This is a genomic window from Streptomyces roseicoloratus, from assembly GCF_004117935.1.
GTDB lineage: Bacteria > Actinomycetota > Actinomycetes > Streptomycetales > Streptomycetaceae > Streptomyces > Streptomyces roseicoloratus.
On the sequence record NZ_SDOY01000093.1, the window covers coordinates 1 to 57,671 of the forward strand.

45 protein-coding genes (1 of these 45 running past the window's edge) are annotated in these 57,671 nt (G+C 73.3%); 20 read left to right on the plus strand and 25 right to left on the minus strand.

Features of this window, described 5'->3' with window-relative positions; genetic code table 11:
* The first annotated feature begins 167 nt into the window (after positions 1-167).
* Together ESG85_RS09690 and ESG85_RS09695 are read left to right on the plus strand one after the other, a co-directional pair.
* The gene (locus ESG85_RS09690; protein WP_128977657.1) at positions 168-794 is read left to right on the plus strand and encodes a DinB family protein; all 627 of its coding nucleotides are present in this window, start codon (positions 168-170) and stop codon (positions 792-794) included.
* A gap of 94 nt (positions 795-888) precedes the next feature.
* Complete coding sequence (locus ESG85_RS09695) at positions 889-1,341, plus strand: SRPBCC family protein (RefSeq protein WP_128977658.1); 453 nt, start codon at positions 889-891, stop codon at positions 1,339-1,341.
* Positions 1,342-1,473: 132 nt separating this feature from the next.
* Here ESG85_RS09695 and ESG85_RS09700 read toward each other — a convergent pair whose 3' ends face one another.
* The 7 genes from ESG85_RS09700 to ESG85_RS09730 all read right to left on the minus strand — a co-directional run bounded on the left by ESG85_RS09700 (position 1,474) and on the right by ESG85_RS09730 (position 9,889).
* Positions 1,474-3,534: a SpoIIE family protein phosphatase gene (locus tag ESG85_RS09700; protein ID WP_128977659.1), complete on the minus strand. Its 2,061-nt coding sequence runs from the start codon at positions 3,532-3,534 to the stop codon at positions 1,474-1,476.
* 124 nt (positions 3,535-3,658) lie between these two features.
* Entirely contained in the window at positions 3,659-4,357 is a 699-nt protein-coding gene (locus ESG85_RS09705) for a VC0807 family protein (protein WP_128977660.1), read from the minus strand.
* Between the two features lie 211 nt (positions 4,358-4,568).
* On the minus strand, positions 4,569-5,402 hold the full coding sequence (locus ESG85_RS09710) for an ABC transporter ATP-binding protein (RefSeq protein ID WP_219825171.1): 834 nt from the start codon (positions 5,400-5,402) through the stop codon (positions 4,569-4,571).
* Positions 5,399-6,415, minus strand: a complete 1,017-nt coding sequence (locus tag ESG85_RS09715; RefSeq protein WP_128977662.1) for an ABC transporter ATP-binding protein — start codon at positions 6,413-6,415, stop codon at positions 5,399-5,401. Before ESG85_RS09715 ends, ESG85_RS09710 begins: the two co-directional genes overlap by 4 nt.
* A gap of 5 nt (positions 6,416-6,420) precedes the next feature.
* Complete coding sequence (locus ESG85_RS09720) at positions 6,421-7,305, minus strand: ABC transporter permease (RefSeq protein ID WP_128977663.1); 885 nt, start codon at positions 7,303-7,305, stop codon at positions 6,421-6,423.
* The gene (locus ESG85_RS09725; protein ID WP_128977695.1) at positions 7,302-8,261 is read right to left on the minus strand and encodes an ABC transporter permease; all 960 of its coding nucleotides are present in this window, start codon (positions 8,259-8,261) and stop codon (positions 7,302-7,304) included. Before ESG85_RS09725 ends, ESG85_RS09720 begins: the two co-directional genes overlap by 4 nt.
* Positions 8,262-8,266: 5 nt before the next feature.
* On the minus strand, positions 8,267-9,889 hold the full coding sequence (locus ESG85_RS09730) for an ABC transporter substrate-binding protein (protein ID WP_128977664.1): 1,623 nt from the start codon (positions 9,887-9,889) through the stop codon (positions 8,267-8,269).
* A gap of 139 nt (positions 9,890-10,028) precedes the next feature.
* Between ESG85_RS09730 and ESG85_RS09735 the strand changes: the two genes are divergently transcribed.
* Positions 10,029-11,081 (plus strand): LacI family DNA-binding transcriptional regulator, encoded by a 1,053-nt coding sequence (locus tag ESG85_RS09735; RefSeq protein ID WP_128977665.1) that lies wholly within the window; start codon positions 10,029-10,031, stop codon positions 11,079-11,081.
* A gap of 61 nt (positions 11,082-11,142) precedes the next feature.
* Here ESG85_RS09735 and ESG85_RS09740 read toward each other — a convergent pair whose 3' ends face one another.
* Complete coding sequence (locus ESG85_RS09740; protein WP_128977666.1) at positions 11,143-12,780, minus strand: amidohydrolase; 1,638 nt, start codon at positions 12,778-12,780, stop codon at positions 11,143-11,145.
* Positions 12,781-12,907: 127 nt separating this feature from the next.
* On the opposite strand from ESG85_RS09740, the gene ESG85_RS09745 reads away from it, so the two are divergent.
* Positions 12,908-13,618, plus strand: coding sequence for a TetR/AcrR family transcriptional regulator (locus ESG85_RS09745; protein WP_128977667.1), 711 nt, complete (start codon positions 12,908-12,910; stop codon positions 13,616-13,618).
* A 124-nt stretch (positions 13,619-13,742) separates the two neighbouring features.
* Here the strand turns inward: ESG85_RS09745 and ESG85_RS09750 are convergent, their stop codons facing one another.
* From ESG85_RS09750 to ESG85_RS09760, 3 genes are all read right to left on the minus strand, one after another.
* Positions 13,743-14,783: a M4 family metallopeptidase gene (locus ESG85_RS09750; protein ID WP_128977668.1), complete on the minus strand. Its 1,041-nt coding sequence runs from the start codon at positions 14,781-14,783 to the stop codon at positions 13,743-13,745.
* Between the two features lie 143 nt (positions 14,784-14,926).
* Positions 14,927-16,285 (minus strand): glycoside hydrolase family 6 protein, encoded by a 1,359-nt coding sequence (locus tag ESG85_RS09755; RefSeq protein WP_128977669.1) that lies wholly within the window; start codon positions 16,283-16,285, stop codon positions 14,927-14,929.
* Positions 16,286-16,368: 83 nt separating this feature from the next.
* Positions 16,369-17,229 carry a glycosyltransferase family 2 protein gene (locus tag ESG85_RS09760; protein WP_128977670.1) on the minus strand — a complete coding sequence of 287 codons (861 nt, stop codon included), beginning with the start codon at positions 17,227-17,229 and terminating at the stop codon, positions 16,369-16,371.
* A 400-nt stretch (positions 17,230-17,629) separates the two neighbouring features.
* Between ESG85_RS09760 and ESG85_RS09765 the strand changes: the two genes are divergently transcribed.
* The 8 genes from ESG85_RS09765 to ESG85_RS09805 all read left to right on the plus strand — a co-directional run bounded on the left by ESG85_RS09765 (position 17,630) and on the right by ESG85_RS09805 (position 29,468).
* Positions 17,630-19,102, plus strand: a complete 1,473-nt coding sequence (locus tag ESG85_RS09765) for a sugar transferase (protein WP_128977671.1) — start codon at positions 17,630-17,632, stop codon at positions 19,100-19,102.
* Between the two features lie 50 nt (positions 19,103-19,152).
* On the plus strand, positions 19,153-20,274 hold the full coding sequence (locus ESG85_RS09770; RefSeq protein ID WP_246094904.1) for a Gfo/Idh/MocA family protein: 1,122 nt from the start codon (positions 19,153-19,155) through the stop codon (positions 20,272-20,274).
* A complete protein-coding gene (locus ESG85_RS35825; protein WP_246094905.1) occupies positions 20,271-22,439 on the plus strand; it encodes an aminotransferase class I/II-fold pyridoxal phosphate-dependent enzyme in 2,169 nt (722 codons plus the stop codon). The genes ESG85_RS09770 and ESG85_RS35825 overlap by 4 nt, the downstream gene beginning before the upstream one ends.
* Positions 22,436-23,212, plus strand: a complete 777-nt coding sequence (locus ESG85_RS09785; RefSeq protein WP_128977673.1) for an acetyltransferase — start codon at positions 22,436-22,438, stop codon at positions 23,210-23,212. Before ESG85_RS35825 ends, ESG85_RS09785 begins: the two co-directional genes overlap by 4 nt.
* Complete coding sequence (locus ESG85_RS09790; protein WP_128977674.1) at positions 23,212-24,327, plus strand: DegT/DnrJ/EryC1/StrS family aminotransferase; 1,116 nt, start codon at positions 23,212-23,214, stop codon at positions 24,325-24,327. Before ESG85_RS09785 ends, ESG85_RS09790 begins: the two co-directional genes overlap by 1 nt.
* 119 nt (positions 24,328-24,446) lie before the next feature.
* Positions 24,447-27,701: a DUF4082 domain-containing protein gene (locus tag ESG85_RS09795; protein WP_128977675.1), complete on the plus strand. Its 3,255-nt coding sequence runs from the start codon at positions 24,447-24,449 to the stop codon at positions 27,699-27,701.
* Positions 27,702-27,742: 41 nt separating this feature from the next.
* Positions 27,743-28,789, plus strand: a complete 1,047-nt coding sequence (locus tag ESG85_RS09800) for a glycosyltransferase family 2 protein (RefSeq protein WP_128977676.1) — start codon at positions 27,743-27,745, stop codon at positions 28,787-28,789.
* A 70-nt stretch (positions 28,790-28,859) separates the two neighbouring features.
* Complete coding sequence (locus ESG85_RS09805) at positions 28,860-29,468, plus strand: acyltransferase (RefSeq protein ID WP_128977677.1); 609 nt, start codon at positions 28,860-28,862, stop codon at positions 29,466-29,468.
* Between the two features lie 25 nt (positions 29,469-29,493).
* Here ESG85_RS09805 and ESG85_RS09810 read toward each other — a convergent pair whose 3' ends face one another.
* Positions 29,494-30,249 (minus strand): GumC domain-containing protein, encoded by a 756-nt coding sequence (locus ESG85_RS09810; protein ID WP_246094906.1) that lies wholly within the window; start codon positions 30,247-30,249, stop codon positions 29,494-29,496.
* A gap of 44 nt (positions 30,250-30,293) precedes the next feature.
* Here ESG85_RS09810 and ESG85_RS09815 point away from each other — a divergent pair, with 44 nt between their 5' ends.
* Both ESG85_RS09815 and ESG85_RS09820 read left to right on the plus strand, forming a co-directional pair.
* Positions 30,294-32,441, plus strand: a complete 2,148-nt coding sequence (locus tag ESG85_RS09815; RefSeq protein ID WP_219825172.1) for an O-antigen ligase family protein — start codon at positions 30,294-30,296, stop codon at positions 32,439-32,441.
* Positions 32,441-33,406, plus strand: a complete 966-nt coding sequence (locus ESG85_RS09820; RefSeq protein ID WP_128977678.1) for a glycosyltransferase — start codon at positions 32,441-32,443, stop codon at positions 33,404-33,406. The genes ESG85_RS09815 and ESG85_RS09820 overlap by 1 nt, the downstream gene beginning before the upstream one ends.
* Here the strand turns inward: ESG85_RS09820 and ESG85_RS09825 are convergent.
* The 9 genes from ESG85_RS09825 to ESG85_RS09865 form a co-directional block, all read right to left on the minus strand.
* A complete protein-coding gene (locus tag ESG85_RS09825; protein ID WP_128977679.1) occupies positions 33,385-34,176 on the minus strand; it encodes a glycosyltransferase family 2 protein in 792 nt (263 codons plus the stop codon). The two genes, ESG85_RS09820 and ESG85_RS09825, sit on opposite strands and share 22 nt — an antisense overlap.
* A complete protein-coding gene (locus ESG85_RS09830; protein WP_128977680.1) occupies positions 34,176-34,838 on the minus strand; it encodes a class I SAM-dependent methyltransferase in 663 nt (220 codons plus the stop codon). The genes ESG85_RS09825 and ESG85_RS09830 overlap by 1 nt, the downstream gene beginning before the upstream one ends.
* 106 nt (positions 34,839-34,944) lie before the next feature.
* Positions 34,945-35,991 carry a right-handed parallel beta-helix repeat-containing protein gene (locus tag ESG85_RS09835; protein WP_164986210.1) on the minus strand — a complete coding sequence of 349 codons (1,047 nt, stop codon included), beginning with the start codon at positions 35,989-35,991 and terminating at the stop codon, positions 34,945-34,947.
* A gap of 1 nt (position 35,992) precedes the next feature.
* Positions 35,993-37,576 carry an oligosaccharide flippase family protein gene (locus ESG85_RS09840; protein ID WP_246094907.1) on the minus strand — a complete coding sequence of 528 codons (1,584 nt, stop codon included), beginning with the start codon at positions 37,574-37,576 and terminating at the stop codon, positions 35,993-35,995.
* Positions 37,573-38,568, minus strand: coding sequence for a YveK family protein (locus ESG85_RS09845; protein WP_128977682.1), 996 nt, complete (start codon positions 38,566-38,568; stop codon positions 37,573-37,575). Before ESG85_RS09845 ends, ESG85_RS09840 begins: the two co-directional genes overlap by 4 nt.
* A gap of 112 nt (positions 38,569-38,680) precedes the next feature.
* On the minus strand, positions 38,681-39,784 hold the full coding sequence (wecB, locus tag ESG85_RS09850; RefSeq protein ID WP_128977683.1) for a non-hydrolyzing UDP-N-acetylglucosamine 2-epimerase: 1,104 nt from the start codon (positions 39,782-39,784) through the stop codon (positions 38,681-38,683).
* Positions 39,785-39,789: 5 nt separating this feature from the next.
* Positions 39,790-41,046, minus strand: coding sequence for a nucleotide sugar dehydrogenase (locus tag ESG85_RS09855; RefSeq protein WP_128977684.1), 1,257 nt, complete (start codon positions 41,044-41,046; stop codon positions 39,790-39,792).
* Entirely contained in the window at positions 41,046-41,816 is a 771-nt protein-coding gene (locus ESG85_RS09860; protein WP_128977685.1) for a WecB/TagA/CpsF family glycosyltransferase, read from the minus strand. Before ESG85_RS09860 ends, ESG85_RS09855 begins: the two co-directional genes overlap by 1 nt.
* Positions 41,813-43,192 (minus strand): hypothetical protein, encoded by a 1,380-nt coding sequence (locus ESG85_RS09865; RefSeq protein ID WP_246094908.1) that lies wholly within the window; start codon positions 43,190-43,192, stop codon positions 41,813-41,815. Before ESG85_RS09865 ends, ESG85_RS09860 begins: the two co-directional genes overlap by 4 nt.
* A gap of 616 nt (positions 43,193-43,808) precedes the next feature.
* Here ESG85_RS09865 and ESG85_RS09870 point away from each other — a divergent pair.
* The 6 genes from ESG85_RS09870 (at position 43,809) to ESG85_RS09895 (ending at position 53,015) form a co-directional block, all read left to right on the plus strand.
* Positions 43,809-45,137: an MFS transporter gene (locus tag ESG85_RS09870; protein ID WP_128977686.1), complete on the plus strand. Its 1,329-nt coding sequence runs from the start codon at positions 43,809-43,811 to the stop codon at positions 45,135-45,137.
* Positions 45,134-46,186 carry a TolB family protein gene (locus ESG85_RS09875; RefSeq protein ID WP_128977687.1) on the plus strand — a complete coding sequence of 351 codons (1,053 nt, stop codon included), beginning with the start codon at positions 45,134-45,136 and terminating at the stop codon, positions 46,184-46,186. The genes ESG85_RS09870 and ESG85_RS09875 overlap by 4 nt, the downstream gene beginning before the upstream one ends.
* Positions 46,187-46,297: 111 nt before the next feature.
* Positions 46,298-46,783 (plus strand): hypothetical protein, encoded by a 486-nt coding sequence (locus tag ESG85_RS09880; protein ID WP_246094909.1) that lies wholly within the window; start codon positions 46,298-46,300, stop codon positions 46,781-46,783.
* Positions 46,773-47,429 (plus strand): hypothetical protein, encoded by a 657-nt coding sequence (locus ESG85_RS09885; RefSeq protein ID WP_128977688.1) that lies wholly within the window; start codon positions 46,773-46,775, stop codon positions 47,427-47,429. The genes ESG85_RS09880 and ESG85_RS09885 overlap by 11 nt, the downstream gene beginning before the upstream one ends.
* A 2-nt stretch (positions 47,430-47,431) precedes the next feature.
* Positions 47,432-52,207, plus strand: coding sequence for a putative T7SS-secreted protein (locus tag ESG85_RS09890; RefSeq protein ID WP_128977689.1), 4,776 nt, complete (start codon positions 47,432-47,434; stop codon positions 52,205-52,207).
* Positions 52,208-52,262: 55 nt separating this feature from the next.
* Positions 52,263-53,015 (plus strand): hypothetical protein, encoded by a 753-nt coding sequence (locus tag ESG85_RS09895; RefSeq protein ID WP_128977690.1) that lies wholly within the window; start codon positions 52,263-52,265, stop codon positions 53,013-53,015.
* A gap of 359 nt (positions 53,016-53,374) precedes the next feature.
* Here ESG85_RS09895 and ESG85_RS09900 read toward each other — a convergent pair whose 3' ends face one another.
* From ESG85_RS09900 to tal, 4 genes are all read right to left on the minus strand, one after another.
* Entirely contained in the window at positions 53,375-54,310 is a 936-nt protein-coding gene (locus ESG85_RS09900) for a MurR/RpiR family transcriptional regulator (RefSeq protein ID WP_128977691.1), read from the minus strand.
* 106 nt (positions 54,311-54,416) lie between these two features.
* A complete protein-coding gene (locus ESG85_RS09905; RefSeq protein WP_128977692.1) occupies positions 54,417-54,899 on the minus strand; it encodes a DedA family protein in 483 nt (160 codons plus the stop codon).
* A 380-nt stretch (positions 54,900-55,279) separates the two neighbouring features.
* A complete protein-coding gene (locus ESG85_RS09910) occupies positions 55,280-56,701 on the minus strand; it encodes a sugar porter family MFS transporter (protein ID WP_128977693.1) in 1,422 nt (473 codons plus the stop codon).
* A gap of 673 nt (positions 56,702-57,374) precedes the next feature.
* Positions 57,375-57,671 carry the 3' portion of a transaldolase gene (gene tal, locus ESG85_RS09915; protein ID WP_246094910.1) on the minus strand. It continues 870 nt past the right edge of the window, so 297 of the gene's 1,167 nt are visible here — the last part of the coding sequence; its start codon lies off the right edge, out of view; the stop codon is at positions 57,375-57,377.

Sequence of the window (57,671 nt, forward strand, 5' to 3'; positions counted from 1 at the left end):
GGGCTCCCGGCCGTGGCGGCGACGCGGGGCTCCCGGCCCCGGCGTCCGCCGCCCGGCGCGGTCGGGGGCGGGCGCCCGGCCGAAATCCCGTGGCCGGGGCCCGGGTTGTGTGACAGGGTGCGGACGCATCGCGATCCTTCCCGCCCCGCACCCCCGGAGACCGTCCCATGGCGACGCCGCCCCGCCTCGTACCCCTGCTCCAGCAGTTCGACTTCGCGCGCGAGCGGCTGGTCGACCGGCTCAACGGGCCGGTCATGGACAGCGGCAACGGGACGGACGTCGCGGTCGGGCCCGTCACGGACGACGAGTACCTGTGGGAGCCGGTGCCGGGCTGCTGGTCGGTCCGGCGCCGCGACGCGGGACCGGGGCCGGGCGCCACGGTCCTGGCCGGAGCGGGCGACTGGGGACGGGACACGGCTCCGCCGCCGCACCCCGAGCCGGCGCCGTTCACCACCCTGGCGTGGCGGCTGAGCCACCTCGCCGAGATGTTCACCCTGCGCACCGACCACACCGCCGGCACCCGCTCCCTGACCAGGGACGACTTCCACAGCCGCGGGGACGCGGCCTCGGCCGTCGCGGACTTCGACGAGGCCATGGCCTCCTGGCGCGAGATGCTGCTCTCCCTGACCGACGAGGAGCTGGACACGGTCGGCTTCAGCAGCTACCCGCACGGCAGCGACCCCGAGGACCCGTTCGTCGAGACCGTCTGGTGGATGAACCAGGAGCTGCTTCACCACGGCGCGGAGATCGCCCTGCTCAGGGACCTGTACCGGGCACGGGCCGGCGGGCGCTGAGCCTGTGCGGTGACGCTCCCGCGTGGGACGATGGGAAGGATCCTTCCCCCTCCGCCAGGAAGGGATCGTTCCTCCCCTCCACCCAGGAGGCGACATGTCCAGGATCGACACCACCGTCGACATCGCACGCCCGCCCGAAGAGGTCTTCGCCTACATCACGGACCCCTCCCACCTGCCGGACTGGCAGGAGAGCGCGGTCCGGGTGCGGCGCATGAGCGGCACCCCCGACGCCGCGAGCCAGAAGTTCACGGTGACCCGGCACATGGGGCGCCGTGACTTCGACTCGAACGTGGAGCTCACCCTCGATCCCGCGCACCGCCGCTGGCAGGTCCACGGCACGGACGGCCCCGTCAGGCCCGACCTCGAAGGGTCCGTCGAGTCGCTCGACGACGGCAGGCGCTCGCGGGTGTCGCTCTCCCTCGACTTCGAGGGCCACGGCATCGGCAGGGCGCTCGTGCCCCTCGTCGTCAAGCCCCACGTCCGCAAGGAGATGCCGCGGGACGAACAGCACCTGAAGGAGATCCTGGAGCGCGGCGCCCCGGCCTGACCGCACGCGACCGTACGCGAGCCCCGGCACGCGCCGCGCCCGTACGGGAGCCGGAGGGAATCCGCGCACCGCGACCGCATCCGCGCACCGCGACCGTACGCGAGCCCCCGGAGGGCCTCGTACGGCCGGCGGTCATGTCCTCGTCGTCCTGGCGAGCAGGATGGCCACGTCGTCCTGGGCCGGGCCCTCGGGAAGCCCCGCCAGCAGTTCGTCGCACAGGGCGTCCAGCGGGCGGTCCATGGCCCGCAGGGCCGCGGCGACCCGGGCCATGCCCTGGTCGATGTCCTGGTCGCGGGCCTCGATCAGGCCGTCCGTGTACAGCACGAGGAGCCCGCCCGCCGGGACCGCGACCTCCTCGGTGCCGAACGCGTGCGCGCCGGTGCCCAGGGGCGTGCCCGGCGGTCCGTCCAGGAAGGTGACGGTGCCGTCCGGGGTGACCACGGCCGGCGGCGGGTGCCCGGCGCGGGCGATGGTCCAGCCCGCTCCGGCCGGGTCGTACACGGCGTACACGCAGGTGGCCATCTCGTCCTCGCCGAGGTCGGCGACGACGGCGTCGAGCGAGCGGAGCATCCGGGCCGGCGGGATGTCGTCGCGGGCCAGGGTGCGGACGGCGGTGCGCAGCTGTCCCATGACGGCCGCCGCGTGGATGCCGTGGCCCATGACGTCGCCGATGACGAGGCCGCTGCGGCCGCCGGGCAGGGCGACCACGTCGTACCAGTCGCCGCCGACGTCGTGGTCGCTGGCCGGGAGGTAGCGGCCGGTGAGTTCCAGGCCGGGGACGTCCGGCAGGGCGTTGTTGGTGAGGCTGCGCTGGAGGGTGAGGGCGGCCTGCCGCTGGGTGGTGTAGAGCCGGGCGTTGTCGATGTTGGTGGCGGCCCGCGCCACCACCTCGTCCATGAGCACCCGGTCCTCCTCGTCGAAGGGGTCGCGGCTGCGCAGCCGGGTGACCGAGACGGTGCCGAGGACCTTGCCGCGGGCCACGAGCGGGATCAGCCGGGCGGCGCCGATGCGGGTGGTGAGATAGCGGCGCAGGGCTTCGAGGCGCGGGTCCTTGATGAGGGCGGGCACGTCGTCGATGTACAGGTCCATGGCCCGGGCGTCGGTGATGACCTCCTCGTAGACGGAGTCGAGCGGGATCTGGAAGGTCTGGCCGGGGGCGAGGAGGGCGGTCGGCGCGGTCGGGTCGGGGAAGCAGGCCGCGAGGCGGCGCAGCACGCCGCGGGTGGCGGCGGTGGACTCGTCGGGGTCGAGGACGGCCTCGAGGAGGTGGACGTCGGCGGAGTCGGCCAGCTGGGGCACGAGGAAGGAGACCACCTCCTCCGCCGTCTGCCGCAGGTCGAGGGTGGTGCCGATGCGGGCACCGGCCTCGGCGAGGAGGGCGAAGCGGTGGCGGGCGCGTTCGACCTCGATGTGGGCCTGCTGGCTCTCGGTGATGTCGATGAGCGAGGCGATGATGCCGAGCGGGCGGCCGCTGTGGTCGAGGAGCGGGGCGTAGGAGTTGGACCAGATGTGGTCGTGGTCGGGGTCGGCGGGTGTGCGGCCGGCCCGCCGGGCGTCCACGACGGCGGTGCCGGTGTCGAGGACCCGCTGCATGAGGGCTTCGAGGGAGCCGGCGTTGATGCCGGGGACGACCTCGGTGAGCCGGCGGCCGAGGTGCTCGGCGGGCGGGACGCCGTTCATCCGGGCGAGGGCGTCGTTGACGCGCAGGAAGCGCAGGTCCGGGCCGAGCGTGGCGAGGCCGATGGGCGACTGGGTGAAGAGCGATTCGAGCGCGGCCAGGTTGTCGCGCATCCGCAGGACCTGGGAGGTCTCGAAGGCGATGAGCATGGCGCCGGGCCGGCCCGCCGGGTCGGCGGCGGGCACGATCCACATCTCCATGGCGACCGAGTGACCGTCGCGGTGCCGTACGGGCAGGGTGCCGACCACGGTCTCGCCGGCGTGGACCTTGCGGGTCAGCCGGTCGGCGAGCTCGCGGTTGGCGTCGGGCACCAGGAGCGGCACGGCGAGCCGCCCGACGATGTCCTCCGGGCGGTAGCCGAGCAGGTCCTGGGCGGCGAGTGACCACTCGACGACCCTGCCCTGCGCGTCCTCGCGCCACAGCGCGACGGGCAGCAGGTCGTTGAGCACGCCCGCGTAACCGACGGCCGCCCTGGGCGGCTGCGGAACCCTGCTCGGCGGCTGGTGAGTGTCCAACGCATCGACCTACGCATCGGCCGGGCCCCGGAGGGCGCAATCCGCGATTCCTATCGCATCACCCTATATGAGACATAAAGGTCGAGCGCTCCCCGGTTCCGCCGCTCGCCGCAACGGGCGCCCCTCAGGAGCCGGCGGCGGCCGCGGCGGCCTCCGCCGCCCTGGCCTCCCCCTCGGCGCGGGAGCGCTTGCCGGTGCGGACGGTCCACAGGATCAGCAGGCCCAGGGTGCCGTAGATGAGGATCGGGTTGACGACGACCATGGCGTCCACGGACAGCGCGTACGACAGGACGATGCGGGTGACGGCCTCGGCGAGGTAGGCGACGCCCCAGACGATCGTCATCCGGCGCATCACGGCGCGGAACCCCTCGATCTGCCACAGGCCGTTCCACCACGCGTGGCTCTCGGGCGTGCCGTCGGTGGCGAAGCGGCGGCTGAAGTAGAACATCAGCGGGCGGGGCGCGAAGAGGGTCACCATGCACAGGACGCCGAAGAGGCCGGTGACGGCGGAGTCCTTCACGAGCAGGGTGCGGGCCGAGTGGTCCCCGACGAGCGAGACGACGGCCGTGAGGACCAGGAAGAAGAGCGTGACGATCGCGAGCTCGTCGACCTTGCGGTGCCAGATCAGGTGGATCACCGTGTCGAGAACCGGCCAGGCGCCGCTCACGAGCAGGGCGCCGAACTCGCTCCAGCCGCGGTCGGTGAGGGCCCCGTAGGTGAGGATCGGGGCCACGATGGTGAAACTGACGGTGAGCGCCCAGCCGATGGCCGTGGCGGCGCCCGAGCGGGCCGGCGGACTGGGCTGTGCCGCGGTCGCGGACATGGTTCCCCCTGGTGAACGTGGTGTGGTCGGAATCGGCACGGTAGGGCGGGGGCTTCGGACGCCACAAGGCATGCGCGCACAAAATGATCTTCAAGGCGTCCGGAGGGGCTGCCTCCGCTTGCGGCGCGTGCCGCGCGGGGAAGCGCCCGCCGCCGACACCGGTGGCGTCGGCGGCGTCGCCCAGGCGCTGTGATCAGGCCGCGGGTGCGGCTCACGGACGGGGTCCGCCGGCCGCCGCGCGGGCCCCGGCGATGCGGGCCGGGTCCCAGCCGCGGCGCGGGACGGAGTCCAGCAGGAGCCGGGTGTAGGGGTGCTCGGGCGCGCCGAGGACCCGGTCGGTGGCTCCCGACTCGACGACCCGGCCGTGGCGGAGCACCACGACCTCCTCGGTGATGTGCCGGACGACGCCCAGGTCGTGGGTGACGAAGAGGTAGCCGATGCCCGCGTCGCGCCGGATCCCGGTCAGGAGTTCCAGGATCTGCGCCTGGATGGAGACGTCCAGGGCGGCCACGGCCTCGTCGAGGACGAGGACCCGTGGTTCGGCGGCCAGGGCGCGGGCGATCGCCACCCGCTGGCGCTGGCCGCCGGACAGGGCGCGGGGCAGCGCCGCGGCCTCCCGCGGGCCGAGGCCGACCTGGTCGAGCAGCTCGGCGACCCTGGCCCGGCGGGCGGCGGGGCCGAGACGGAAGTGCAGGCGCAGCACCTCGTCGACGCAGCCGCCGACCGTGATCCGCGGGTCGAGCGAGAGGTAGGGGTCCTGGAAGACCATCTGGATCTCGCGGGCCCGCGCGAGCCGTTCGGCCCGGCGCGGACCGCCGCGGCGGGTGCCGGCGGAGCGGTCCCGGCCGTCGAGGGTGACGGAGCCGGCGTCGGCGCGTTCGAGGCCGACGAGCATGCGGACGGTGGTGGTCTTGCCGCTGCCCGACTCGCCGACGATGCCGAGCGACGAGCCGGGCGCGAGGGTGAACGACACGTCGTCGACGGCGACGTGGTCCCCGTACGCCTTGCGCAGTCCGCGCACCGCCAGGCCGGAGGTCTCGGTCACGGCAGGATCCCTTCGTCGGCGCGGTGGCAGGCGGCGAGCCCGGCGCCGTGCGCGGTGAGCGCGGGCACCTCCTGGGTGCAGCGCGGCTGGGCGTACGGACAGCGGGCGGCGAAGGCGCAGCCCGGCGGGGCCTCGGCGACGGAGACCGGGCGTCCCGCGATGGGGCGGGGCGCGGGCGCCCCGGGGTCGAGGCGCGGGGTGCAGGAGAGCAGTCCGGCGGTGTAGGGGTGGCGGGGCCGGTCGAAGAGTCCGGTGGTCGGGCCGGTCTCGACGATGCGGCCGGCGTACATGACGTACACCCGGTCGCAGATGGCCGCCGCGAGTTCGAGGTCGTGGGTGACGAAGAGCAGTCCGGTGCCGCGTTCGGCCTGGAGGCGGGTGAGGATCGCGATGATCTCGGCCTGGGTGGTGACGTCGAGCGCGGTGGTGGGCTCGTCGGCGACGACGAGGGCCGGGTCGCCGGCGAGGGCGGCGGCGATGACGACGCGCTGGAGCATGCCGCCGGAGAACTCGTGCGGGCGGCGGCGGAGCGCGCCGCGCGGGTCGCGGATGCCGACGGCCCCGAGCAGTTCCACGGCGCGCGCGGTGGCCCGGGCGGCGGGGACTCCGGTGGCCCGCAGGCCCTCGGTGAGGAAGTCGCCGACGCGGCGCAGCGGGTTGACGGAGGCGCGCGGGTCCTGGAAGACCATGGCGACCTCGCCGGCGCGGGTGGCGGCGAGGTCGGCGCGGCCCATGGTGAGCACGTCGCGTCCGGCGACCCGTACCTGGCCCGAGGTGCGGGCGCGGGCGGGCAGCAGGCCGAGGACGCTGCGGCAGGCGACGGACTTGCCGGAGCCGGACTCGCCGACGAGACCGACGGTCTCGCCGGGTGCGACGGTCAGGGAGACCCCGTCGAGCAGGGGCCTGGCCGCCCGGTCGTCGGGGAGCCGGAGGGTGAGCCGGTCGATCTCCAGGACGGGCGCGTCGGCGGTGCGGCCGTGGCCGGCGGCGAGGGTGCTGCGGTCGGTCGTCATGGGGCTCACCGCTCCCGCTTCGCGATCCGGTCGGCGATTCCCTCGCCGACGATGCCGAACGCCACGACGGCGAGGACGATGCAGAAGGACGGCGCGAGCGCGGGCAGCATCGCGCCCTGCTGGATCGCCGACTGGCCTTCGTTGATCATGGCGCCCCAGTCGGCGGTCGGCGGCTGGACGCCGAAGCCGAGGAAGGAGAGGGCGGCCAGGTCCATCAGCGCGTAGCCGAAGTTCATCGCCGACTGCGCGAGGACCGTGGGCGCGATGTTGGGCAGGAGGTGGCGCAGGCAGATGGTCCGGCCGGACCAGCCCTGCACGCGGTACGACTCGATGTACGGGCGGGCCTTCTCCTGGCGGGCGACGCCGCGGACGAGACGGCCGACGTACGGGGTGTAGGCGACGGCCATGGCGACGACGGGGGCGGTCATGCCGGAGCCGGCGACGGCCACCAGCATGATGGCGAGGAGCAGTCCAGGGACGGCGAAGACGAGGTCCATGGAACGGGACAGGACCGCGTCCGCCCAGCCGCCGCGCCAGCCGGCGAGCACGCCGAGGCCAGTGCCGAGCACGGTGGAGACGGCGACGACGAGCAGCGGGCCGAGGAGGCCGGTGCGGGCGCCGTACAGCAATCGGGACAGGATGTCGCGGCCGGACTGGTCGGTGCCGAGGAGGTGGTCGCCGCCGGTGCCGACCAGACTGGCCGTGAGGTCCATGGCCTCGGGGTCGTACGGCGCGAGCAGCGGGGCAAGCGCGGCGACGAGCACGAGTGCCGCGAGGAGCAGCAGGGCCGCGGTGAACAGCGGTCCCTGACCGCCGAGGAGCCGCAGCCGGCGCAGGCCCGGGCGTCTGCGCAGCGCGGTGGCCGCCGCGGGTGGTGCGGTGAGGGTCATGAGGTGCCTTCCCCGTGGGTGAGCAGGCTGAGCCGGGGGTCGATGAGGGGCGCGAGGAGGTCGACGGCCAGGTTGACGAGCACGAAGACCGCGACGCTGAGCAGGGTGACGGCCTGGACGACGGCGAAGTCCTTGGCGGTGACGGACTGGACGAGGAGGGAGCCGAGTCCGGGGACGTCGAAGGCGGTCTCGACGATCGAGGTGGTGACGAGCAGTCCGGCGAGCATGGTGCCGCCGACGGTGACGACGGGGCCGAGGCCGTTGCGCAGCACGTGCCGGCGGACGACGGTGCGGCCGGCGACGCCGCGGGCGCGGGCCACGTCGACGTGTTCGCGGCCGAGTTCGTCGAGCATGGCGGAGCGGGTGACGCGGGCGAGCAGGCCGGCGAACGTGGTCGCGAGGGCGACGGCGGGCAGGGTCAGGTGGTGGAGCCGGTCGGCGAGGCCCTCGGGGGTGCCGCCGGGGCCGGGGAACCAGCCGAGGTTCACGGAGAACAGCGACACCAGGGCGATGGCGCTGACGAAGGAGGGCGTGGCGGTGGCGATGCCGGTGCCGATGAGGACGAGCCGGTCGACGAGGCCGGGGCGCAGGGCGGCGAGCACGCCGAGGCCGACGCCGCCGACGGCGACGAGCAGGGCCGAGTAGCCGACGAGCAGGAAGGTGCCGCCGAGCCGGGTGCCGAGCAGGGTGGCGACGTCCTGGTGGTACTGGGTGGAGCGGCCGAAGTCACCGCGCAGGGCGTCGCCGAGCCAGCCGGCGTACTGCACGGCCACGGGGTCGTCGAGGTGGTGTTCGGCCCGCAGCGCGGCCACGGTCTCGGGTGTGGCGGGCCGGCCGTGCAGCAGGAAGGTGACCGGGTTGCCGGGGGCGAGGTGGACGGTGGCGAAGACGACGAAGGAGGTGACGAGCAGGACGCCGAGGAGGCCGGCGAGCCGTCCGAGCAGGTAGCGGGTGATTCCGTTCATCGGTGCGCGGCGCCGATCGTCGCGGCCCAGGGGTAGTAGAGCTGGGCGATGCCGGTGGGAGCGCCGGTGATCCGGTTGCCGAGGAAGACGGAGTACGGCGCCTCGTAGACGGGGATGACGGGCAGTTCGCGGACGGCGATCCGCTGGAGTTCGGCGGTCAGGTCGCTGCGGGCGCCGGGGTCGGCGGCGGCGTTGGCCCGGTCGAAGGCGGCGTCGTAGACGGGATCGGACCAGTTGCCGTAGTTCCCGAAGTCGCCGGTGCGCAGGTACTGGTAGAACTCCAGCGGGTCGGGGGTGTTGTCGTAGCCGTTGGTGATCACGAGGTCGAGTCCCTTGCGGGCGTTCGGGTCGACGAAGATGCTGCTGTACGCCTCGGGGGCGACCGCCTTGAGCCGGACGTCGAGGCCGATCTGGCGGCCGGCCGCCTGGACGGCGTTGGCGACGACGCTGATCTCGGGGGCGAGGGTGCTGGTCACCAGGGTGACCTTCTTGCCCTTGGCGCCGGCCTGGTCGATCAGGTCCTTGGCGGCGGCGACGTCGTGGACGGGGTCGGGCAGTTCCTTGAAGTAGCCGTCGGTGCGTTCCGGGAGCAGGGCCCAGGCGCCCCGGGCGGTGGGGGCCTTGGCGGGGACGCCGACGCCGCCGGCGGCGGCCTTGACGATGTTCTCGCGGTCCAGCGCCATGGACAGCGCCTTGCGGACCCGCAGGTCGCCGAGGGTGCCCTTGAAGTCGAGGACGGCGAGGTTGGCGGCGGCGGTGTTGGGACCGAAGTACAGCGTGCCCTTGCCGCTCGCCTTCAGCTGGGCGAGCGAGGACGAGGGGACCATGTAGCCGCCGTCGGCGGTGCCGGAGAGGAAGGTGTTGGTGCGGGCGGCGGGGTCCTCGACGAAGGTGAAGCGGACGGTGTCGGTCTTGGGCGTGAGCTTCTCGTCCCAGTAGCCGGGGTGCTTCCTGAGGGTGATGGACTCGCCCTGCTGCCAGGTGTCGAGGGCGTACGGGCCGGTGCAGTTGACCTTGCCGCCGGGGACGCCGTAGTCCTTGCCGGCCTTGGCGAGGAAGGCGGCGCTCTCGACGGTGCCGGGCGAGGCGGCCATGAGCTCGTTCAGCAGGACGTCGGGCTTGGTGAGCCGGAGGGTGACCTCCAGGGGGCCGGTCTTCTCGATCGCCTTGACGTTCTTGAAGGCGGAGCCCCAGGGCGAGCCGGTGGCGGGGTCCGTCTGGCGCTTGAGGGAGGCGACGACGTCGTCGGCGGTCATCACGGTGCCGTCGTGGAAGGTGACGCCGGAGCGCAGGGTGTAGACCCACACGTCGGGCTGGGGGTTCTCCCACTTCACGGCGAGCCCGGGCTCGATCCTCAGGTCGGGCGTGACCCGCAGGAGCTGCTCGCAGACGTTCGCGAGGACGGTGTTGGGCGGGTAGTCGAAGGCCTGGGCGTAGTCGAGGGTGTACGGCTCGGCGTAGAGCGACCAGGTGAAGGAGGACAGCGTGCCCTTGGCCGCCGGGCTCAGCGGGGTGACGGTGTAGCTGCCGGCGTCGCCCGCGGGCCGGGTGGCGCCGGAGCAGGCGGTGGCGAGGGCGGCGGTACAGGCGACGGCGGCGAGGAGTCTGGGCGTGCGCAAGGAGACCCACCCCTTTACGGGTGTAGTGACGGGGGATGGTGGGGGGAGGAATGGAGGCGAGTATTGATGCGGGAACGTTCCCGCACAAGACTCTGCGGGAACGGTTTTGCAAAGGTCGGAGCGATGGCACCATCGGACCGTGACCACACCTGAACGGCATGCCGGACAGAGCCGTGTCCGGGCGGCGGCGCCGCGGGTACGGCTCGTGGACGTGGCCCGCGAGGCGGGCCTCTCGAAGACGACCGTGTCGGCGGCGCTGAACGGCACGGGGCGGCTCTCCCCCGCCGTACGGCAGAAGGCGGTCGAGACCGCGCGCCGCATGGGCTACCGGCCCAACGCCACCGCACGCCAGCTGCGCGCCGGACGGGCCCGGCTGATCGGCTACGTGGTCGGCGAGTTCGCCGGCGAGCCCTGGGCGTACCTCGACTCGCCCTACTTCGCGCGGCTCACCGGCGCGACGTCCGCCGCCGCGCTGCGGCACGGGTACGCCCTGGTGATGCTGCCCGCGGGAACGCTGCAGCGGGAGTGGGCGGACCTGCCCCTGGAGGCGGTGATCGTCGCCGACCCGGTCCAGGACGACCCGCTGGTGGAGGACCTGCTGGCGGCCCGGATCCCGGTCTTCAGCGACGCGTCGGTCGCGGGCCGGACCGGCGCGCACTGGGTCGACATCGACACCGACGCGGCGGTACGGGAGTCACTGGACCACCTGCGCGCCGGCGGCGCGCGGCGGCCCGCGCTCGTCCTCCCGGACAGCACGACCCGCTTCCACCGCGAGACCCTCGCGGCGTACCGCGCCTGGTGCGCACGGCACGGCACACCGGAACGGGTCACCCTGGTCCCGACGCCCGGGAACGGCCCGGTGGTCCGGGCCGTCGAACAGGCCCTGACCGCCGACCCGCGCCCGGACGGCCTCTTCGTCGTCGCCGAGGCGAGTCCGCCCCTCGTGATGGACGCGGCACGCCGCCTCGGCCTGGCCGTCCCCGCGGACGTACGGGTGATCTGCGTCAGCGAGGACGAATCCGCCGCCCACGCCGACCCGCCGGTCAGCACCCTGAGCCTCCGCCCCGCGGACGTGGCCGAGGAGGGCATGTCCCTGCTGGTCTCCGCCCTGGAGGCCGACGGCGACACCCCTCAGGGCGTCCTGCTGACGGCCCGACTCCGGGCACGGAAGTCGTCGATGCATCGGAACTGACCTCCGGATCACGGGGTACGGAAACGGGAAGACCACAACGGGCCCGAGGCCGGCGGAGTGCTCAGCGCGCGTACACCCGCGCGCCGCCCACGAACGTCTGCTCCACCCGCGCCGCCCCGATCTCCTCCGCCGGCCCCGTGAGGATGTCCCGGTCCAGCACCACCAGGTCCGCCAGATGCCCCGCCCGCAGACTCCCCGCGTCGTCGTGCCCGTTCACGTGGGCCGAGCCCGCGGTGTAGGCGGCCAGGGCCGTCGTCAGGTCGAGCCGCTGCTCGGGCAGGAACACCGGCCCGTCGCCCGCCCGACCCGGCTCGACCCGGTTGACGGCGACGTGCAGTCCGGCGAGCGGGTCGGGGCTGCTGACCGGCCAGTCGCTGCCGGCCACCAGCGTCGCCCCGGCCCGTACGAGGTCGCCGAACGGGTACTGCCAGGCGGCGCGTTCGGGGCCGAGGAACGGGATGGTCAGTTCGTCCATCTGCGGTTCGTGCGCGGCCCACAGCGGCTGGATGTTGGCGAGCGCGCCGAGCCGGGCGAAGCGGACGAGGTCGTCGGGGTGCACGACCTGGAGGTGGGCCAGGTGGTGGCGGTTGCCGCGGCGGCCGTTGGCGGCGACGGCCGCCTCGATCGCGTCCAGGGCCTCCCGCACGGCACGGTCGCCGAGCGCGTGGAAGTGGACCTGGAAGTCGAGGGCGTCGAGCGCGGTGACGTGGCCGCGCAGCGCCTCGGGGTCGACGAAGCTCATCCCGGTGTTGGCCGTGGGGCAGCCGCAGCCGTCGAGGTAGGGGCTGGTCAGGGCGGCGGTGAAGTTCTCGGCGATGCCGTCCTGCATGATCTTGACGGATCCGGCGCGGAACCGGCCGCGGCTCAGCTTCTCCCTCTGCGCGACGAGTTCGGGAATCTGCTCGGCGCCCCGGAGCCGGTCCCACCACAGGGCGCCGGTGACGCGGGCGGTGAGGGTCCCGTCCTGGGCTGTGGCGACGTAGGCGTCGGACGGGTCGGGCTTGCCGCTGAACTCGCCGAGCAGGGCGTCCTGCCAGCCCGTGACGCCGAGGGAGTGCAGCAGGGCCTGGGCGCGGAGCAGGCCCGCGATCCGGTCGGCCGTGGTGCTCGGCGGGATCAGCCGGGAGACCAGGGCGGAGGCGCCTTCCTGGAGGACGCCGGTGGGGACGCCGTCCGCGTCGCGCTCGATGCGGCCGTCGACGGGGTCGGGGGTGCCGGCGGTGATCCCGGCGAGTTCCAGGGCGCGGGAGTTGACCCAGGAGCCGTGGTGGTCGCGGTTGACCAGGCAGACGGGCCGGTCGGGAACGAGGGAGTCGAGCAACTGCCGGGTGGGCAGGCCGCCTTCGAAGCTCTCCAGGGACCAGCCGCCGCCGGTGATCCACTCGTGGTCGGGGTGGGCGGCGGCGAACTCGGCGATGATCGCGCGGTATTCGTCGACGCCCGTCGTGCCGCTGAGGTCGCACTCGGCGAGTTCCACGCCGCCGTACACCGCGTGGATGTGCGCGTCCTGGAAGCCGGGGATCAGCAACTTCCCGTGCAGGTCGACGACTTCGGTACGGGGCCCGATGAGTTCGCGCACCTCGTCGTGCCCGACGGCGGTGATCCGGTCACCGGTCACGGCGAGGGAGCCGGCCCGGGTGCGGGCCGGGTCGCCGGTGAAGACGGGGCCTCCGGTGAAGACCAGGTCGGCCGTGCTCATCTGCGTACTCCTGGAAGGTGAGGGGGCCCGGCGCGGGCGGCCGGTTCGGGATGCGTCATGCAACCGCCGCCGTCACCCGAAGGTCAAGGGTGTTGTCATAAGGACCGCGGCGATAGGGTTCCGGCCCATGGCAGAACGAGTGGTTCCGGAGCACCGGCGGCAGCGCCGCCGCCCCACCAAGAACGGCACCGTGCTCTCCGAACGGATGATCGTGGAGACCGCCCTGCGCCTGGTCGCCCAGCACGGGGCCGACGCACTGTCCGTACGGCGCCTGGGTGCGGCCCTGGGCGCGGATCCCAGCGCGGTCTACCGCTACTTCCGCAACACCGACGCCCTGCTCCTCGCGCTCGCCGACGAGATGGTGGGGCGGGCGCAGGCCGGCTGGCGGGCCACCGGCGACTGGCGGACGGACCTGCGGGAGATCGCGCTGCGCATCCATGCCGCGTACCTGGCGAACCCGCAGGTGGCGGCGCTCGCGGCGCACCGCACGACCGGCCGTGAGCACGAGACGCGGGCCGTCGAGTCGATCCTCGGGGTGCTGCGCGAGGCGGGGTTCCCGGACGCGGAGGCGGTGCGGATCTACCACGCGTTCGTGGACCAGGCGCTGGCCTTCGCCGCCCTGGACGCCGCCGCCCTCGCGCTGCCCGAACCGGCGCGGGCGGCGGACGAGCGGGTGTGGCACGCGGCGTACGGGAAGCTCTCGGCGGACACCCATCCGCATGTCGCGGCGACGTACCCGCTGCTCGCGGCGGACATGCGGGACAGCGGCCACCCGTTCGCGCTGGAACTGCTGCTGGACGCGGTGGGCGCGCGACTGGCGGCCCACACGCGGGGCTGAGGAGCGCGGGCGTGCGCGATCGTCCTCGACCGCGCACGCCCGCACGCCCGTACGCCGCCGGGCCGAGGCGCGGGCACCTACGGGTGGGCGCCTCGCGTGCGGCCCGTCGGGCTCGGGACCGTCCTCAGATTCCCGGGATCTCCCGGGCCCGGAAGGCCTCGCGGACCGCGTCGGCCTCGTCCTGGCCGTACATGGCGCGGGCGGTGGCGATCGTCTTCGCCGCGGCGTCCGCGAAGGAGGTGTCGGGGGCGAAGCCGAACTGGGCGTTCACGATGATCCGGTCGGCGGTCCTGGCGCCGAGCGCACGGCGGATGTCCCACAGCGCCCGGGACCAGATCTCGCCGTCGGCGTGCACCTCGCCGGTCCGGTCGGCGTAGGTCTTGTCGCCGTCGACCGTGCGCAGGCAGTGCGGGGCCGCGCTGTACGCGACGGAGTCCCAGTCGGCCACGCAGGCGGGGTTCGCCTTCACCGGCCAGCCGTGGCGGGCGGCGGCCGCGCTGCCGACCTCGACGGCCAGGTAGTCGCCGAAGGCCTCGCCGATCGCCCCGGCCTCGGCCGAGGTGCCGAAGCCGGGGACCTGGGCCTCGTGCACGGCGTGCCCGTACTCGTGCACGATCACCTCGGCGTCCTCGGCGTCGTCGACGCCGCCCTTGCCGAAGCGGATCTCGTCCTTCTTGTCGGTGAAGAAGGAGTTGTCCGCGCCCCACTGGTTGATGCGGACGGGCTGGGCGCGGTCGTTGGCGCCCCGCAGCTCGGTGCCGAAGCCGAGGTCCTGCAGGTACTCCTGGGCCTCGTTGACCCAGAAGTACGCCATGACCTGTTCGAACCGGTCGTCGTGCCGGTCGTACGAGCCGGCGTCGGCGGCCTTCGCCGCGGGGCCCGTCTCGGAGCGGACGTACGCCCAGCGGCCGGAGAGCCCGCCGCTGCCGTCGAGCCCGCGGAGTTCCACGGTGGTGTACGCGGAGCCGGGCACCGCGGAGGCGGCGTCCTTGGCGTCGGTGAGCGACTGGTCGCCCGTGGACTGCACGGGGTTGACCATGAAGACACGGGCCTGGGGCCCGGCGGCGGGGGCGGACCCCGAGGCCGCGGCCGAGCCTGCCGGAGCGATCAGCGCCACGGTGGCGGTGGCCGCGGCGATCAGGCCGCGGGATGTGCGGCGAGCCATCAACGTCCTCCCGGTGGGGGATGCGAGGTGGTGAGGGGGTGGCGTGGTGCGGGCGTGATCATCGCGCAGGACGGGGCCTCGCGTCGAGAGCCCGTTCGAAGAAGGCCGCCAGGATGCCCGTGCCGGGCGAAGGCCCCGGCGGCTCAGGGCAGCAGGGCCGGTTCGGCGTCGCGGGCCAGGGCGTGCGCGAAGTCCGGCCACCAGGCGCCGGCGGGCGGGTCGACGACGCCGTACACCGGATCGACGGGGCCGGTGGTGCCGCGGGTGCAGCTGCCGTCGGAGTCGCCGATCGTCTTCACGTACAGGTACGCGTCGACGAGGGGCAGGCCGGTGTCGGCGGTCGGGCGCGGGCCCATGCCGCGGCCGGGCGGGTTGCACCAGGTCTCGGGGTCGGCGTAGGTGCCGGCGGCCGGCTTCCAGGGGCCGCGGCCGTTGCGGCTGGTGTCGACGACGAAGTGGGCGAGTGCGGTGGTGGCGGGCTGACCGACGGTCCGGTCGTACCAGGCGTCGGTCCAGTGCCAGGTGGTCGGGTCGTCGGCGGAGACGGCGTTGCCCGGCTGTCCGTCATTGGGGGCGGCGGCGGAGTAGTACTGGTTCGCGCACCAGTCGGTGTGGCCGCGCCCCCACTCGGGGCCCTTGGTGGCGAACCAGACGCACTTGGACACCCAGGTGCCGTAGCGGGTCTCGTGGTCGGTGGGCTGGAAGTTGGACACGTTGAGCGAGAAGCCGTCGGCGCGGGCGACGCCCGCGTCGATCAGCCGCCGGGCCATGTCGCCGACGGCGCGCCACCGGCTGTTGCCGGCGTCGAGGTAGACGACGGTGCCGGGCCGCTGCTTGAGCGTGGTCACGGCGAAGCCGAGGTCGGCGAGGCGGGCGGCGGTGAGCTCGCCGCCGGGATCGGCCGGGCCCGCGCAGTCCTCGGGCAGGGCCGCGAGGCCGTCCGGCTCCAGGACCACGACGGCCGGGGCGTCCCCGACGCCTTCGGCGAAGGCGGTGATCCACTCCCGGTACGCGGCGGAGGACGCGGCGCCGCCACCGGAGTAGAGCCCGCAGTCCCGGCCGGGCACGTTGTACGCGACGAGCACCGGGACCTGCCCGGCGGCGCCGGCCCGTGCGACGAGCGCGGCGGCGTCCGCCCGGACCTGGCCGGGTGTGCCCCCGGCGAACCAGGCCGCCTGCGGGAGCTCGGCGAGCCGCGCCATGAGCGCGGCGTCGTCCGTGTCCCCGGCGGCGGCGTCCACCACCGCCTGCCGCGCCGCCCTGCTGCCGGGGTCCACGTGGAAACGGGTCGTGGGAGAGAGGGGCCCGGCGTCCGCCGTCACCGTCGCGGCTCCTGCCCGCTTCCCGGCGCCGGCGTTCGCCGCCACTGCCTGCTCCCCCGCCGCCGCGGTCTGTTCCCCTGCGCGCGCCGTCGGCGCGTTCGCCCCCGTCCAGGCGGCGCCGACGACGAGCGCCAGCGCCGCCAGAAGGGCGGCCCGTCGCCTCGGATTCCGGTGCGTCATGACTGGTCCCCCCTCGTGGCGTGATCACGTGCAGCCTAGGCGCACGTGCTCACGCCGGGACCCGAACGGCCGCGTCCCTCAGGTCACTGACGGCTGCTCTCGTCCCTCAGCCAGGTGTCGAAGTCGCCCGCGGCGACCGCCTTGCGGGCACCCCTGCGGGCGGCGAGCGCCGCGGAGAGGAAGACGATCACGGCGGGCAGCAGGGCCGGGTCGGCGCGCAGCAGGGCGCGGAGGTCCGCGACGCCGGTGCGGGCGGAGGGCTGCGGCGTTCCGGCGGTGGCGGAGGTGCCCTGGTGGGCCTCGAGCTGGGCCGTGGAGGTCGCCGCCCTGATCCGGCGGCGGATCAGGTCCCGCCAGGTGCGGGGCGGGCGGACGACGACGCGGGCGGTGGGGACCACGGCGCGTTCGGCCGGGGTGAAGGCGAGGGAGGCGGCCAGGTCGTCGGCCATCAGTGGCGGGAGCGCGGCGAGCCGGGCGTGGCCCTCGGCCGACATGGCGATCACCCCGCGCCCGAACAGGCCGTCGCGTACGGCGGGGAGGCGCTGCCACACGCGGTAGTAGGCGCGCACCCGCCAGGAGCAGCCGGTCATGGGAAGTTCGCGCGCGGGCGCGGCGGCGAGCACGGCGCCGGGGCCGTCGAGTGCCGCGCCGAGGGCGCGGACGTCGGCGGCGCCGAGTTCCACGTCGGCGTCCACGTACAGCCGCGGAAAGCCCTCCGCGTGGCGGTCGCCGAGGCGCAGCGCCTCGTGCTTGGAGGGGACGGGGGTCTCGACGACGCGGATCCGCGGGCCGCGCGCTGCGGCGACGGCGGCGGTGTCGTCCGTACAGCCGTTGCACACGACGAGGATGTCGAACTCCCCGTCGTCGGCGCCGTCCAGAAGGCGGTCCAGGAGCCGGCCGAGGGTGCGTTCCTCGTTGTGGGCGGGGATCACGATGCTGGGCACCGGGCCAGTATGACCACGCCGGACCGCCGGCAGGGCGCCTTTCCGCCGACGGTGTCCGTGCGACGACCTGGCCGGCATGCACAGATTCTTCAAGTATCGGTAGGAGTTTCACACAACTCCTGGCTGGCCTGCCCTAGTTGGTCTAGATTGAGCGCTGCCGAACCCGCTCGGTCGCGAACACCTCGTGTCCCGGGCGGTTTCTGCGTCCTGTGCGGACCCGGCCGTGGCTGGGGAGACTTGCGACTCGGTCCGCACCGTTCAGTCAGGCGGAAGAGCCGCACACCCTCGTCGACCGTCGCCGCCCTTCCCCTGTCCGCGAGCCGTGCGCTCGCGGACGCGTCGGGGGTAAGGACCGCGAGGGTTCGACGGGGTGCGCGCGAAGCGCCCTTGGGGGGAATGGATGACCGTCCTGCCGGTCACGCATGAGCGGCACCGTGTCGAATCCACACACGTCGACATCCCTCGCCCATGGTGGCGGAGGAGACACCAACTGGCCCTGTTCGCCGCGGACTCCACGGCGGCGGCGGTGGCCGCCCTGTTCGTGCTGCGGGCCGGCGGTCACTGGGCGGCCCTGCTCGCACTGCCGCCGTCCTGGACCGTACTGCTCCACGCCCACGGGGGCTATGCGTCCGGCCGGCTCGGTTCCGGGGCAGAGGTCTACCGGCGGGTGCTGCGCGCCGCGCTGGTGCTCCCGGCCGTGGCCGTGGTGCTGGGCTGGGGCATGGCCCACGATCCGGACCTGACGTACGCGATGATCCTGGCCGTCCCGGCGGCCGCCGCGCTGTCGCTCCTCGCCCGGTTCGCGCTGCGGCGCCGGCTGCGGGCGCACTGGGCACGGGGACGGCGGCGTACGAGGGCGGTGCTCGTCGGCCCTTCGGCCGGGGTCGCCGAGCTGCTGACGGCGCTGCTGCGCGACCGGCGGCCCGGTGCCTCCGCGCGTTCCCTGCTCCAGGGGATGGACATCGTGGGGGCGTGCCTGACCGATCCGGTGAACGCGTCCGCGGTGGACCGGTGCGGAGTTCCCGTGCTCGGCGGGGTCGACGAAGTCCCGGGTGTCATCCGGGCGTTCGGGGACACCGCCGCCGTGGTGGCCGTGCCGTCGCCGGAGATCGACGCGCCGCTGCTGCGCCGTCTCGCGTGGAGCACCGCCGCCGTCGGCGGCGACTTCCTGATCGCACCGGCGTTCGGCGACGTGTCGGCCACGCGTCTGGAGGTGCGGACGATCGGCGGGGTGCCGCTGGTCCACGTCCGCGCGCCCCGGCTCTCGCGGCTCGCCCGGCTCCCGAAGGAGGTGGCCGAGCGGCTGATCGCCGCCGTACTGCTCCTGCTGCTGTCGCCGCTGATGCTCGGGGTGGCCCTCGCGGTGCGGCTCGGCAGCAAGGGGCCGGCGCTGTTCCGGCAGGTCCGGGTGGGACTGCACGGCAAGCAGTTCACCATGCTGAAGTTCCGCACGATGCGGACCGACGCGGAGGCCTGCCGCGCGGAGCTGGCGTCCGCCAACCACAACAGCGACGGACTGCTGTTCAAGGTCCGCGACGACCCCCGGGTCACTCCGATCGGCGCCACGCTGCGGCGCTACTCGCTGGACGAACTGCCGCAGCTGATCAACGTCCTGAGCGGTCGGATGGCACTGATCGGGCCCCGGCCGCCGCTGCCCGAGGAGGTCGCGGGCTACAGCCACGAGATCCGCCGCCGGCTGCTCGTGAAGCCGGGTCTCACCGGTCTGTGGCAGGTGAGCGGCCGCTCCGACCTGCCGTGGGAGGAGGCCGTCCGGCTCGACCTCGCGTACGTCGACAACTGGTCGCTCGGCCTCGACGCCGTGATCCTGCTGCGCACCGGCCCCGCCGTCGTCCGCGCGACGGGCGCCTACTGATGCGCGCCCACCGTCCCGTAGAACCGCCCGCCCACCTGGAGGGGAACACGTTGAACGACGCCGACCGGCCCGACGAGCGGCCGGGACAGGCCCTGGGAGTCGCCGTCATAGGCGCCGGCTACTGGGGGCCGAACCTGGTCCGCAACTTCCAGTCCAGCGACCGGTTCCGGCTGCGCTGGCTGTGCGACCTCGACGTCGCGCGCGCCCGGCGGGTCCTCGGCGGCTACTCCACCGTGCAGGCCACCGACGACTACGCCGCTGTCCTCGCGGACCCCGAGGTGGCCGCCGTCGCGGTCGCCACTCCGGCCGGCACCCACCTGGACGTGGCGCTCGCCGCACTGCGCGCCGGCAAGCACGTCCTGGTCGAGAAGCCGCTGGCCACCACCTACGCCGACGGGGCGCGGCTGGTGGCCGAGGCGGAGGAGCGCGGCCTGACCCTGATGTGCGACCACACCTACTGCTACACGCCGGCCGTCGCGAAGATCCGGGAGCTGGTCCACGAGGGCGCGCTCGGCGACATCCACTACGTGGACTCGGTGCGGATCAACCTCGGCCTGGTGCAGAAGGACATCGACGTGCTGTGGGACCTGGCCCCGCACGACCTGTCGATCCTCGACTTCATCCTGCCGGAGCACGTGGAGCCGGTGGCGGTCGCCGCGCACGGCGCGGACCCGATCGGTGCGGGCCGGGACTGCATCACGTACCTCACCCTCCAGCTCGACACGGGGGCCATCGCCCACGTGCACGTCAACTGGCTCTCCCCCACCAAGGTCCGCACCACCATGGTCGGCGGCGCCAAGCGCACCCTGATCTGGGACGACCTGAACCCGGCGCAGCGCGTCGCGGTCTTCGACCGCGGGGTCGACCTGGCAACGCCGCAGGACCTGGGCGCGGACGAGCGGCGCGAGGCGCTGATCTCGTACCGGAGCGGTGACATGGTCGCGCCCGCGCTCGGGGAGAAGGAGGCGCTGCGCAGCATGGTCGACGAGTTCGCGGCGGCGATCACCGAGGGACGGGCGCCGCTGACCGACGGGCGGGCGGGGCTGCGGGTCCTGGACATCCTGGAGGCGGCCTCGCGGAGCCTGGAGTTCCGTGGCGCGGTCGTCGGCCTGCGGACCGGCGGGGACCGGTCCCTGAAGAACGCGGACGAGGCGGCGGGAGAACGGCGTTGAGCGATATTCGGGACAAGCGGGTCCTGGTCACCGGCGGTGCCGGCACCATCGGCTCCCATGTGACGGACCTCCTCGTCGAGGGAGGTGCGCGCGAGGTCGTGGTGCTCGACAACTTCGTGCGCGGCCGCCGGGCCAATCTCGCCCGGGCCCTGGCGAGCGGCCGGGTCCGCCTCGTCGAGGGCGACATCCGTGACGCGGCGACGGTCCGCCGGGTGACCGAGGGCGCCGACCTGGTCTACCACCTGGCCGCGATCCGGATCACCCAGTGCGCGGAGGAGCCGCGGCTGGCCAACGAGGTGATGGTCGACGGCACGTTCAACGTGCTGGAGGCCGCGGCGGCGGCCGGCGTCGGCAAGGTGATCGCCTCGTCCTCGGCCTCCGTCTACGGGCTCGCCGAGTCCTTCCCGACGGACGAGCGCCACCACCCGTACAACAACGACACCTTCTACGGCGCGGCCAAGGCGTTCAACGAGGGCATGCTGCGCAGCTTCCACGCCATGTACGGCCTGGACTACGTGGCGCTGCGGTACTTCAACGTGTACGGCCCGCGGATGGACATCCACGGCCTGTACACGGAGGTGCTGATCCGCTGGATGGAGCGGATCGCGGCGGGCGAGCCGCCGCTGATCCTCGGCGACGGCACGCAGACGATGGACTTCGTGGACGTCCGCGACATCGCCAGGGCGAACATCCTCGCGGCCCGCGCGGACCTGACCGACGAGGTCTTCAACGTCGCGTCGTCGACGGAGACTTCGCTGCGGGAGCTGGCCGACGCGCTGCTGGAGGTGATGGGTTCCAACCTGGAGCCGGTGCACGGCCCGGCGCGCGCGGTGAACGGGGTGACCCGGCGGCTCGCCGACACGACGCGGGCGGAGGAGCGGCTCGGCTTCAAGGCCGAGATCGACCTGCGGACCGGTCTGCGGGACCTGGTCGACTGGTGGCGGGCCGAGAAGGGCGCGACCGCGACGGACGCCGAGAGGGCGGCCGGCGCGAGCACCGGCGGGAGCGGCGGGAGGACCGCCGGGGCGCCCGCGAGGATCCCCGTGATGGTTCCGTGGCTGGGCGAGGCGGAGGCGACGGCCGCGGCCGAGGCCGTGCGCTCGGGCTGGGTCGCCCAGGGGCCGCGCGTCGACGCCTTCGAGCAGGCCTTCGCGGAGCGGGTCGGCGCCCGGTACGGCGTGGCCGTGAGCTCCTGCACGACGGCCCTGCACCTGGCGCTCGTCGCGCTGGGGGCCGGTCCCGGCGACGAGGTCGTGGTGCCGTCGCTGTCGTTCATCGCGACCGCCAACGCCGTACGGTACGTGGGCGCCGAGCCGGTCTTCGCCGACGTGGACCCGGCCACCGGCAACCTCACCCCGGACACCGTGGACGCGGTCCGCACCGCGCGCACCAAGGCCGTGCTCGTGGTCCACCAGGCCGGTGTGCCGGCGGACGTCACGGCGCTGCGCGCGGCGTGCGAGGGCTGGGGGCTGCCGCTGGTGGAGGATGCGGCCTGCGCGATCGGCTCGACCGTGGACGGCGGCTCCGTCGGGCGCGGCGCGCTGCTGGCCGCCTGGTCGTTCCACCCGCGCAAGCTGCTCACCACCGGTGAGGGCGGCATGGTCACGACCGACGACGCGGAGTGGGCGGCGCGGCTGCGGCGGCTGCGCGAGCACGGGATGAACGTGTCGGCGGCCGAGCGGCACGCGAGCGGCACGCCGGTCCTGGAGAGCTATCTGGAGACCGGGTTCAACTACCGGATGACCGACATCCAGGCCGCCGTCGGCCTCGCCCAGCTGGAGAAGCTGGACGCACTGGTCGCCAGGCGCCGTGAACTCGCCGCGCGCTACGGGGAGTTGCTGGTTGATGTGCCCGGCCTCGAACCGGTGCGGGACCCGTCGTACGGGCAGGGCAACTTCCAGTCGTACTGGGTGCTGCTCGCCGAGGACCACCCGGTCGGCCGCGACGCGCTCCTGGCGATCCTCGCCGAGGCCGGGGTGTCGGCCCGCCGGGGCATCATGGCGAGCCATCTCGAACCCGCCTACGCGGGGCATCCGGCGGCGCCGCTGCCGGTGACCGAGCGGATCAGTCGCGACTCGCTGATCCTGCCGCTGTTCCACACGATGACCGAGGAGCAGCAGGACCGCGTGGTCGCGGTGCTGCGGGAAGCGACGGTACGTCCATGAGGAAGAAGCTCGTGATCATCGGCGCCGGCGGCTTCGCGCGGGAGACCGCGCAGGCCGCCCACGACGCCGGCCTGCACCTGACGGGATTCCTCGACGACGACCCCGCGCTGTGGGGGAAGAAGATCGACGGGGTGCCCGTGCTCGGCGGCACGGACCGTGCCCGGGAACTGCGCGACGTCTCCTTCGTGGTGTGCGTGGGCAACCCGCGCGACCCCGCCTCTCGGGCCCGTCTGGTGGGCCGGCTCGGGCTGCCCGAGCGGCGCTACACCACGGTGGTGCACCCGACGGCGCTCGTGTCGGATACCTCGTCGATCGGCCCTGGCACGGTGCTGCTCGCCCACACCGTCCTCACGGCGTCGGTGCGGGTCGGCCGCCACGTCGCGGTCATGCCGCAGACCGTCCTGACCCACGACGACGAGATCGGCGACTTCGCGACGCTCGCCTCCGGTGTACGGATCGGCGGCGCCTCCCGGATCGGCCGGGGCGTCTACCTCGGGGCGGGCGCACTGGTCCGCGAGAACACGGCGATCGGCGACTGGTCGCTGATCGGCATGGGCGCCGTCGTCCTCGGCAACGTGCCCCCGGGCGAGGTGTGGGTCGGCAACCCGGCCACCCGGCTGCGCGAGGCACCCCCTCCGTCGCTGGAGCAACTCGAGGCGGACGGCGAGAAGCCCGCCGAACCCGCCGACGCGCCGTCCGGCCCGGCCGAGGCGTCGTCCGACGCGACCGAGGCGGGCTCCGAGCCGGCCGGGGCCCGGGGAGAACGAGACTGATGGAGCACATTCCCCTGGTCGACCTGAAGGCGGCCCACGCGGAGGTCGACGAGGAGATACGGGCCGGCTTCGACCGGGTCCTCGCCGGCACCGCGTTCATCGGCGGCGAGGAGGTCGCCGCGTTCGAGCGGGAGTACGCCGCGTTCGGCGGCGTGGCGCACTGCGTGGGCGTCGCCAACGGCACGGACGCGCTGGAGCTGGCGCTGCGGGCGAGCGGTGTCGGGGCGGGCGACGAGGTCGTGCTGCCCGCGAACACGTTCATCGCCACCGCGGGCGCGGTGGCGCGGACCGGCGCCCGCCCGGTGCTCGCCGACTGTGATCCCGGCACCCTGCTGCTCGACCCGGAGGCCGCGCTCGCCGCGGTCACCGGCGCCACCCGGGCGGTGGTGCCGGTGCACCTGTACGGGCAGTGCGCGGACGTCGCGGCGCTCGCCGAGGCCCTGCCCGGGACGGTACGGATCGTGGAGGACGCGGCGCAGTCCCAGGGGGCGAGCCGGGACGGTCGCACGCCGGGCAGCGGCGGGATCGCCGCGACGAGCTTCTACCCGGGCAAGAACCTGGGCGCGTACGGCGACGCGGGTGCGGTCGTGACCGACGACGCGGAGGCGGCGGCCCTGGTGCGGGCGATCGCCAACCACGGCGGGGTGGCGAAGTACCGGCACGACGTGCCCGGTTTCAACAGCCGGCTCGACGGCCTGCAGGCCGTGGTGCTGCGGGCCAAGCTGCGCCGGCTGGCCGCCGGTGACGAGGCCCGGCGGGCGGCAGCCGCCCGCTACGACGAGCAGCTCGCGCCGCTCGCCGACGCGGGCCGGGTGGTCCGCCCGGTGACGGCCGACGGCAACGTGCACGTGTGGCACCTGTACGTGGTGCGGGTGCCGGGTGCCGATCGTGACGCGGTGGTGGGCAAGCTGAACGCGAGCGGCATCGGGGCGGGCGTGCACTACCCGACGCCGGTGCACCTGACGCCCGCGTACCGCCATCTCGGTTACGAGCGCGGGGACTTCCCGCACGCGGAACGGGCCGCCGACGAGATCCTCTCGCTGCCGCTCTTCCCGCAGATCACCCACGACCAGCAGCGAAGGGTCGTGGACGCGCTGGTGAATGCCCTGGACTGACAGGGCACGTCCGCCACTGAAGGGCCGGTCCTCCTCATCCCCAGGGGACCGGCCCCAGGGGCCCGCTCCCCCACCCCCGGCCGGAGGCCGGGACTGCACTGCCCGTGAAAGGTACAGCGATGCAGAACCACTACCGTCGGGCCAGAGGCGCCGTGTTCGCCCTGGCCGCGGCGCTGACAGCGATCTTCCTGCCGGTGAGCGGCCAGGCGAGCGCCGTGGCCGATCCCTGCGGCACGGGCAGCAACCCGATCGTCTGCGAGAACTCCAAGCCGGGCACGCCCATGCCCGACTGGTTCGCCGGGAGTTCCTGGGGCGACATCGCGGGATTCCCCACCAAGGTCAGCCTCCAGCCCGGTGAGACCCTGCCGTTCAAGGTCCAGTCCCCGTCCTCGTACCACGTGAAGATCTACCGGCTGGGCTGGTACGGCGGCGACGGCGCCCGGCTGATGTCGACGCCGGCGCAGGCCGCGCAGACCTACCCGGCCACCTACGGCTCGCAGCGTCCGGCCTGTCTCAAGGACCAGCCGACCGGTCTGATGGACTGCGGCAACTGGCCGACCACCGCGAGCTGGACGGTCCCCGGCGACGCCGTGTCGGGCCTGTACATCGCCAACTTCGACCAGGCCGACGGCAACGGCCTCATGCCGTACCCGTTCGTGGTCCGCAACGACTCCAGCCACTCCGAGATCGTCGTGCAGACCTCGGACCAGACGTGGCAGGCGTACAACGACTGGGGCGGCACCAACCTCTACGACGGTCAGGGACCGGCGCCCGACGGGCGGGCGTACAAGGTGAGTTACAACCGGCCGATGGACATCGGCGGCGAGAACGGCATCTACGGCTCCGAGTACGAGATGGTCTCCTGGCTGGAGCGCAACGGCTACGACCTGAGCTACGTCTCCGGGCTCGACACCGCGACCCGCGGGGCCCAACTTCTCGCGAACCACAAGATGTTCATGTCCCAGGGACATGACGAGTACTGGACGCAGGAACAGTTCACCAACGTGCTGAACGCGCGGAAGGCGGGCCAGCACCAGACGTACTTCGCCGGCAACGAGATCTTCTGGAAGACCCGCCTGGAGCCGAGCATCGACGGCACCGGCACACCGAACCGGACGCTGGTCTGCTACAAGGAGACCAAGCTGAAGTTCCCGACGCCGAACGGCGTCCCGGACCCGAGCAACGTGTGGACGGGTACCTGGATGGACCCGGACAGCACCCTGGAGGGCGAGCCGTACCGGCCGCAGAACATCCTCACCGGCTCGCTGTTCCAGGTGAACGGACCGCGCAACGACGCCATCACCGTGCCCGCGGCCTTCGCGAAGATGCGGCTGTGGCGCAACACGTCCGTCGCCGGCCTCACCGGCGACCAGGTCGCCACCTTCCCGGCGGGGACGCTCGGTTACGAGTGGAACAGCGACGTGGAGAACGCCAGCCGTCCGACGGGCCAGATCCGCATGTCGTCCACCACCCTCGACATCAACGACGGCAACTACCTGCTCGACTGGGGCAACAACTACGGCAACGGCACCGCCACCCACAGCCTCGTCGCCTTCCGCGACCCGACGTCGAAGGCGCTGGTGTTCGGCTCCGGCACCGTCCAGTGGTCCTGGGGCCTCACCAACGTGCCGACGGCGGACCCGAACGGCGGCGTGGTGACCGAGGACAAGCGGATGCAGCAGGCCACCGTGAACATCCTGGCCGACATGGGCCTCCAGCCGAAGTCCCTGCAGGCCGGCCTGGTCCCGGCCACCGCGTCCACCGACACCACCGGCCCGGCGGTCACCGTCACCGGCCCCGCCGCGAACGGCTCCGTGCCGGCGCTGCGGCAGGTCACCGTGACCGGCACCGCGGCCGACTCGGGCGGCGGCGTCGTGGCCCGCGTGGAGGTCTCCACCGACGGCGGCACCACCTGGAAGGCGGCCGCGGGCACGGGCTCCTGGAGCTACAAGTGGACCCCGATGACCCCGGGCCCGGTCCAGCTGAAGGTCCGTGCCGTGGACGACAGCGTCAACATCGGCGCCGTCACCACCGTCCCGCTGACCGTGGCCGACCAGGAGTGCCCGTGCACAGTGTGGCCCGCCTCGGCCGCCCCGGCGAAGCCCAACGGCGGCGACGGCAGCTCCGTGGAGCTCGGCGTGAAGGTGCGCAGTTCCGTCCCCGGCACCGTCACCGGCGTCCGGTTCTACAAGTCGGCGGCGAACACCGGCACCCACAAGGGCAGCCTGTGGTCGTCGTCCGGCCAGCTGCTGGCCACCGGCACCTTCACCGACGAGACGGCGTCCGGCTGGCAGGAGCTGAAGTTCGCCGACCCGGTGCCGGTGAAGGCCAACACGACCTACGTGGCCTCGTACTTCGCCCCCAACGGCGGATACGCCTACGACGCGCACTACTTCACCGACAAGGGCGCCGGTCTCGCCCCGCTGACCGCGCTGCAGTCCGGGACGGACGGCGGCAACGGCGTCTACCGCTACGGCTCCACGAGCGGTTTCCCGTCGCAGGCCTCGTCGGGCAGCAACTACTGGGTCGACGCCATCCTGGAGACCGGCTCGGCCAGCACGGTCCCGCCCGTGATCACCGCCCGCACCCCGGCACCCGGCGCGACCGGCGTGTCCATCACGGCACCGGTGTCGGTGGCCTTCAACCAGAGCATCGACGCGAGCACCCTGGTCTTCACGGTGAAGGGTCCCGGCGGTACCGCCGTCCCGGGCCGGGCGACGCTCGACGGCGACGGCAGGACCGCCGCCTTCACGCTCAGCAGCCAGCTCGCGCTCGGCACGGCGTACACGGTGTCCGTGCAGGCCGCCGACCTGTGGGGCAACGCGATGGCCGATCCGGTGACCTGGACCTTCACCACGAGCGCGACGCCGCCGCCGGCGAACTGCCCGTGCACGCTGTGGAGCGCGGAGACCGTGCCCGCGAAGGCGGCGGAGACCGGTGACGGCAACTCCCTGGAGCTGGGGACCCGGTTCCGGTCCGCGCTCGACGGCAAGGTCACCGGCGTCACCTTCTACAAGGGCGCGACCAACACCGGCACCCACACCGGAAGCCTGTGGAGCGACGACGGCACCCTGCTCGCGACGGGGACCTTCGGCAACGAGACGGCCACCGGCTGGCAGACGATGACGTTCACCACCCCGGTGGACATCACGGCGAGCACGACGTACGTGGTCTCGTACCACGCACCGAACGGCAACTACGCCGCCGATCCGCAGTACTTCGCGGGCGCCCATCTCCACTACCCGCTGAGCGCGCCGGCGGCCGCACCGGGAAGCGGCAACGGCCTGTACCGGTACGGCGCTTCGACCGTCTTCCCGAACAGTTCCTACAACGCCACGAACTACTGGGTCGCGCCGGTCCTCACGACCGGCTGAGCCCACCGACCGAACCGACCGAAACCGGGGAACGCACCACCATGAGCTCTGTCAGCGTCGTGATCCCCTGCTACAGGTACGGCCATTTCCTGGCCGACTGCGTACGCAGCGTGCTCGACGAACAGCCCGGCCTCGACGTGCGGGTGCTGATCATCGACGACGCGTCGCCCGACGACTCGGCGGAGGTGGCCAGGAAGCTGGCCGCCTCCGATCCGAGGATCGAGGTGCGGGTCCACGAGCGCAACAAGGGCCACATCGCCACCTACAACGAGGGCCTGCTGGAGTGGGCGGACGGCGACTACGTCGTGCTGCTGTCCGCCGACGACCGGCTGGTCCCGGGGGCGCTCCTGCGGGCCGTGGCGCTGCTCGACGCCCATCCGGAGGCGGGTTTCTGCTACGGCAGGCCGCTGCGGTTCCGGCACGGCGGGCCGCTGCCCGCGGCCCGCACCCGGTCCACCGGCTCCGTGGTGTACCCCGGCCACTGGTGGCTGGAGCGGCGCTTCCGCGAGGGCACCGGCTGCATCACCTCGCCCGAGGTGGTGGTGCGTACCAGCCTCCAGCGGAAGGTCGGCGGCTACGACCCGGAGCTGCCGCACGCCGGCGACATCGAGATGTGGATGCGCCTGGCCTCGCACGCGGACGTCGGTTACGTCGCCGGTGCGGACCAGGCCTACTACCGGGTGCACGGCGACAACATGTCGACGACGGACTTCGGCGGCCAGCTCGACGACATCCGGCAGCGCCGGGTGGCCTTCACCGCGGTCCTCGACAAGTGCGCCGACCGGCTGCCGCAGGCCGGGCACCTCGCCCGGCTGGTCGACACCCGGCTGGCCCGCCAGGCGCTGCGGCGGGCCTACCGGGCCTACGACCGGGGCCGGACGGACGTCGTGCCGGTCGACGAGCTGGTGGCCTTCGCCCGCGAGTGCCGGCCGGACGCGGAGGCGCTGCCGGAGTACCGGGCGCTGCGGCTGCGCCGCCGGATCGGACCCCGTGCGATGCCGTACCTGCAGCCGCTGATCCTTTCGGCTGTGGTCGACCGGGCCCGTGAGTGGCTGTGGTGGCAGTCCTGGAAGCGGCGCGGGATCTGACCGTCCGAGCCCGCCGCCGTCCCGCCCGTACGTGGTCCGTCCCTTCCCCGTCCCGTAGAAAGGCACGTCCGTGAACTACCGGGTCCAGCCCACCGCCCAGGTCGACGAGAAGGCCGTCGTCGGCGCCGGAAGCAGCGTGTGGGAGCTCGCGCAGATCCGCGAGGACGCCCGCCTCGGCGAGAACTGCGTGGTGGGCCGGGGTGCGTACGTCGGCCCCGGCGTGACCATGGGCGACAACTGCAAGCTGCAGAACTACGCCCTGGTGTACGAGCCCGCGGTGCTCGGCGACGGGGTCTTCGTCGGCCCGTCGGCGGTGCTCACCAACGACCACGACCCGCGGGCCGTCGATCCCGACGGCAGGCCGAAGCGGGGCGGCGACTGGGAGCCGGTCGCGGTGCGGATCGGCGACGGCGCGGCCGTCGGGGCGCGTGCGGTGTGCGTCGCCCCGGTGACCATCGGACGCTGGGCGCTCGTCGCGGCGGGTTCGGTGGTGACGTCCGACGTGCCCGACTTCGCCCTGGTGATGGGCGTCCCCGCACGGCAGGCGGGCTGGGTCGGGAAGGCGGGCGTGCGGCTCACCGCGCACCCGGAGCGCCCGGGTGTGTGGGAGTGCCCGGAGACGGGCGCCCTGTACGAGGAGCGGGACGGCCGGCTCACGGAGCACGGTGACGCGCGCTGATCCCCGCGGGCCGCGGCGCCGTGCCTTACGGGGCCTCCGCCCGGCGGCGGCGCCGTGCCGCCGCGGCCCGCTCGGTCCACAGGGCGCCCATGACTCCGGCCAGGGTGGCGAGCGCGCCCGTCCCCGCCACGGCGCGGGTGCGGTTGGGCGGCAGCGCGACCGTGCCGGGGCGGTTGACCAGGTCGACCGTGAGCAGGGTCGCGGCCGGCACCTTCTGCTCGGTCTGCAGGGCCTTCAGATGCCGACCGTAGACCTCGATGATCGTCTGCACCACGCGGTCGGCCTCCTCGGGCGCGGACTGCTCGGCCTCGACCTGCAGGGTCGGGATCGAGTAGTAGGGCGTGGCGCTGGTGCCGCTGTTGCGCGGTGTCAGCCGGTAACTTCCGTGTGCTCCGGCCGCCTCGAGCTCGGCGCGCCCGGCGGGCGACTGGAGGCGCTGGACCACCGCGTAGGAGACCATGGCCAGCGAGGGCTGGAGGTTGGTCAGCTGGTTGGGCTGGTTGTCGGTGCGGGGCGGCTTGACCACGAGCACCGCCGAGCTCTGGTAGCGCGGTGCCGGCCGCAGCGCCGGGTAGCAGGCGGCGCCGGTGACCAGCGCGGCGAGCAGCAGCACGTACCAGCGGCGCAGCAGCACGCGGGCGAGCCCCTCGGGCGTGAGCGCGTCACCGGCCGGGCCGGGCGCGTCGGTCGAGGCGGCGGCGGGCGCGGCGGCCGGTCCGGCCGTGCCCGCCGGGGCGGCGGTGACGGCGGTGCGGGCCGTGTTCTCGGGCGTCGGTTCCATCAGGACCGATACTGGCACCACCGAGGGGAACCGGGGGAGGGTTCGTGAGCATCGCCGAGATCTTCCGCGTGCTGGCCAGGCGTTGGTACGTGATGGTGCCGCTGACGCTGCTGAGCGTGCTCGCGGGCGGCTACCTGTACACGACGGTGCCCGTGACGTACGAGTCGCAGAGCCAGCTCGCGCTGCTCAACTCCAGCCGGGTGGCGAAGCCCGCCCCGAGTTACGGCAACACCCTGGCGTACGCGAGCGGTTCGCTGATCGGGACGGCCGACGTGCTGATCCGGGCCCTGCAGTCGGCGGAGACCGTGGAGGTGCTGCGCGGTCACGGCGTCACCGACGAGTACGCGGTCGACTTCGCCGCCGGGGCGGAGGGTCCGCTGCTCACCCTGACGGTCAAGGGCACCGACCGGCAGCGGGTGGTCGAGGAGACCAGGAAGCTCACGGACTTCGCGGCCGAGGAGCTGGAGGCGCTGCAGAAGCATGCCCGGGTTCCGGAGGGCTACTACGTGTCGTCGGCCCGGATCGTGCCGCCCCAGCAGCCGGTCTCGCAGCCCAAGTCCCGCTACCAGAAGGTCGCCGCGGTCGTCGTCCTCGGGGTGACCGGCGGCTTCCTGCTGTCGTTCGTCGTGGAGACCTGGGCGTCGGCGCGCCGCCGCGCCCGCGGTCTGCCGGGCCTCCTCGACGCTCCCCCGGTGCCCCGGCCCGGCGCGGGCCGGCTGCGGGTGCTGCTGACCCGGCCGCTGGACGCCACCGCCGTGCTGACCGGCTATCTGGCGCTCGCCCTGTTCCTGCCGTCCAATCTGGCCCTGCCGGCGCTGGGCGGCGCGGGCACGCCGGCGAACGTGTTCGCGCTGCTCGGTCTGTTCTGGTACCTGGCCACCTGGTGCGCGGGCCGCCTCTCCCCGGCGCCCGGCACCCGCCCGATGCGGCTGGTGATGCTGGTCCTCGCCCTCACTGTCCTGCTGTCGTACATCGCGAACCAGGACCGGATCAGCTCGCAGAAGGAGATCCTGGCGGCCGACCGGGGACTGATCGTGCTCCTGGTGTGGGTGTCGCTGGTGGTGCTGACCACGGCGGGGATCCAGGACCGCGAGCGGCTCGACGTGCTGCTGCGGCGGCTGGTGGTGATGGGGTCGGTGGTGGCCGCGCTGGGTCTGTACGACTTCTTCACCGGGACCAACATCGCCGACTCGCTGCGCATCCCGGGCCTCAACTCCAGTGTCGCGAGCGTCGCGGTCCTGGACCGCGGCTCGTTCACCCGGCCGCGCTCGCTCACGGCGCATCCGCTGGAGTTCAGCGGCATGCTGGCGATCCTGCTGCCGTTCGCGATCTGGTACGCCTTCGACCCGGCCCGGGCGCGGGTCGGCCGGTTCCGGCGCTGGGCGCCGGTGGTGCTGCTGGGCGGCGGCCTGCCGCTGACGGTGTCCCGTACGTCGATCGTCGGGATCGCGGTCGTGGTGCTGATCGTGGTGCCGCGCTGGAAGCCGCAGCGGCGCTGGACGGCGATCGGCATCCTGTTCGGAGCGGTGGCGGTGTTCAAGGTCCTGGTTCCGGGCCTGATCGGGACCATCACCGGACTGTTCTCGGGCAGCCTCAACAACGCCGACAGCAGCACGCAGGCCCGGACCATCAAGTACCCGAAGATCTACGAGTACTTCGTGCAGGATCCCGTCTTCGGCCGCGGCTTCGGCACGTTCACGCCGGAGCGCTACTTCTTCACCGACAACCAGTACCTGCTCACCCTCGCCGAGCTGGGTGCCGTGGGCGTCGGCTGTCTGCTGCTCCTGGGGCTCTCCGGGGTGCACAACGGCGGTTCGCTGCGGCGGCTCGCCCGGAGCGAGTCGGACCGGGAGCTGGGGCAGGCGTTCTTCGCCTCGGCGATGGTCGCCCTGGTGATCGGCGCCACCTTCGACACGCTGAGCTTCCCCATGTTCGCGGGCGTGTTCTTCCTGCTCCTGGGCGCGGGCGGGAGCTGTGTCGGCTTCGTACGGCGCGAGGCGGACGGGAAGCCCGTGACCGCCGGACCGTCCTCACCGCCCCCGTCGTCCGAGCCGTCCGGGCCGGCCGAGCCGTCCGAGCCGTCCGGGCCGGTGCCGCCCTCCGGGCCGGTGCCGCCGTCCGCCGCCGGGTCCCGCCGTACGTCCGGCACCGGCACCGGTCCCTCCTCTTCGTCTCGCCTCGTGGAGATCTGATGCACCGTCAAGACCTGGACGTGGGACGGCCCGTCGCCGTCGTCGTCGTCACGTGGAACAGCGCGGCCGTGCTGCCCGCCTTCCTCGACTCCCTGCCGGCCGGGATGAAGGGCCTCGACTGGCGGCTCGTCGTCGCCGACAACGACTCCTCGGACGGCACCGTCGCCCTGGTCCGAGAGCTCGCCCCGGAGGCGACGGTCGTGGAGACCGGTCGCAACGGCGGCTACGCCTTCGGCGTCAACGCGGCCCTGCGGGCCGCCGCGGCCTGGGAGGACGGCCACGGTGCCGTGCTCGTCTGCAACCCGGACGTCCGGATGGCCGAGGGCTGCGCGGGGACCCTGGTCGAGGCCCTGGGCTCGCCGCTGCCGGACGGCTCACGGGTCGGGATCGCGGTGCCGCTGCTGTACGAGGAGGACGGTGCCCTCATCCACTCGCTGCGCCGCGAGTCCAGCCTGAGCCGGGCGCTGGGCGAGGCGGTGATCGGCAACCGGCGGGCCGGCCGGATCCCCGCCCTGAGCGAGCTGGTGACCGCCCCCGCCGCCTACGCCACGCGGACCTGCGCGGACTGGGCCACGGGAGCGCTGATGGCGCTGTCCCGGGAGTGCGTGACGGCCTGCGGACCGTGGGACGAGTCGTTCTTCCTCTACTCGGAGGAGACCGAGTACTGCCTGCGCGCCCGTGACCTGGGGCTGCGGACCCGGCTCGAGCCGGCGGCCCGCGCCACCCACCTGGGCGGCGACTCGCGGGTGTCGCCGCGTCTGTGGTCGCTGCTCGTGACCAACCGGGTGCGGCTCTACCGGCGCCGCCACGGACCGGCGGCCACGGCGGCGTTCCGGGGCGCGGTGCTGCTGCGGGAGCTGTCCCGGGCGGCACTCGGCCGTCCGCCCGCCCGGGCGGCCGTCGGGGCGCTCCTGGGGGCCGCTCCGTCCCGCCGGGGCGGGTCTCAGTCGCGCCAGGAGGTGTAGAAGCTGCCGGGGTTCACCAGGTAGCGGACGGTGGGCCGGGGCAGGTGGACCACCCGGTGCGTGCGGGCGTAGCGGCGGACCAGCTCCCAGTCCTCGCGGGGCAGCACCTCGGGGGTGCGCCGGAGCCGGCTGAAGCGCAGGGCCGGGGTCCGGCGGGCGACGAAGGCGTTGGTGTCGAGGAAGGCCTCGTGCGCGGCCCTGCGCCGGTCGAAGGGCACCGACAGGACGTCCATGTCGGTGCCGTCCGGCCGCACCCGGCGCAGCGCCGTGTAGACGGCGTCGGGCCCGGCGGGCGCCTCCAGGGCGGCCAGGGCCTCCTGGAGGTGCTCGGGCTCCCACAGGTTGTCGTCGTCGAGGAAGGCGACGTACGCGGAGTCGGTGAGCCGGATGCCGACGTTGCGCACCACGCCCGCGACGCCGGTGTTGCGGGCGAGTGAGACCGCGAACAGTCGTGGATCGTCCGGGAGTTCCGGCAGACCGGCGCCGTCGTCGACGACGATGACGACCTGGTCGCGCACGGTCTGCGCCAGCGCCGACCCGACGGCCCGCAGCAGTGCCTCGGGCCGCCGGTGGGTGGCGATGACGGTCGCGACGCGCGCGGTGGGCCGCCGCCCGAGGTGCCGGGCGAGCCGGGAGGTCTCGGCGTCCTCGACGTGCCGCAGCCGGCGGGCCGTGGGCGCGAGCAGCACCTTGTTGCGCAGCTCGTACAGGACGAGCCAGCCGAAGAGCCGCTTCAGGAGCTCCCAGGGGGCTCTGAGCACTCGGCGCATCAGGGCCGGGTGCGGACGGCGGTGAGCGACTTGGTGAGCCCGGCCACCCGCTCGCCGAGGATCACCGACCGGGGGAAGAGGTGGCGCATCTCGGCCCGGGTGAGCAGCTCGATGTTGACGACGGCGTCCATGGCCTCCTCCGCGTTCGCGGGGCGGCTGTGGGTGAGCGGCCAGTGCCGGACGAGCCTGACCTGGGCGGCGAGCGGGAGGAACTGGAATCCGGGGGCCAGGAAGTGCGGTTCGACCGGGAAGTAGCGGTACGGGGTCTGCACCCAGTGCAGCGGGGCCAGCTTCTCGATGGCGGTGACGAAGCGGCGCCGCTGGCTCGGCCCGCCGACGTGCTCGATGGTCGAGTTGGAGACGACGAGGTCGAACTGGCCGAGCGCGTCCGGGACGTTCGGGTCGGTGACGTCGGCGATCTCGGCGCTGATCCAGTCCGGCAGCTCGGCGGGGTGCGCCTCCAGGTTCACCAGGTGCACGTGCCGGGGCCGGAGCGGGGAGCGCAGCCAGTTGTCCGCGGTGCCGCCGAGGTCCACCACCCGCATCTCCGAGATGGCCGGGAAACAGGAGCGGAAGCGCTCCCAGCGGGCCGCGCGGAATCGTTCGCCGAGCGAGTCGGGCGCGTCGACGAAACGGTTGCGGAGGGCACGGATGCCGGACATCGCATCAACCACCTGGAGTTCGGAAAGGCGGGGTGGGAACGCGGTCAACCGTAGTGCGCGATGAGGGGATTCATCAGGCGGATGCCCGGAACGCGGTCTCGCACTTTCAGCCTTCCGGCGCCGGTACGACCGGCGTGCCGTCCGCCATCCGGTTGCCCCGCCAGACGTTGCCCTTGCCTGCCGGGTTCCAGTAGGCGACGGCGCCGTACCTGCCGCCCGCGGGGTAGTACTGGGGCGAGAAGACGTTGTCGGTGACCTCGATGCCCGCGGAGTCCTTGCCGCCCGCGTAGAGCGTGTACGCGCCCCCCGCCAGCCAGTTGTCGTCGACGACGGTGTGGGTGACGGGCGCGCTGTCGGCGAAGAGTCCGATCGCGGCGGAGGCGCCTTGCTCGACGGGTGTCGGGTTGAGCAGCGTGTTGTGACGGATGATCAGTTTGCCCTTGCCGCCTCCGTTGCTGATCACGGCGTTGGTGTGCTGCCATTCGCCGTCCAGGTTCGTGAACGGCCTGATGTCGTGGACGTAGTTGTCGTGGATGTCGCCCTGCCCCATGGAGAGCGCGTCGCCGAAGACGGAGATGTCGCAGTGACCGATCTCGATCGAACTGGTGCTCATGTTGGACACGGCGTAGTCCGAACCTCCGTTGTTCGGGCCCTTGCCGGGGACGGCGGTGATGGTCGTGTACAGGATGCGCAGGCCGGAGAAGCCGGGACGCAGGTTGATGCCCCACCAGTTGGTGGAGGTGATCCGGCTGTCGATGACGGTGACATTGTTGGCGTAGATGTCGAGGGAACCGGTGATGTCCCAGCCGCGGATGACCGTGCCGTCGGTGCGGATGGCCGCGTTGCCGGTGCTCTGCGGCGTCAGGGTGGTGATCCGCGGCCCAGTGGTGGTCTCGTCGGGGTAGCCGCAGTCACGGGGGCGCGCGCAGCCCTTGGGCGCGGGCGGCTTGGCGTCGGCGGTTCCGGCTCCGGGAGCCCTGGAGGTCCCTGAGCCGGGCTCGGTGATGGCCCGCGGCTCGCACAGGGCCGCGCCACCCAGGCAGAGCGCCTTCTGGCCCAGGCCGGTGAAGGTGAACAGGGCGAAGAGCAGGACGGCGGCGAGCAGCGCCGCGCCGAGGGCCTTGCGGCGGCGGGGTCGGGCCAGGGGACTCACCTCATCGTTCACGGGCCGGGGCGGCCGGCCGCTGCTGTGCCGGTACGGACGGGACGGCGCCCGCCTCGTCCGCGGAGGGCGCGGCCTGGGCCGCCGGCGCTTCGGCGCCCCGGCGGCGTCGCCGGCCCGTTGCACCGCGCACCAGTGTGCGGCCGGGCAGCGCGCACACCGCGTAACACACGAGCCCGATGACACTCGTGGCCGACAGCGCGAGGAGTCCCTCGCCGAGGCGCCGGTGCAGGGCCACCAGGACGACGGCCATCACCAGGCCGCCGAGCACCGGGCGGACGCTGACCCGGACCAGTGCCCGGGTGGCGATGCCGCCGCGGCGCAGCGCCACCAGGAAGACGGGCAGCACGATCGCTCCGGCGACGACCACGTGGCCCGCGGCGACGGTGTCGATGCCTCCGGCCCGGGCGGCCAGGACCAGGACCGGCACGAGGGCGACCAGCCAGAGCCCCTGGATGAGCAGCAGCGAGCGGCGCCTGCCGACGGCGACCAGGCAGTCGTACGTGAGCTCGGCGGCGATCCTGGCCAGCCCGAGGGCCATCAGCCAGGGCAGTGCTGCGGCGGCGGGCCGCCACTTGGCGCCGTACACGAGCTCGATCAGCGGCCCGGCGAGCGCGCCGAGCAGCACGCAGGCGGGCACGGTGGCGGTCATCAGGACGCCCAGCGCACGGGCGAAGCCGTCGGACAGGGCCTTCGGCGAGTCGGCGAGCCGGGAGAAGCCCGCGAAGGACACCCGGCGGGCGGTCTCGGAGATGACCCGGACGGGCCACCCGGCCATGTTGAAGGCGAGCATGTAGTAGCCCAGGGCCACGTGTCCGAGGACCGCGCCGACGATCATCGCGTCCGCGTTGACCACGGCGAGAGACAGCATGCTGGCGCCGGCCAGCGGCAGACCGAACCGGAGCAGTGCCCGGGCCTGCTCACCGTCCCAGCCGAAGCGCAGCATGCCGGGGGCGGCGAGCGCGCAGCCGGCCAGGGCGACCGCGTTTCCGGCGACGGCGCCGCAGGCGAAGCTCATGGCGCCCCAGCCCTGGACGGCGAGCACCAGGGTCACGGAGGTGCTGACGACGAAGTTGAGGGCGTCGATGACCATCCGGCGGCCCTGGCGGAACTCCCGGGTGAGCACGCCGGCCGGCACCTGGGACAGACCGTCCAGGATGAGGCAGACGCACATCACCCGCAGCACGGCGGTCGCCTCGGGGGCGCCGAGCAGCGCGGCGACGGCCGGCGCGGCGGCGAACAGGGCCAGGTAGAGCAGACCGCTGGACAGGGCGCTAAGGGTCAGCACGGTGGGAGCGAACCGGCGGACGTCGCCTTCCCAGCGCACGACGGCGAGGGTGACGCCGAGCTCGTTGGCGGACAGCAGCACCATGAGGACCGTCTGGGCGACGCCGTAGACGCCCCAGGCGGCCGGGTCGAGCACGTAGCGCACCAGGACGATGCCGGTGGCGAAGTTGCCGAGCCGCATCACCATGGTGTTGACGAGGCTCCAGCGGGTCGCGGAGCGCACCTGGGTGCCGAGGGCGGCCGGGTCGGCCTCGGTGGTGTCGGTGCCCATCGGCTGCCGTCCCGTCACTTGACCCAGGACGGCGGCCGCTTGGCGGAGCGGCGTTCGGCGACGGGCAGGACGGGAAGCTGGACGGTGGGCTGGTCGGGCTGCTGCCCGCGGTCGCCGACGCCGGCGGACGCGTCGGTGTCGGGGGCGTCGGCCACGGCGGTGCGCGGGGCGGGGGCGGAGGGTGCGGGGGTGTGCGGGGCGGGGGGTGCGGGGGTGTGCGCGTCGGTGCCGGAGAGCAGGCCGTCCCGGAGGTCGCCGCCCAGGTCGGGCCGCTCGGTCCGGCCGGCGGGAACGTGCCGCCCTGATCCGCTGTCCTCCGCCTCGCCGGCCGCCGCCTCGGCACCGGGATCGACGGAGCCGGTCTCGGCGGACCCGGACTCGACGGACCCGGACTCGGCGGTCCCCGCCCGCCGGGGACCGCGGCGGCGGGCCTCGGCGAAGAAGGTCGCCACCAGGCTGAGCACGATGCCCAGGCCCGCGGCCATGACGAGGTACTGGACCTTGGACTTGAGCTGGGCCTGGGGGTCCTGCGGCGGGACGATCGTGGTGATCCTGATCATGGCGTCCGAGGCCACCGCCTGGTCGGCCTGGAGCTGCTTGAGCCGTTCGGACGTGAAGGCCATCAGCGTCCTGTTCCCCTTCAGGACCGCGTCCGCGTCCTCGCCGGTCACGGTGAGCCAGAGCAGCGGCCCCTGCGCGTTGTCCGCGATCTTGGCCTCGTACTTCAGGTCGAGACCGCGGGCCTTCAGTTCCGCCTTGGACGCGTCGGAGTTGACGTTGCGGGCGAGGCTGTCGGCCATGCCCGTCAGCGAGGGCTCCATGCTGAGGAAGGGATTGCCGTCCGCCTCCGTGCCCTTGCGGGAGTTGAGCATGGCGACGGTGCTCTGCGACTCGTACGAGACGGGCACGAGCAGCCAGGCCCCGGCCGTCAGACCCGCGGTGAGCAGCAGTCCGGGCACCAGGACGTACCACCGTCGGCACATGACCCGGAAGATCTCTGCGAGGTCCATGGCATTCCCCCTTGCGCGCCCCGATCGGCGGCTGCTCAACTGCCGTACCGCAGATGAGAATAGGTGGGATCGCGACAAGGTGTGAGCCCTTCGCGATCACCACGTGTGCGGCTCAGCGGTGGTCGGTCGGCCTGGGGCGGCTGCCCGCGGTCCCTCCTTCGAGCAGGACCCGGGCGATCCGTTCGCCCGCATGGCCGTCCCACAGCTCGGGGCGGCGGGGCGGCGGCGGGGACGCGAGCAGGCGGAGGGCGGTGGCGACGATCCGTTCCGGGTCGCGGCCGGCCAGGACGTTGGTGCCCTGCTCGACGGTGATCGGGCGTTCGGTGTTGTCCCGGAGCGTCACGCACGGCACGCCGAGGGCGGTGGTCTCCTCCTGGACTCCGCCCGAGTCGGTGAGCACGACCCGGGCGCCGGCCTGCAGGGCGATGAAGTCGAGGTAGCCGGCGGGCGGGACGAGCCGGATGCCGCCGGGGACGCCGAGGGCGTCGATCTTCTCGGCGGCCCTGGGATGGACGGGCAGGACGAGCGGGCAGTGCGCGGCGACCTCACCGAGCCCCTTGAGGAGCCCGGCGAGGACGTCGGGCTCGTCGACGTTGGCCGGCCGGTGCAGGGTGACGAGCCCGTACTCGCCCTGGGACAGGCCGAGTTCGGACAGGGTCCCGGATTCCCTGGCCCGGTCCAGGTTGGCGAACAGGGTGTCGATCATGACGTTGCCGACGACGTCGACCTGGTCGTCGTGGTATCCCTCGGCGCGCAGGTTCTCCGCGGCGTCCTCGGACGGGGCGAGCAGGTAGTCGCTGATCCGGTCGGTCGCCACCCGGTTGACCTCCTCGGGCATGGACCAGTCACGGCTGCGCAGCCCTGCCTCGACGTGGGCGAGCAGCGGACCGGCCTTGGCGGTGACGAGGGCGCAGGCGAGGGTGGAGTTGACGTCGCCGACCACCACCACCAGGTCGGGGGCGAGTTCTTCGACGAGCGGCTCGAAGGCGGCCATCACCCGCCCGGTCTGGGTGGCGTGGCTGCCGGAGCCGACGCCGAGGAGGTGGTCGGGCGGGCGCAGGCCGAGGTCGCGGAAGAAGACGTCGTTCATGGCCGGGTCGTAGTGCTGGCCGGTGTGGACCAGGACGGTCTCGGCGCCCCGGGCCTCCAGGGCGTCCATCACCGGTTTGATCTTCATGTAGTTGGGTCGCGCGCCCGCGACGCAGATGATCCGCATGGGGGTCAGAGCACCTCGATCCTGGGACCGCTCAGCCGGCGCCGGCAGTCGAGTACGTAGTCGGCGTGGGCCTCGACGAGCTCGTAGTCGAAGGCGTCGTGGTCGGTGAGGAGCACCACCGCGTCGGCGGCGGCGAGTTCGTCCTCGGTGAGCTCGACCCGGACCAGCCGGTTGTCGACCCGGTGGCCCTCGACCACGTGGGGGTCGGCGGCGCGGACCTCGGCGCCCATGTCGAGGAGGAGCTGGGAGATGCGCAGCGCGGGCGACTCGCGGGCGTCGCCGGTGTTCTTCTTGTAGGCGAGGCCGAGCAGCAGGATCCGGGAGCCGTTGACGGCGCGCTTGCGGGCGTTGAAGGCGCTGACCAGGCGCCGGGTGACGTAGTCGGGCATGTGGTTGTTGATGTCGTTGGCGAGCTCGACGAAGCGGAAGCTCTGGCCCAGCTCGCGCTGGACGCGCCAGGAGAGGTAGGAGGGGTCGATCGGCAGGCAGTGTCCGCCGACGCCGGGCCCCGGGGTGAAGCGCATGAAGCCGAAGGGCTTGCTGGAGGCGGCGTCGATGGCCTGCCACACGTCGATGTCGAGGTGGCGGGCGAACATCGCTATCTCGTTGACGAGGGCGATGTTGACGTGCCGGAAGGTGTTCTCCAGGAGCTTGGCGAGTTCGGCCTCCTTCGGCGAGCCCACCGGGACGGTGGTGTCCACCAGGCCGTCGTAGAAGTCCCGGACGGCCTTGAGGGAGGCGGCGTCCACGCCGGAGACGACCTTCGGGGTCTGCTCGAAGCCCCAGACCGGATTGCCGGGGTCGATCCGTTCCGGACTGTAGCCGAGGTGGAAGTCCGCACCGGCGACGAGCCCCGAGCCCTCTTCGAGGAGCGGGCCGAACAGCTCCTGGGTGGTGCCCGGGTACGTGGTCGACTCGAGGACGACGGTCGCGCCGGGGCGCAGGTAGCGGGCCAGGGTGCGGGCGGACTCCTCGATGTAGCGCAGGTCGGGCGTGCCCTCGTGCAGCGGGGTGGGCACGGTGACGACGGCGACGTCGAAGCCGCCGCAGTCCCGCACGGAGTCGCTGGCGCGGTAGCGTCCGGCCTCGGTGGCGGCGCGGATGCGCTCCGAGGAGACGTCCTCGACGTACGACTCGCCCGCGGCGAGGCTCTTGACCCGCTCGGCGTCCACGTCGTACCCGATGACCTCGTGTCCGGTCTCGGCGGCCCGGATGGCGAGGGGCAGACCGACGTATCCCTGTCCGACGACGACGACGCGCATCACGACTCCCTGCTCGCGGTGCTGATGGAGGGTGTACGGCGGAGCAGCTCCCGTCCCGTCATGAGGGCGAAGGAGACGTTGGTGGTGAGGTAGCGGCGGCCGAGCCGGCGCGGTTCCTGGAGGGTGCGGTAGAGCCATTCGAGGCCGAGTCGCTGCCAGCGCTCCGGGGCGCGGCGGGTGATTCCGGCGAGGATGTCGAAGGAGCCGCCGACGCCGTGGACGAGCGCGACCTTGCTCCGGTCGCCGTAACCGGCGGTGAAGATCTCCTTCTTGGGCGAGGTCATGCCGAGGAACAGCATGTCGGCGCCGCTCTCGGCGATGGCATCGGCCACGGCGGGCTGTTCGCCGTCGTCGAAGTAGCCGTTGCGGCTGCCGGCGACGCGCAGGCCGGGGAAGCGGACGGCGACCCGGCGCAGCATCCGCTCCAGGACCTCCTGCCGGGCGCCCAGGAAGTAGACCGAGAGCCCTTCGCGTTCCGCCTCGGCGAGCAGACGCATGAACAGGTCGATGCCGGCGACGCGTTCGGGCAGCGGGCGGCGCAGCAGCCGGCCGGCCCAGACGACGGCCTGGCCGTCGGCGAGGACCAGGTCGCAGCCGGCGACGGCCCGGGCGAGGGCGGGGTCGCGGCGCATGTTGACCAGCTTGGCGGCGTTGACGACGCCGATCTCGAGGCGCTCGCCCGCCCTGACGGTGGCGAGGCAGCGGGCCACGGTCTGGTCCATGGTGAGGGCGTCGATCGTGACGCCGAAGAGGTTCTGCCGCACCGTCATCTCGCCTCACCCGCCTCGTCGGCGGCTGCCGCGCCGTCGGCGGCTGCCGCGCGGTCGGTGGCGCCGGCAGCAGCGGTGGCACCGCTGTCGGTGCCGTCACCGGTCGCGCCGGACGAGCCGGAGGACGCGGCCGCGCCGGAAGACGCGGCCGCGCCGGAAGACGCGGCCGCGCCGGAAGACGCGGCCGCGCCGGAAGACGCGGCCGCGCCGGAACTCGCCGAATCGTCGGTCGAGTTCAGCGAGCCCAGCCAGGCGAAGAGCATCCAGCCGAACTCGTACGGCCGGCACTCGCGGTCCACCGTGTCGGGGCGGAACAGCGCGTCGAGCGGTCCCAGCCGCAACCCCGGCAGGAACCGGGTGCTCAGACCGCGGGCGGCGCGGACGGCCTTCTTCGGGTCGCCGCGGTACACCTTGCGCCAGGTCACGCCGAGTTCGTCGAGGATCATCGGTTCGACGGCGCCCGCCCGGGCGAGTTCGGGCACCTCGGTCATCCAGCGCAGGCCCCGGCGGATCGGCTCGGCGAAGTCCGTGCCGCCCGCCTCGGCGAGGTCGAGCAGCGCGGTGGGGGCCATGGCGTGCTGGTGCACGCTGTAGACCGGGTAGCCCTCGACGACGGTGCCGCGCCGGGCGTCGTAGTGCCACCACCACTGGCCGCCGTCGCCCTGGAGGGCGCAGATGCGGGTGGCGCAGGCGTCGGCGGCGGCCAGCGCCCGCGGGTCGTCGCCGCTCGCGTGGACGCGGGCGAGGGCCTGCAGCGGGTACGTCTGGTCGGCGAAGCAGCCGATGTGGGCGCGGTACCAGGGGGTGAGTCCGGGCCCGGTGGCGTGCGGGAAGAGCGGGCTGCCGCCGGTCCTGGCGCGCAGCAGGCGGTCGCGGGCGGCGGCGAGCCGCTGCTCCACGTCGAGGGTGTCGCGGGCGGCGGCGAGCGCGGACAGCACCCAGGCGGCCTCGACGGTGTACTGGGGCTTTCCGGGCGGGTCGAGGGCGGCGACGCGGTCGAGGGCGTCCGAGAGCTTCGGGTGGCCGGTCTCGGCGGCGGCCCAGGCGACGAGTGCGGCGTCGCCGAGGTTGCGCACGCCGGGCAGCCGCTCGACGAGCAGGCCGGTGAACTCCTCGGCGGTGCGGCCGCCGAGGACCGCGCGCTGCCGGTCGGCGGGCAGGAAGCGTGCGCCGAGCGCGGTGATCGCCGCGTAGCGGATGCCGGTGCCGCGCTGTTCCAGGGTCCAGGAGCCGTCGCCCGCGGGGCGTCCGGCGCGGGTGAAGACGAAGCCGGAGCCGTCCGGCGTGAGCATGCGGGGCAGCCCCCGCTCGGCCAGGGCGAGCAGCCGGGTGGCGAGGTCGTGGAGCGGTCGGTCCGCTCGGGCGAGTGCGGTCATCCGTGAACTGCGTGGAATGTCGGGTGTGTTGGCAGGACGAACTGACACACCCACCCCCCTCGGGTCGGTACCGGACCAGAGCGGCTGGTCCGGATCGGCTACGGAACGGCCCGCCGTCGACGGGCCGTTGTGATGCGTGCTGGCGAGACGTCGGGTGTCCGGCGGCGGGACGGCCGACGGAGTGGGGACGACATCACGGCGGACCGGGGGGCACTCCTCAGGACCCCTCGGCGTCGCCGTGCCCGCGCGACGGCGCTACTGCCCGGCGGATTCCCGGTCCCCGGGCGCGTCGACGCGCGATCGGACCCGGTACCGACGGTCCCGGGCATGGTGAGCATGCCGATGAAGACAGGCGGCGGCGAAGCGACGGCGCTTCGGCCTCCTGTCGGTGAAATCCCCCACAACACCCCCCGGGCACAGCGGTCGACAGCTCGAACGTTGTGCTCAACTCGCAGCGTACAACGGGAAGATAGGCGCACAACACGGCGATGTTGAGGCCTTTCGCGGAATTGGTGGCAAGCGGTCGCGAAGCCGCCCCGATCCTGCCGTTCCGCCGGGTCCCAGCGGTTACAGTGGGCGCGCGTCCACCCGCTCGACGAGGCTGGAGTCCCTGCCCGTGTACCTGGCCGACCGCTCCACCCCGCAGGGGGCGACCGACACGCCGGACCGCGTCCGCGGCACGGTCCGGGCGGTCTCCCCGACCGTCCTCGCGCTCGGCACGGTCAGTCTGGTCACCGACGTGTCCAGCGAGATGGTGACCGCCGTCCTGCCGCTGTACCTGGTGATGGGACTCGGTCTGAGCCCGCTGGGCTTCGGCATGCTCGACGGCGTGCAGAACGGGGTGAGCGCCCTCGTCCAGCTCACCGGCGGCCACCTCGCCGACCGGGTGCGGAACCACAAGCTGGTGGCGGGGATCGGCTACGGCCTGTCGGCGCTGTGCAAGCCGCTGCTGCTCGTCGGCAGTCTCGGCGCGCTGGGCGCCGCCCTCGCCCTCGACCGTGTGGGCAAGGGCCTGCGCACGGCGCCGCGCGACGCCCTGATCTCGCTGTCCGCGCCGCCGGACCGGCAGGGCAGGGCCTTCGGCGTGCACCGGGCGATGGACACCACGGGAGCGCTGCTCGGTCCGGTGCTCGCGTTCCTCATCCTCGGTGTGGCGGCGGGCGGTTACGACGCGGTGTTCGCGGTCAGCGGGTGCGTGGCCGCGCTCGGCGTGCTGGTGCTGCTGCTCTTCGTACCGGGCAGGAGGCAGGCACCGGCCCCGCCGCCGGCATCGGTGCCGGAAGCGGTATCGGTGCCGAATCCGGTATCGGGCGCGCCGGAGGACCGGCCGGTGCCGGAGGCGAGGGCCGATCTGCGGGCGGCGTTCGGTCTGTTGCGGACGCGGCGGCTGCGGGTGCTGTTCGGCTGTGCGGTGCTGCTCGGCCTCACGACCGTCAGCGACGCCTTCCTCTATCTGCTGGTGCAGCGCCGTACCGGCGTCGACGAGCAGCTGTTCCCGCTGCTCCCGCTGGGCACCGCGACGGTGTTCCTGCTGCTCGCGCTGCCGCTGGGGCGGCTCGCCGACCGGATCGGGCGGCGCGCGGTGTTCCTCGCCGGACACGCCGGACTGCTGGTCGCGTACGGCCTGCTGCTGTGGGCGCCCGCGACGCCGGCCCTGCCGTACCTGGTCCTCGTCCTGCACGGCGCCTTCTACGCGGCGACCGACGGCGTGCTTCCGGCGGCGGTGGCCGCGGTGGTGCCCGAGCGGCTGCGCGCCAGCGGCATCGCCCTGGTCGGCACCGGCCAGGCGCTGGCCCGCTTCTGCTGTTCCCTGGCCTTCGGCGCCGCGTGGGCCGCGTGGGGCGACGGTCCGGCGCTGGCCGCGGCGGCCGCCGGTCTCGCCTGCTGTGCGGCGGCCTGCGGCGTCGCCCTGCGTCCCACGCCCACCACCGGAGTTCCGCGATGACCCTCACCCCGACGCGCCGTCTGCTGATCCTCGCCGTGGGGGTACTGCTCCTCGGCGGCGTCGGCGCCTGGTCCGTGCTGTCCGCCGCCGGCCGGGCGGCGGAGGAGAACAGGCCCCGGCCGGGCGGTCCCGCGTTCACGGCCGGGAAGGTGGACCTGGGCGAGCCGGGCCGGCTGGTGTTCCGCAACACGGCGGCCGGACCGCACCGCGACCGGCTGGTCTCCGTCCCCGCCGACGGACGGGACGGCGGCCCCGCGGGCGCCGTGCGCACCGCGACGGACGTCAGCTGTCTGCGCTTCCACTCCGCCGCGGGCACCGGGGTCTGCCTGCAGGCCCACACGGTGCTCGGCCGGCCCGCCTACCAGGCCCGGGTCCTCGACTCGGGCCTGCGCACCCTGAAGACGTATCCGCTCGCCGGGATCCCGAGCCGGGCCCGGGTCTCCCCCAGCGGCAGGCTGGCCGCCTGGACGGTGTTCGTGAAGGGCGAGTCGTACGGCACGGCCTTCTTCTCGACCCGTACCGCGATCCTCGACACCCGCGGCTGGAAGCTCGCCGCGAACATGGAGGAGTTCGCGATCACGCTGGACGGCCGGCCGTACCGCAACGAGGACGTCAACTTCTGGGGCGTCACCTTCGCCGGTGACGACGACACCTTCTACGCGACTCTGGCCACCGGCGACGAGACCTATCTGGTCCGCGGCTCCGTCGCGCGGCGCGCGGTCACCACTCTGACCCGCAACGTCGAGTGCCCGTCCCTCTCCCCCGACGGCACCCGCGTCGCGTACAAGAAGCGGGTGATGGGCCGGACCGCGCTGTGGCGGGAGCACGTCCTCGACGTGCGCACCCTGGAGTCCACGCCGCTCGCCGAGCGCCGCAGCGTCGACGACCAGGCCGTCTGGCTCGACGACGGCACCCTCGCGTACGCGCTGCCCGCCGACTCCCGGGCCGGCTCCGACGACGTCTGGACCGTCCCGGCCGACGGCTCGGGCGCGCCGGAGGTGCTGCTGGAGGACGGTCAGGCGCCGCCGGCGCCCGCGCGGGCCGGCTGAGCCTGGTCACGGCGCAAACGACACGCCCGCAAACCTTCACGAGAACCACCTGCCCGGTCCCGGCGTCCTGCTCTACGGTGCAATCAGGCCACCGAGTACCGGGGAGGGGTCGTGGATCAGCCAGGGGCGGCGGCGCTCGCGGAACGGATCGCCGATCGGAGAAGGGGCGGCGACGACCCGCGCGCGCTGGTCGGCGAGATGCGCCGCTCGGTCCTGCTCGTGCCGGTGGCCGACGGCGGGCTCTGGTCGGTGCGGGCCGGCGGCGTGCGCTGGATCTGCGGGTTCACCGACGAGACGGCGCTGGCCCGGTTCGCCCTGCGGCACGGGCCCGGTGACCGGGCCGTGGACTACGCGGCGCTGCTCGGCGCGCGGATCGTCGACGAGATCGTGCCGTCCCTCGGAGAACCGGCGGGCCTCGCGGTCGACATCGCCACGGAGGACGGTGCGATGTTCTTCCCGCCGGTCGTCGGCATCGTCCCGGACGAGGTCGCGGTGGACGCGCCCGCGGCGGACGCGCGGCCGGGAGACGTACGGCCGGCGGGTGGACGGGCGGCGGACGGGCGCCCGGCGGCGGAGGGGGACGGTCGTGAGCGGTGACGGTGCGGACCTCCAGCTCGACAAGGCGTCGGTCGCCAAGTTCACCCAGGGTGTCGGCGCGACCATCGACCAGCTCGGCGATCTCGGCGGCGCCACCGGTTCGGTCATGGGCAAGGGCTTCTCTGAGCTCGCCATGACGGGCATGGAGGCCGGCCACCACGGCCTGTCCGTCGACTTCGAGGACTTCTGCGAGCGCTGGGAGTGGGGCGTGCGCGCCCTCGTGCGGGACGCGAGCGGGCTGGCGAACCGGCTCGGCCTGGCGGCGGGCACCCAGTGGGAGCACGACCAGTACGTCGCGGGCACGCTCAAGGTGGGCGCCAACTCGATCATGGGCGGCAATCCGCACGCGAGCGAGGAGGAGATCGCCAAGCAGGGCTGGGGCGACATCCTCACCCCGGACTACCTGAACCCGGACTGGAGTCCCGAGTCCTTCGAGAAGGCCGGCCAGGAGATGGGCCAGACGTGGAAGGACACCGGGCGCACGGTGCTGACCGAGGGCCAGGGCGGTGAGCGGTCGCGGATCCTCAACGAGCTCCTCGGGGTGTCCGACGACCAGTGGAACCAGGCGCTCGACGACACCTTCGGCCCGTCGCCGGAGGAGCGTGCGAAGCAGCAGGAGCGGCAGTCCGGGTCCGGGGGTGAGTGACGGTGGGGATCGGCGACTTCATCAGTGACATCACGCCGGACGTGGTCGAGGACGCGGTCGAGGACGGCGTCGAATGGGTCGGCAACCGCATCGAGGACGCGGGCAACTGGACCGCCGACCGGCTGGAGGACGTCGGCTGGGAGTCCGGCGCCGACTGGGTGCGCGAGCAGTCCCGTTCGGTCGCCAACCGGCTCGGCGCCGAGGTCGACGAGATGGACCTCGGGCAGACCGAGGACAAGACCAAGCTGATCTACGGCAGTCCGGGCAAGATCAACGCCACGGCGGACCGCCTCCGCGCCTTCCAGCTGTCCTTCGACGACACCGGCGACGGTCTCAAGGGCCTGGACTCCTCGCAGCTCAAGGGCGAGACGGCCGACGCGCTGCGGACCGCCGTGAGCACCCAGCCGCCCAAGTGGTGGAACGCCGCCGACGCCTGCTCCAAGGCGATCGGCGCGCTCGACCGGTTCGCCGACACCGTCACCTGGGCGCAGGGGCGGGCGCAGACGGCCATCGACAAGTGGAAGGAGGGCGTCAAAGCCTCCGAGGCCGCCGCCGACGCCCACCGCAAGAAGGTCGACGCCTACAACGGCGCCGTCGACCGCTACAACGCACAGCCCGCCGACAAGCGCGACCTGTCCTCGCTGCCGCCGAAGCCCGCCCCGACGTTCGACGACCCGGGCAAGAAGCTGATGAAGGAGGCGCAGGACATCCTCGCCGAGGCGCGCAGGCAGCGGAACTCGGCCGCCGAGACCGCGCGTTCGGCGATCCGCGCCGCCCGGGACATGGCGCCGCAGAAGCCCTCGTACGCCGAGCAGCTGCGCGACGGCGCCGAGGAGCTGCAGATCATGGGCGACCACGTGGGCGGAGGGATCGTCAAGGGCACGGCGGGCATCCTGAACTTCGTCCGCTCGGTCAACCCGATGGATCCGTACAACCTCACGCATCCGGCCGAGTACGCGACCTCGTTGAACAGTCTGGCCGCGGGCCTGGTGGTGGCCGTCAACGACCCGGTCGGCACCGGCAAGCAGATGCTCGACAACTTCATGAAGGACCCGGCGGAGGGCTTCGGCCGGCTGATCCCGGACATCGCTCTGACGGTCGCCACCGGTGGAGGCGGCGCCGCGGCGAAGGGCGTGCGGGTCGCCGAGGAGGCGGCGGACGCGGCGCGGCTGCGCAAGCTGGTCGACGACAGCCCGGACGGCACCCACAACCGCGGCGACCACGAGCGCACCAGCCTCGGCACGGACCCAGTGGACCTCGCCACGGGCCGGATGTACCTGCCGCAGACCGATGCGGAGATCCCGGGGATCCTGCCGCTGCTGTTCACCCGGCGCACGGAGTCCGGGCTGACCACGGGCCGCTTCCTGGGGCGGGCCTGGTCGTCCACCGTCGACGAGCGGCTGGAGGTCGACGCCGTCGGCGTCGTCCACGTCACCGCCGACGGGCTCCTGATCACCTATCCGCACCCGGTGCCCGGCTCACCCACCCGCTCCCGCTCCGGCCGGAGCCGCACGCTGCTCTCCAGGGAGGCGGACGGCGACTACGCGCTGGCCGATCCCGACTCCGGCCTGGTGCGCCGCTTCGCCGCCCCGCGGGACGCGGAGCCCGGTGGCGACGGCACGGCCTGGCTGTCGGGGCTCGCCGAACGCAACGGACACACGGTGACCGTGGAGCGCGCCGAGGACGGACTGCCGCTCGCCCTGGTCCACTCGGCCGGGCACGCGCTGCGGCTGGCCACGGCCGGCGGCCTGGTCACCGGCCTGTTCGTGACCGGGCCGGGCGACACGGAGAACGCGGGCGTCCCGCTGATGTCGTACGGCTACGAGAACGGCGAACTGACCACGGTGACACGGCCGTCGGGCGCCGTCACCACCTTCGCGTACGACGAGCGGAGCCGGGTCGTCGCCTGGACCGACTCCAACGGATGCCGCTACGACTACGTGTACGACGACCGGGACCGGGTGGTCGCGGAGGGCGGCGAGGCCGGGCACGTCCAGATCACCCTGGCGTACGGCGAACCGGACGCCGCGACCGGCCACCGGACGACGGTACTGACCACCGCCGACGGGCGGGCGACCCGGCATCTGGTCGGCCCGGGCTGCCGGATCGTGGCCACCACGGACGCGCTGGGCCACACGACGCGGTACCGCCACGACGCCGACGGCAATCTCCTCTCCCGTACCAACCCGCTGGGCGCCACCACCGGCTTCGGGTACGACGCGGAGGGCCGGATGGTCTCGGCCGTCCGCGCGGACGGAGCCGAACTCCGCGTGGAACGCGGCCCGTTCGGGCTGCCGACCGGGGTCGTGGGTCCGGACGGGGCCCGTACGGCGTACACGTACGACGAGCGCGGCAACCGGACGGCGGTCACCGACCCGGCGGGGAACACGACGCGTTCCGCCTACGACGGGGCCGGCCGGCTCGTCTCGGTCACGGACGCCCTCGGGCACACCACCCGGGTGGAGTGCGACGCGGCGGGGCTGACCGTCGCGGTGACCGACCCGGGCGGCGGCACCACGAGCACGGAGCGGGACGTGCTCGGCCGTCCGGTCCGGGTCACCGACCCGTCGGGCGGGGTCACCGTCCTGGAGTGGAGCGCCGACGGCCACCTCGCCCGCCGTACCGGTCCCGACGGCGTCTCGGAGTCGTGGACGTACGACGGCGAGGGCAACTGCCTGAGCCACACCGACGCTTCGGGCGGTGTGACCCGCTACGAGTACACCCACTTCGACCTGCCGCTCGCCACCACCCGCCCCGACGGCACCCGCCACACCTTCGAGCACGACCGCGACCTGCGGCTCACCCGGGTCACCAACGCCCAGGGCCTGAGCTGGAGTTACACCTACGACGCGGTCGGCAACATCGTGGCCGAGACCGACTTCGACGGGCGCGAGCTGCGCTACCGCCTGGACCCGGAGGGCCGGGTCGCCGAGCGGACCGACGCGCTCGGCGGGACGATCGCCTTCGAGCGGGACGTGCTCGGGCAGGTGGTCCGCAAGGACGTCGACGGCCGGGTGACGACGTACGCGTACGACCGCGCGGGCCGGCTCCTGGAGGCGGCCGGGCCGGACGGTGAACTGTGCTACCAATACGACCGCCGCGGCAGGGTCAAGACCGAGTCGGTGGACGGCCGGCCCACGGTGTACCGCTACGACGAGCTGGGCCGGCGCGTCCGCCGCACCACGCCGACCGGTCACGTCACCTCGTACGCCTATGCCGCCGACGGACTTCCGCTGCGGCTGACCACGGGCGGCCGGGAGATCGGCTTCACCCACGACGCCGGGGGGCGCGAACTGACCCGGGTCTTCGGGGAGTCGCTCACCCTGACCTCGGCCTGGGACGAGGCCGGCCGGCTCGCCGCCCGGCACGTCGTCTCCGGATCCCGGACGGTGCTCGGTCGCGCGTACGGCTACCGCGCCGACGGCCGGCTGACCTCGGTCACCGACCGGCTCACCGGCACCCGCAGCTACGACCTCGACCCGCTGGGGCGGGTCACCGCCGTCCGCGCACCGGGCGGCTGGACGGAGCGGTACGCGTACGACGAGGCCGGCAACCAGGTCGCGGCGTCCTGGCCGGACCGGCACCCGGGCACCGAGGCCGTCGGCGAACGCGCCTACTCCGGAACCCGGATCACCCGCGCGGGCGCCGTCCGCTTCGAGCACGACGCGCTCGGGCGGATCGTGCTCCGGCAGAAGAGCCGGCTGTCCCGCAAACCCGACACGTGGCGCTACGCCTGGGACACCGAGAACCGTCTCACCTCCGTCACCACGCCCGACGGCACCCGCTGGCGCTACCGCTACGACCCGCTGGGCCGCCGCACCGCGAAGCAGCGGCTCGCGGCGGACGGCGAGAGCGTCGTGGAGGAGGTCCGGTTCACCTGGGACGGACTCACCCTGTGCGAACAGACCAGCCACCGCCTCGACGACCCGCACGCGGTCGCCCTGACCTGGGACCACCGGGACGTCGTGCCGCTGGCGCAGACCGAGCGGATCCTCACGGCGGACAGCCGGCAGGAGGAGGTCGACCGTCGCTTCTTCGCCATCGCCACCGACCTCGTCGGCACGCCGACCGAGCTGATCGACGAGTCGGGCGCCGTCGCCTGGCGCACCCGCAGCACGCTGTGGGGCGCCACGGCCTGGGCCCGCGACAGCGCCGCGTACACCCCGCTGCGCTTCCCCGGTCAGTACTACGACCCCGAGACCGGCCTCCATCACAACTTCTTCCGGCACTACGACCCCGAGACCGGCCGCTACGCCTCCCCCGATCCGCTGGGCCTGGCGCCCGCGTCGAACCCCGTCGCCTACGTCGACAACCCGACCGGTGGCTGCGACCCGCTGGGCCTCGCGCCCAAGTGCCCGGAGGAGAAGGCGAACAAGCGGGCGGTCAAGGCGGCGGACAACGTCATCGACCGGGCCGGCGACGGCCGCTTCCGCAAGCACCCGGACTACCACGGCGACTCGATGCACCGCTTCAGCGACGAGCGGGTCCTGGAGATCCTCAAGAACCCGGACGCCGTCTACCGCTCGACGGGCGGAGCCGGAAACCTCATCTTCCGCCAGGGCGACGACGTCGTCGTGACCAAGGGCGTCGGCTCGGAGGCGGGCCAGGCCATCACCGCGTACGGCCCGTCCGGCGTCCTGGGCGAGTCCGGGGCGACGGCGGTCGGCAACGGGGCCAAGGCCACGGACGCCGGACGGCCGATCACCCACGAGGACATCGTGGAGGGCAGGATTCCGGGCAAGAACGGCTTCATGCCTCCGGCCGTGCAGATCAGATGAGCAGTGAGCGAGGCGACGGCACGTGAATCAGCGGGCGGACAGGACGGGTGCGGGCATGAGGGTGGCGCTGGGCGACGACGGATGGACGGCGACGGTGACGGACACCCCGCTGGCCCTCACGCCCCGCTTCGAGGGCGGTTCGGTCCGGGTCGGCCCGGCCGTGGGCAAGGCGGAGCGGGAGCGGTTCGGCACGGAGACGTTCGGCAGCGGCGCGTGGCTGTGGGACACGCCCGACGAGGTCCGCTTCGATCCGGCCGGACGGACCCTGGCGGGCGTCGAGTTCCGGCTTCCTCCGGAGTCCGCTTCGGCCGAGGACGCGGCCCGCGTCCCGGACGCGCCCGCGGTGCGCCCGGGCGGCCTCGTCGCCGACGAGGTCCGGGACTTCCGCCTGGAGACGTGCGCGGTGCTGTGCCGGGCGCCCGGGGACGCCGTGCTGACCGGGCTGCGGGACCTCGCCGTCCTCGACGAGCCGCTGGAGGCGCGGATCGGCATCGCGCCGGACGTGGCGCTCCTGGTGCAGCGCGGCGCGGTCGTCGGCTGGAGCCTGACGGATCCCGTCCGCCATGTGACGCCGTGGTTCGAGGAGCCCTGCGAGGAGCCTCCGGCGGACGCCACCCGCGCCCTGTTCACCGCGTGTCTGGACCTGATCACCGACCCGCTGCTCGACCGGGTCATGGACGCCGACCCGGCCGCCCTGGCCCGGCTGCGCGCCACCGACGAGGCCCTGCGCGCCCGGCACGAGGACCGGCGGCGCGCGGAGGCGCTGCGGGAGCTCATCGCGAACCTGGTCGAGGACTACGGGAAGTGAGAGTGGTGGCGGCTCCGGCCCAGGGGTTGACCGGAGCCGCCACAGTGCCGACCGCGCGAGGCGCGGTCCGCGCCGTTGAAACACGAGGGCCGTCATGAGGAGGAGGGGGCGGCCCTGCGGTGTTTGTTCGGGCCCGTGGGGGCTCCATCAGTAAATATTCTTACCGCGAGGAAAGCAAGAGAATGAAAATTTTCATGCAGCTGGCGGGCGAGAAAGGTTTCGTTGGTCCGGGTTTCGGCGGTGCGGTTCGGGGGCCCGGGAACGGGGGTCGGGGATCGACGGTCCGGGCATGAGGGTCGGGGATCGACGGCCCGGGAACGGGCTTCCGGGAACGAGGTCCGGGATCGGCGGCGCCGGGCTCACTCGTCCAGGAAGAAGGCGTGCTGCTCCGCGGCCTGCTCGTACTTCTCCAGCCGGAGCTGGGTGCGCTCCGGGTCGGCGTCCGCCATGGCCTGGAGGATGGCGGAGGAAAGCACGCCGGGCGCCGCGTACGAGTCGAAGACCAGCCGGGAGCCGGTGCCGGCGGTGAAGACCACGTCGGCCTCGTCGACGAGCGGCCCCAGCGCCAGGTCGGTGATCAGCGCGACGCGCAGCCCCGCCCTGCGGGCGGCCCGCAGGGCGGCGAGGGTCTCGTTGGCGTGCCGTGGCATCGCGAAGGCCAGCACCCAGGTGCCGCCCGCCTCGCTCGCCTGCAGCAGCGTGTCGTAGGCGACGCTGCCGCCCCGGGTCACCACGCGGACGTCCGGGTGGATGCGGCGCGCGGCGTACGCGAAGTACTCGGCGAGGGAGACGGAGATCCGCAGGCCGAGCACGGTCAACGGCATGGACCGGGCCAGTTCGCGGCCGACGTGGAGGATCCGGTCGGGGTCGGCGAACACCCGCCGCAGGGACATGAGGTTCTCGATCTCGGCGTCGACGGCCGCCTGGATCTCGTTGTGGAGCCGCCCCTCCCGGTCACCGGAGGCGCCGGCGACGGCGCTGAGCGCGATCGGCTGGAGGGCCTCCCGGAGCGCGGGGTAGCCGCTGAACCCGAGGGACGAGGCGAACCGGGTCACGGACGGCTGGCTGACGCCCACCCGCTCCGCGAGCTCCGTGATCGACAGGAAGGCGGCCTCGGTGAGGTGGTCGGTCAGGAACTGGGCGATGCGCCGCTGCGCGGGCGAGAGCCGGTGACCGCCGAAGAGCGACCGCACCCGCTCGGCGGGAGAAGCGGCAGGAGCCGCCTCCGCCTCGTCCGGCCGCCTGCCGGGCGTGATCGCGGCTGCCTGCGCACGCGCCTGCTGCCCAGATGACACGGGGTGCCTCCCTCTCGACTCGCTGCTGCCCAAGATAGTTCAGCGGACGGGGCATCCTGACAGCAGAGCGCCACACGCGCCCCACGGCACGTGAGGAAGGCGGGTCTCAGGACTCTTCGGCGGCGGTGTCCCGGGGCGGCCGCGCGGCCCTCCTCCTGCGGACGAGCACCACTCCGCACACCGCGAGGAGGAGCGCGGCGACGGCGGCCACGCCGAGTTCCGTCCGCTCGGCGAACAGCCTGCCGAGCACTTCGAGCGCGCCGAGTCCGGCGGTCGCGTAGATCAGCGCCCAGGCCGCTCCGCCCAGGAACAGGGCGGGGAGGTAGCGCACCAGGGGCATGCGCATGCTGCCCGCGAGGAAGTTGGCGGCGGTCTGGAAGCCGACGGTCAGGAAGGAGACGGCCACCACGGGCGCGCCCCACCGCTGGATCGCGCTTTCCACGCGCCGGAACCGGTCCGAGGAGATCCGTGCGGCGAACCTGCTGCGCCGGGCACCGGCACCGGCGAGCCAGCCGACCGCGAACGTCCCTCCGGCCCGGAGCAGCACGATGACGTACAGGGCGGCGGCCGTGAGCGCGACTTTGTCCATCTTCTGCCCGCTCCGTCCCCTGCGTGTGCACCGCGGCGGCGCCGGAGAACCTGAGCCTGACGCCGGGCCAGGCTCGCCCGGCAGGCCCAGGTTATCCGAACGTGCGTGCGCGGGGCACAGGGCCTCCGACGCCACGAGGCCCTGCGGGAGCAGGCGGCGGTGCAGCGCCGGGGCCGCGATGGGGCGTGGCGCAGCAGGGTGCCGGCGATCCGCAGCCCGCACCGGTCGGGGACGCGGGCCGCGGAGGCTGCCGGCGAGGCGGCGGGGTGGACCGGCCGGCAGCCGGCGAAGCGCTCCGTCTTCGCGCGAGTGCGGGAGCCGTCCACGCCCGCCGGGGAGCACTCGGCCGGCCGTGCCCTGCGCGCCTGGCCGCGCCGTCGTCAGCCGCGGCGCTGGAACTGGTAGAACCGTCCCTGGTTGAGCTCGTGCTCGATCCGCTCCAGCGACTTGCCCTTGGTCTCCGGCAGCAGGAAGTAGACGAAGGCCAGGGACACCACCGAGATTCCGGTGAAGAGCCAGAACGGGCCTGCGGCACCGAGGACCTGGAACAGTGTCAGCGTGGTGGCGGCGATGATGAAGTCGAAGAACCAGTGGCTGAAGGCACCGAAGGCACCGCCCTTGCCGCGCAGCCTCATCGGGTAGACCTCGGCGTTGATCAGCCAGATCGTCACGCCGAAGGCACCGTTGTTGGCGACCATGTAGAGGATCACGGCAGCGAAGATCGCGTAGAGCTTCCAGCCCTGAGTGGCGTCGCTGCCCTCGCCCAGCAGGAGCGCGATCACGATGAAGGACAGGATCGAGATCGGCACCATGACCAGCAGGTACTTACGCCGGCCGACGATGTCGACGAGGTAGCTCCCGGCGAAGGTCATGATCATCACGCCCACGGCGCCGAAGGCCGGCATGAGGACGGAGGCGTCTTCCGAGAACCCGAGGTCGTGGAAGACGGTCGGCATGTAATAGACGAGCGCGTTGTTGCCCGTGATCTGCGAGAACATGGCCACGCCGCCGCCGAGGATCACGGCGGGACGGACCCGCGCCGAGAAGAACTCGCGCCAGGTGCCGGTGTTGGCCTGCCGCTCCTCGGCGACCGCCTGCGCCATGCCGCCGAGCTCGGACGCGACCTGCTCGCGGTCGCCGCGCAGCTTGAGCAGCACCGCCTGCGCCTTCTCGACCATGCCGTTGGCGTACAGCCAGCGCGGGCTCTCGGGAAGGAGCGTGACTCCGACGAGCATGATCAGCGCGGGCAGGGCGCCGAAGCCGATCAGCCACTGCCACGCCTCGTGGCCGATGAAGTAACCGGTGAAGTGGGCGCACACGATCCCGATCATGATCATGAGCTGGAAGAGCACGACGAGCCGGCCGCGTCGCTCCGCGGGTGACATCTCCGAGATGTAGATCGGAGCCGCGCCACTCGCGGCGCCGATGGCCAGTCCCAGGAAGAAGCGGGCCACGGTGAGGACGGTGGGAGTGGTCCGCACGGCACAGACCACGGTCGCCACGATGAAGAGCGCGGCGATCAGCAGCAGCATCGGTTTGCGCCCGTACCGGTCACAGAGGTAGCTGGTGAACGGTGCGCTGAAGACGGCACCCAGGAGCAACGCGGACGTGATGATCTGCTTGTCGCCCTCGGTGACGAGGTGGTACGAGTCGCTGATCCCGGGAAGCGCCGTGGCGATGATTCCGGTGTCGTAACCGAAGAGCAGGCCGGACATGGCCGCGATCAGGGCGACCACGGCCACGGACGAGCCCTTGGCCTTGCCTCTGCCGGGCTGTCTGGTGGTCTCTGTAGCGAGTTGCATGGATCCGCCGTATTCCTTGTCAGGCTGTCACGTGAACCTGCGGCCGCCGCGGCATTCCGCGGTGCGACGGCCGCTTCGCGCCGACCTGCCGACTCGTGTCCGACCGGATGGACCTGTCGACCGGAAGGAGCGGCTGAGGCCGGGTCGGCCGTCGGCGTGGCGCGGGAAACGAGTTGCGCGGGGAGGGTCGGGACTCGGCCGCATCGACCGCCTGGGAACGGCGAGGATGCGGCGTTACGTCACCGGGACGGAGACCCGGCATCAGGGCCCCCGCCCACGCGCTTCGACACCCACCCACCTCGGTCCCGGCAGCGCGTCCCCGCCGCATCGACGCCGGCGTGGCGGCGCAGCGCCCGAGAAGAGAGGAACAGGGGCCAAGGTGCCCTCCGGAGATCAGTGCCGGGCGCCGACCGGATCGGTCGCGCCAACGGGTGGACGGCATGAGCATCCGCCATCACGCGCCAATGCGCAATGCTTTGCGCAATAGTTTCCTGCAACTCGTGCGCCTGGTCGTGTGCGCGCCCGCGCCGGTGTACGCGCCATCGACCTCCCCAGCGGCCCCTGCGGGAGGGCGGCGGCCCTGGTCGGGAGTCATGCCGTCGGGCAACGGCATGACAAAGGGCCGGCAGGTGCACGCGCACCTGCCGGCCCTCGGGTGACGCCGGAGGCGGAGTTACCGTTCGTCAGCCTCCTGCCCGGGCGTCGGCTGCCTCCCGGCCGTCATGGCGCCGCGCAGTACCTGACGACGCAGTTCCTGCTCGGTCGACTTGAGCAGGTCGTTCCAGGAGGCTTCGAACTTGTCGACGCCTTCGTTTTCGAGGAGTTGGACGACGTCGTCGTAGGAGATGCCGAGGGCGGCGATGTCGTCGAGGAGGGAGCGGGCTTCGTCGTAGGTGCCGTGGATGGTGTCGCCGGTGACCTCGCCGTGGTCGGCGGTGGCTTCCAGGGTGGCTTCGGGCATGGTGTTGAC

Excerpts from the sequence above, each read along its gene's own strand:
- ESG85_RS09690 (WP_128977657.1), top strand. The coding sequence starts at position 168 with ATGGCGACGCCGCCCCGCCTCGTACCCCTGCTCCAGCAGTTCGACTTC.
- ESG85_RS09695 (WP_128977658.1), top strand. The coding sequence starts at position 889 with ATGTCCAGGATCGACACCACCGTCGACATCGCACGCCCGCCCGAAGAG.
- ESG85_RS09705 (WP_128977660.1), bottom strand. The coding sequence starts at position 4,357 with ATGTCCGCGACCGCGGCACAGCCCAGTCCGCCGGCCCGCTCGGGCGCC.
- ESG85_RS09715 (WP_128977662.1), bottom strand. The coding sequence starts at position 6,415 with ATGACGACCGACCGCAGCACCCTCGCCGCCGGCCACGGCCGCACCGCC.
- ESG85_RS09720 (WP_128977663.1), bottom strand. The coding sequence starts at position 7,305 with ATGACCCTCACCGCACCACCCGCGGCGGCCACCGCGCTGCGCAGACGC.
- ESG85_RS09740 (WP_128977666.1), bottom strand. The coding sequence starts at position 12,780 with ATGAGCACGGCCGACCTGGTCTTCACCGGAGGCCCCGTCTTCACCGGC.
- ESG85_RS09745 (WP_128977667.1), top strand. The coding sequence starts at position 12,908 with ATGGCAGAACGAGTGGTTCCGGAGCACCGGCGGCAGCGCCGCCGCCCC.
- ESG85_RS09750 (WP_128977668.1), bottom strand. The coding sequence starts at position 14,783 with ATGGCTCGCCGCACATCCCGCGGCCTGATCGCCGCGGCCACCGCCACC.
- ESG85_RS09755 (WP_128977669.1), bottom strand. The coding sequence starts at position 16,285 with ATGACGCACCGGAATCCGAGGCGACGGGCCGCCCTTCTGGCGGCGCTG.
- ESG85_RS09765 (WP_128977671.1), top strand. The coding sequence starts at position 17,630 with ATGACCGTCCTGCCGGTCACGCATGAGCGGCACCGTGTCGAATCCACA.
- ESG85_RS09785 (WP_128977673.1), top strand. The coding sequence starts at position 22,436 with ATGAGGAAGAAGCTCGTGATCATCGGCGCCGGCGGCTTCGCGCGGGAG.
- ESG85_RS09790 (WP_128977674.1), top strand. The coding sequence starts at position 23,212 with ATGGAGCACATTCCCCTGGTCGACCTGAAGGCGGCCCACGCGGAGGTC.
- ESG85_RS09795 (WP_128977675.1), top strand. The coding sequence starts at position 24,447 with ATGCAGAACCACTACCGTCGGGCCAGAGGCGCCGTGTTCGCCCTGGCC.
- ESG85_RS09800 (WP_128977676.1), top strand. The coding sequence starts at position 27,743 with ATGAGCTCTGTCAGCGTCGTGATCCCCTGCTACAGGTACGGCCATTTC.
- ESG85_RS09810 (WP_246094906.1), bottom strand. The coding sequence starts at position 30,249 with ATGGAACCGACGCCCGAGAACACGGCCCGCACCGCCGTCACCGCCGCC.
- ESG85_RS09820 (WP_128977678.1), top strand. The coding sequence starts at position 32,441 with ATGCACCGTCAAGACCTGGACGTGGGACGGCCCGTCGCCGTCGTCGTC.
- ESG85_RS09825 (WP_128977679.1), bottom strand. The coding sequence starts at position 34,176 with ATGCGCCGAGTGCTCAGAGCCCCCTGGGAGCTCCTGAAGCGGCTCTTC.
- ESG85_RS09830 (WP_128977680.1), bottom strand. The coding sequence starts at position 34,838 with ATGTCCGGCATCCGTGCCCTCCGCAACCGTTTCGTCGACGCGCCCGAC.
- ESG85_RS09845 (WP_128977682.1), bottom strand. The coding sequence starts at position 38,568 with ATGGACCTCGCAGAGATCTTCCGGGTCATGTGCCGACGGTGGTACGTC.
- wecB (WP_128977683.1), bottom strand. The coding sequence starts at position 39,784 with ATGCGGATCATCTGCGTCGCGGGCGCGCGACCCAACTACATGAAGATC.
- ESG85_RS09855 (WP_128977684.1), bottom strand. The coding sequence starts at position 41,046 with ATGCGCGTCGTCGTCGTCGGACAGGGATACGTCGGTCTGCCCCTCGCC.
- ESG85_RS09860 (WP_128977685.1), bottom strand. The coding sequence starts at position 41,816 with ATGACGGTGCGGCAGAACCTCTTCGGCGTCACGATCGACGCCCTCACC.
- ESG85_RS09865 (WP_246094908.1), bottom strand. The coding sequence starts at position 43,192 with ATGACCGCACTCGCCCGAGCGGACCGACCGCTCCACGACCTCGCCACC.
- ESG85_RS09875 (WP_128977687.1), top strand. The coding sequence starts at position 45,134 with ATGACCCTCACCCCGACGCGCCGTCTGCTGATCCTCGCCGTGGGGGTA.
- ESG85_RS09895 (WP_128977690.1), top strand. The coding sequence starts at position 52,263 with ATGAGGGTGGCGCTGGGCGACGACGGATGGACGGCGACGGTGACGGAC.
- ESG85_RS09905 (WP_128977692.1), bottom strand. The coding sequence starts at position 54,899 with ATGGACAAAGTCGCGCTCACGGCCGCCGCCCTGTACGTCATCGTGCTG.
- ESG85_RS09910 (WP_128977693.1), bottom strand. The coding sequence starts at position 56,701 with ATGCAACTCGCTACAGAGACCACCAGACAGCCCGGCAGAGGCAAGGCC.